The sequence below is a fragment of the Streptomyces sp. NPDC006733 genome, from assembly GCF_040636125.1.
GTDB lineage: Bacteria > Actinomycetota > Actinomycetes > Streptomycetales > Streptomycetaceae > Actinacidiphila.
In genome coordinates, this window is the sequence record NZ_JBEYJD010000030.1 from 56,941 (window position 1) to 114,611 (window position 57,671).

Consider the following 57,671-nt stretch of genomic DNA (forward strand, 5'->3'; position numbering starts at 1 on the left):
CCGCCTGGACGACCGCTTCCGGCTGCTCGCCTCGGGCAGCCGCACCGCGCTGCCCCGCCAGCGCACCCTGCTCGCGCTGGTCGAGTGGAGCTGGGACCTGCTCGACGAGCCCGAGCGGATCCTCGCCCGCAGACTGTCGGTGTTCCCGGGCGGCGCGACCGTCCCCGCGCTCGAAGCGGTCTGCGCGGACGCGTCGCTGCCGGCCGCCGACGTCCCGTACGTCCTGGACGCCCTGGTCGAGAAGTCGCTGGTCCACACCGTGGACGAGGGGGCGGGCGAGCCGCGCTACCGGATGCTGGAGACGGTGCGGGCGTACGCGGAGCGGCAGCTCGCCGCCGCCGAGGCCGCGGCGGTCGCCCAGCGCTTCGCCGGGTACTTCCTGGCCCTGGCGGAGGAGCACGAACCGCGGCTGCGCACCGGGGAGCAACTGCGCGCGATCGAGGTCTTCGACGCCGAGCACGACAACCTCGTCCTCGCGCTGCGCTCGGTCGCCGACGCCCGGGACCCGGCCCTGGCGGAACGCTTCGCCGGAGCGTTGTTCTGGTACTGGGGGATCCGGGGGATGGGCACCCGGCTCGACACGTACCTGGCGCAGGCCGCCGGGGCCGACCCCGTACCGGCGCCGGACGGCGAACCCCGCGCCGCGGACGGCGAGTCGGCGACCGCGCGGGAGTTCCACCCGGCCGTGCTGCTCCTGCGGATGTCCCGGGTCTCCTTCCCCGCCCGCGGGTCGGGTCCCGGCGGCGGCGCGGAGCAGGACCCCTTCGACTCGCCCGACCCGTGGGTCCGGGCCAGCGCCCACCTGGCGCGGGACTTCGCCCTGACCGAGCAGGGCGACCTGGTCACCGGTGCCGCGTCCCGGATCGAGGCGCTGCGCGGCTTCGAGGAGGTGGGCGACCGCTGGGGGCTGGTGATGAGCCTGTTCCCGATCGGCCGCGACCACTCCCTGCGCGGCGAGTACCCCGAGGCCATCGCCACCTTCGAGCGGACCGTGGCCCTCAGCTCCGAACTCGGCACCGAGGACTACCTCTACCTGAGCAAGGCCCGCCTCGCCCGCGAGCGCCGGCGCAGCGGCGACCTGGAGGGCGCGTTCCGCGATCTGCACGCCGCCCACCGGCAGGCCCGCGAGCGCGGGCAGCTGCGCCTGGAGGCCAACATCCTCGTGGGGCTGGCCAATGTGCACCGCAGGGCCGGCGACCTGGCGCGCTCCGACGCGACCTTGGACCGGCTGGAGGCGCTGGGCGCCCGGCGGCCCGCCCTCAGCGGGCTGGCCCGCGACCTGATCGTCAGCACCCGCATCGAGAACCGCCTCGCCGAGGGAGACGCGGTCCGGGCCAGGGCGCTGCTGCCGGAGGCGGCCGGCGCCCTGCTCGGCCAGGGCGCGGGCGCCGCGCTCGCCTGGGTGGCGGAACTGCTGGGCGGGCTGCGGACGCTGGAGGGGGCTCCCGAGGACGGCGCCCGGTCGCTCGGCATGAGCCAGGTGATGCGCGGTGCCTTCGACCGGGGCGAGCCGGAGTGGCGCGAGCTGATCGACCGCATCGTGGCGACGCTGGGCGCGGAGGGCTTCGACAAGGCGTACGACGAGGGCGCCGCGTACTCCCGCGAGGACGCGCTGCGCTGGCTGGAGGCCGAGGCCCTGCGGGCGGCGCCGCGCGGCTGAGGGCCGCCGCGGATGTACGGACGGCCGGGCGGGGTCCACGCACCCCCGTGGTGCGGACTCCGCCCGGCCGGGCTTGTCGCCGGCGGGTCAGCCGGCGTTCTTCCGGTAGGCCCGCATGGCGAGCGGGAAGAAGACCACGACCACCCCGGCCATCCAGGCGAGGCTGCCGAGCAGCGAGTCGGCGACCGGGCCGCCGTTGAGCAGGCCGCGGACCGCGTCGGCCACCAGGGAGACGGGGTTGACGTCGGACCAGGCCTGGAGCCAGCCGGCCATCTTGTTGTCGGAGACGAAGACGTTGCTGGCGAAGGTGAGCGGCAGGATCAGGATGGTCATCAGCCCCTGTACCGAGGTGGGGTTCTTGATGAGCATGCCAAGGTAGACCGAGATCCACGAGAAGCTCAGCGCGAAGCCGATGAGCAGGCCGAACGCGGCGAGCGAGGCGACCGGGTCGGTCTCGAAGCGGTACCCCATGACCAGGGCGAGGACGACGAGGGTGGCCAGGCACGCGACGTAGCGCACGATGTCGGCGAGCACGGCGCCGATCAGCGGGCTGGAGCGGGCGATCGGCATGCTGCGGAACCGGTCGAAGATCCCGGTGCTGGCGTCCGCGCTGAGCGAGGCGCCGACGCCGATGCTGGCCTGGAAGACGGCCATGACCATGACGCCGGGGGTGACGTGCTGCAGATAGGCGTGGGTGTCACCCCCCGACATCGCGTCCCCGAACAGGTAGATGAACATCAGCAGGCTGATGATCGGCGTGAGGATCACGTCGACCAGCTGCATCGGCGACTTCATGAACTTGGTGACGCCGCGCCCGGCGAGGGCGAAGCTGTGCTGGGCGGTCCGGCCGAGGCCGATTCGGCCGGGGAGCGCGGCGGCGGCGGGGGCGCTGAGGGTCGGGGTGCTCATGTCAGGGGTCCTCTCGGTGGAACGCGGCGTGGGGAAGGGGGTGGCCGGGCTCAGACGGCGACGGGCTGCTCTTCGGCGGCCGGCGCGTGGCCGGTCAGGGCGAGGAAGACCTCGTCGAGGCTGGGCAGCCGCAGGCCCAGCTCGTCGGCGGTGATGCCGGCGCCGTCCAGCCGGCGGGCCACCGCGGCGACCAGCAGCGGGTCGTCGGCCGGGACGGTCAGCACACCGGAGTCCTGCGCGGGGGAGTGGCCGGACAGCTCGGCGAGCAGCCGCGCCACCTGCGGCACGTCGGCGGCCATGGCGGGGCGGACCTGGAGGATCTGCCCGCCGACGCGGCGCTTGAGCTCCCCGGGCCTGCCCTCGGCGACCTTGCGGCCCTGGTCGAAGACGGTGATGGAGTCGGCGAGCTGGTCGGCCTCCTCGAGGTACTGCGTGGTCAGCAGCACCGTGGAGCCGTCCGCGACCAGCTGGCGGATGACCTTCCAGACCTCCTGCCGGGCGTGCGGGTCGAGGCCGGTGGTGGGCTCGTCCAGGAAGAGCACCTGCGGCCGTCCGACCAGCGAGGCGGCCAGGTCCAGCCGCCGCCGCATGCCGCCGGAGAAGGTGGCGATCGGCTTGCGCGCCGCCTCGGTGAGGGAGAAGTCCGCCAGCAGCCCGGCGGCCCGCGCCTTCGCGTCGCGCCGGGACAGCCCGAGCAGCCGCCCGATGAGCACCAGGTTCTCGGTGCCGGACAGGGTCTCGTCCACGGAGGCGAACTGCCCGGTCAGCCCGATCAGCTGCCGGACCCTGACCGGGTCCCGGGCGATGTCGTGGCCGCCGATGGTGGCGCGCCCGGCGTCGGGGCGCAGCAGCGTGGCCAGGATCCGCACGGTGGTGGTCTTGCCCGCGCCGTTGGGACCCAGAACGCCGACGACCTTGCCGGCCGGCACCTCCAGGTCGACGCCGTCGAGTGCGGTGAAGTCGCCGTACCTCTTGACCAGGCCCTCGGCCCGGATCGCGTACCCCATGGTGAACAGCTCCTCGTCATGGTCCTCGTCGTTCTCGACGACCATGACGATGGCGAGCCGCGCTGACAGCCCGCGGACAGTCCGCTGACACCCCCTGACGACGCCGCCCGGCGGCTGTCAGGGGGCGTCAGCGACCCGGGCCGCGCCCCCCACGCGCGAGCCGTGCCCCTGCGGACCGGTCAGATGTCGCGGAACGTCTCGATCTGCGCGCCGATCGTGTTGAGGCGCTCCGCGAGGTCCTCGTAGCCGCGGTTGATGACGTAGACGTTGCGGAGCACCGAGGTGCCCTCGGCGGCCATCATCGCGAGGAGGATGACGACGGCCGGGCGCAGCGCGGGCGGGCACATCATCTCGGCGGCGCGCCAGCGGGTCGGGCCCTCGACGAGGACGCGGTGCGGGTCGAGGAGCTTGACGCCGGCGCCCAGCCGGGTGAGGTCGGTGAGGTAGATCGCGCGGTTGTCGTACACCCAGTCGTGGATGAGCGTGGAGCCCTGGGCGGTCGCGGCGATGGCGGCGAAGAAGGGGACGTTGTCGATGTTGAGGCCGGGGAACGGCATCGGGTGGATCTTGTCGATGGGCGCGCGGAGCTTGGAGGGGCGCACGGTGAGGTCGATGAGGCGGGTCCGGCCGTTGTCGGCCCGGTACTCCGCGGTGCGCTCGTGGTCCAGGCCCATCTCCTCCAGGACCGCCAGCTCGATCTCCAGGAACTCGATCGGCACGCGGCGGATCGTCAGCTCCGACTCGGTGACGACGGCCGCGGCGAGCAGGCTCATCGCCTCGACCGGGTCCTCGGAGGGCGCGTAGTCCACGTCGCGGTCGATGTCGCTGACGCCGTGCACGGTCAGCGTGGTGGTGCCGACGCCGTCGACCCGCACCCCGAGCTCCTCCAGGAAGAAGCAGAGGTCCTGGACCATGTAGTTGGAGCTGGCGTTGCGGATCACGGTGACGCCGTCGTTGCGGGCGGCGGCCAGCAGCGCGTTCTCGGTGACGGTGTCGCCGCGCTCGGTCAGCACGATGGGGCGGGCCGGGGAGATCTGCCGCTCGACGAACGCGTGGTAGGTGCCGTCGGTGGCGGTCACGTCGAGGCCGAAGTGGCGCAGCGCGTTCATGTGCGGCTGCACCGTCCGGGTGCCGAGGTCGCAGCCGCCCGCGTACGGGATCTTGAAGCGCTCGTTGCGGTGCAGCAGCGGGCCGAGGAACATGATCACGCTGCGGGTGCGGCGGGCCGCCGTGGTGTCCATCGCGTCGAGGTCCAGCTCGGCCGGCGGCACGATCTCCAGGTCGTTGCCGTCGTTGAGCCAGCGGGTGCGGACGCCGATGCTGTTGAGCACCTCCAGGATCCGGTAGACCTCCTCGATCCTGGCGACGCGGCGCAGCGTGGTGCGGCCGGAGTTCAGCAGGGAGGCGCACAGCAGCGCGACGCACGCGTTCTTGCTGGTCTTCACGTCGATGGCGCCCGACAGCCGGCGCCCGCCGACGACCCGCAGGTGCATGGGCCCCGAGTAGCCGAGCGAGACGATCTCGCTGTCCAGCGCCTCGCCGATCCGGGCGATCATCTCCAGGCTGATGTTCTGGTTGCCCCGCTCGATGCGGTTGACCGCGCTCTGGCTGGTGCCCAGCGCGTCCGCGAGCTGGGACTGGGTCCAGCCGCGGTGCTGGCGGGCGTCACGGATGAGCTTGCCGATACGGGCGAGGTAGTCATCGATCATGTGTCAAACGGTATCTCACACATGAGATGGAGGCCGTGTGGGGGAACGGGGTCGCGACGTGTGGATCCCGTGGAACGGGGTACGGATCGCGATTTCGCTCCAGATCCGGCGGCTTCCCGCAAGGCGGCTATCTCGGATATGAGATTTAACCGCCCGATCGTGTGAACGATTACGCCGGATGGCCCCGTGCGTACCGGAGCCCGGAGCCGGGCATGCGTCAGCGGCACGGGGGTGCCGGGGCATGACCCCGCACCGGTGATGTACTAGAGTTATCTCGACATCGAGATATCTGCCGAGGCGTACCACGCCGCAGTCACCGGGCTGCTAGGTAAGGCATACCTTACTTGGCGCTCACCTTAGCGGATCGGCATGGAGTCGTGCCGGTCGTGTCGGCAGGATTGCGGTGGTACGCGCGAATTACATGCATGAAGGAGACTGTCGTGTCGGCGAACAGCTTCGACGCCCGCAGCACGCTGCAGGTGGGCGACGAGTCGTACGAGATCTTCAAGCTGGACAAGGTCGAGGGCTCCGCCCGCCTTCCCTACAGCTTGAAGGTCCTGCTGGAGAACCTGCTCCGCACCGAGGACGGCGCGAACATCACCGCCGACCACATCCGGGCCATCGGCGGGTGGGACTCGAGCGCCCAGCCCAACCAGGAGATCCAGTTCACGCCGGCCCGCGTGATCATGCAGGACTTCACGGGCGTGCCCTGCGTGGTGGACCTCGCCACCATGCGTGAGGCCGTCAAGGAGCTCGGCGGCGACCCGTCGCGCATCAACCCGCTGGCCCCGGCCGAGCTGGTCATCGACCACTCCGTGATCGCCGACAAGTTCGGCACCCCGGAGGCGTTCGCGCAGAACGTGGAGCTGGAGTACGGCCGCAACCGGGAGCGCTACCAGTTCCTGCGCTGGGGCCAGACCGCGTTCGACGAGTTCAAGGTCGTCCCGCCGGGCACCGGCATCGTCCACCAGGTGAACATCGAGCACCTGGCGCGCACGGTCATGGTCCGGAACGGCCAGGCGTACCCCGACACCCTCGTCGGCACCGACTCGCACACCACCATGGTCAACGGCCTCGGTGTGCTGGGCTGGGGCGTCGGCGGCATCGAGGCCGAGGCCGCGATGCTCGGCCAGCCGGTGTCGATGCTCATTCCGCGCGTCGTCGGCTTCAAGCTGACCGGCGAGCTGCCGGCCGGCACCACCGCCACCGACCTGGTGCTGACGATCACCGAGATGCTGCGCAAGCACGGCGTCGTCGGCAAGTTCGTCGAGTTCTACGGCGAGGGTGTGGCGGCCACCAGCCTCGCCAACCGCGCCACCATCGGCAACATGTCGCCGGAGTTCGGCTCCACCGCCGCGATCTTCCCGATCGACGACGAGACCCTGAAGTACCTGCGGCTCACCGGCCGCGACGCCCAGCAGGTCGCGCTCGTCGAGGCGTACGCCAAGGCGCAGGGCCTGTGGCTGGACCCGGCCGCCGAGCCGGACTTCTCCGAGAAGCTGCAGCTCGACCTCTCCACGGTCGTCCCGTCGATCGCCGGCCCGAAGCGTCCGCAGGACCGCATCGTGCTCGCCAACGCCTCGCAGCAGTTCGCCCAGGACGTGCGCAACTACGTCGAGGACGACGACGAGGCCGGCAAGGAGTCCTTCCCGGCCTCCGACGCCCCGGCCGCCACCAACGGCGTGCCGACCCGCCCGACCCTGGTCACGCTCGCGGACGGCACGTCCTTCGAGCTCGACCACGGCGCCGTCACCGTCGCCGCGATCACCTCCTGCACCAACACCTCGAACCCCTACGTCATGGTCGCCGCGGCGCTCGTGGCCAAGAAGGCGGTCGAGAAGGGCCTGACCCGCAAGCCGTGGGTCAAGACCACCCTCGCCCCGGGCTCGAAGGTCGTCACCGACTACTTCGACAAGGCGGGCCTGACCCCGTACCTCGACAAGATGGGCTTCAACCTCGTCGGGTACGGCTGCACCACCTGCATCGGGAACTCCGGTCCGCTGGACGAGGAGATCTCGAAGGCGATCAACGAGCACGACCTGGCCGTCACCTCGGTGCTCTCGGGCAACCGCAACTTCGAGGGCCGGATCAACCCCGACGTCAAGATGAACTACCTGGCGTCGCCGCCGCTGGTCGTCGCGTACGCCATCGCGGGCTCCATGAAGGTGGACATCACCAAGGACGCCATCGGCTCCGACACCGAGGGCAAGCCGGTCTACCTCCAGGACATCTGGCCGACCGAGGCCGAGGTCAACGACGTCGTCGCCAACGCCATCGGCGAGGACATGTTCAACAAGTCCTACCAGGACGTCTTCGCCGGAGACGCCCAGTGGCAGGCGCTGCCGATCCCGACCGGCAACACGTTCGAGTGGGACAGCGAGTCCACCTACGTCCGCAAGCCCCCGTACTTCGACGGCATGACGATGGAGACCACCCCGGTCACCGACGTCATCGGCGCCCGGGTGCTGGCCCTGCTGGGCGACTCGGTCACCACCGACCACATCTCCCCGGCCGGTGCGATCAAGGCCGACACCCCGGCCGGCAAGTACCTGACCGAGCACAACGTCGAGCGCCGTGACTTCAACAGCTACGGCTCGCGCCGCGGCAACCACGAGGTCATGATCCGCGGCACCTTCGCCAACATCCGGCTGCGGAACCAGATCGCGCCGGGCACCGAGGGCGGCTTCACCCGCGACTTCACCGTCGAGGGCGGCCCGGTCGCGTACATCTACGACGCCTCGCAGAACTACCAGGCCGCCGGCATCCCGCTGGTCATCCTGGCGGGCAAGGAGTACGGCTCGGGCTCGTCCCGCGACTGGGCGGCCAAGGGCACCGCGCTGCTCGGCGTCAAGGCCGTCATCGCCGAGTCCTACGAGCGCATCCACCGCTCGAACCTGATCGGCATGGGCGTCCTGCCCCTGCAGTACCCGGAGGGCGCCACCGCGGCCTCCCTGGGCCTCACCGGCGAGGAGACCTTCTCCTTCACCGGCGTGACCGCGCTGAACGACGGCGGGATCCCGGAGACGGTGAAGGTGACGGCCGGCGACGTCGAGTTCGACGCCAAGCTGCGCATCGACACCCCCGGCGAGGCGGACTACTACCGCAACGGCGGCATCCTGCAGTACGTGCTGCGCTCGCTGATCACCAAGTAGGAACCCCCGCCACGGGCCCCAGCGGCCCGCGGCGGTGGTCCGGACGGACCGCACCCCTCACTCGGGGGTGCGGTCCGTCCGCATTTGTCCTTCAATAATTGAACGCAACGGGTGTGGTCAGTGGTAGATAAGTGAAGGCAAATGCCTACTGTTCGAGGAGGTTCCACAAACGGAGTCTGCCCCTCCGCGTTTCGGCCAGGTCTCAACTCGGGAAAGCTTCACGGCCAAACGGGCTTTCGATCTTGCCCTCCCAACGGGAAGTGGACTATACCTGTCGCGTCCAGGGAAGCCCGCGAGCGCGGGACGGGGCGGGGGATCGACGGGCCGAAACGCCCACTCGTGGCAGACCCCTCCCCCGGTGGATGGCAGCATCACTGAAGCTTCATCTGTTCGCGGGCGCCGGCGGATTCCGCTGCACCGCATGAGTCCTGTAGAGGGCGAGGACTTGAGCATGGGATCCGAACTGAACCGCCGGGATCTGGTCAAGCGCGCGATGGCCGTTGGCCTGGTCGCCGTACCGTCGGCATCTTTCCTCACCGCGTGTGCCTCCGACAGCGGTGACAAGACCGACAAGCCCAAGGAAACGGGCACGGTGTCCGCCAAGAACCCGCTCGGTGTCAAGGAGGGCGCGCCTCTCGAGGCGTTCATCTTCAAGGGCGGCTTCGGCGACGACTACGTCAAGAACGCCGAGGCGGCTTACAACACCACGTACAAGACGACGGTCAAGCACACGGGCACCCAGGCCCTGGGCCCGAAGCTGCAGCCGCGCTTCGCCGGCGGCAGCCCGCCGGACGTCATGGACAACTCGGGTGCCGACAACCTCGACACCGCCGCGCTCGCCAAGCAGGGCAAGCTCGTCGACCTCACCCCGCTGCTCGACGCCGCGTCCTTCGACGACCCGGCCAAGAAGGTCCGCGACACGCTGATCGCCGGCACCGTCGAGCAGGGCCAGTACGGCGGCAAGGAGGTGTACGCGCTCAACTACGCGTTCACCGTCTACGGCACCTGGTACAGCAACAAGCTCTTCAAGGACAAGGGCTGGACGTACCCCCAGACCTTCACCGAGATGCTCGCGCTCTGCGAGAAGATCAAGGCCGCGGGCATCGCGCCGTACACGTACCCGGGCAAGTACCCGTACTACGTGCACTTCGACATCTTCGCCCAGATCGCCAAGGCCGGCGGCGTCGCCGGCATCAACGCGATCGACAACCTGGAGCCGAACGCGTTCAAGACCGACGCGGTCAAGGGCGTCATCGCGTACTACGAGGAGCTGGCCGCCAAGGGCTACATCCTCCAGGGCTCCGAGGGCAAGACCCACATCCAGGCGCAGACCGACTGGACGAAGGGCAAGGCCGCCTTCATCCCGAACGGCTCCTGGGTGGAGAACGAGGCAGCGCCCACCATGCCGAAGGACTTCGACCTGGCGGTCGGCCCGATCCAGGGCGGCGCCAGCGACAAGCTCCCCTACGGTGCCATCCGCGCCGCGGCCGGTGAGCCCTTCATCGTCGCGAAGGACGGGAAGAACCCGGCCGGCGGCATGGAGCTGCTCCGCATCATGCTGAGCAAGGAGCAGTCCAAGAAGTTCACCGAGTCCCTGAAGTCCCTGACCGCCGTCGCGGGCGCCGAGGAGGGTCTGACCCTCACCCCGGGCCTCGCCTCCGCGAGCGCGGGCCTCAAGGCCGCCGCCGCCAACGTCGTGAACCCGCGGCTCGGCGACTGGTACAAGAAGCTGAACGAGGAGACGATCGGCAACCTGACCCTCGACCTGCTCTCCGGCAAGATCAAGGCCGCCGAGTGGATCGACAAGGCGCAGGCGGCCTCGGACGCGACCGCGAAGGACTCGTCCGTCCCGAAGTTCAAGCACGCCTGACGCTGCTTCCTTTCCACTGGCTGAGACGAGAGCGACCGGCGACATGCGACACGGCAAGTACCGGTTCATCATCGGGTTTCTGGCAATTCCACTGGCGCTGTACGGGGTCCTTGTGATCTCGCCCTTCGTCCAGGACTTCCAGATCTCGATGACGGACTGGAGCGGAATCACATCCGACAAGAAGTTCATCGGGCTCGACAACTACCAGAAGCTCATCCACAACGACCTCTTCTGGAAGGCGTTGTCGCACAACATCATCATGTTGTTGGTGGTGCCGCTGGTGACGCTGTCGCTGGGTCTGTTCTTCGCCTTCATGCTCAACGTCGGAGGCCGCCGCAGAGGAAGTGCTGCGGGGGTCTCCGGCGTGCGGGGATCGTCCATCTACAAGGTGGTCTTCTTCTTCCCGCAGGTGCTGTCCGTCACGATCATCGCTGTGCTCTGGCAGCAGATCTACAACCCGGACAACAAGGAAGGCCTGCTCAACGCCCTGCTGGGCAACCTGGGCCTGGCCTCCCTGCAGCACGCGTGGCTGGGCGACAAGTCCACCGCGCTGGCCTGCATCATGGTCGTCATGATCTGGGCGAACGTCGGCTTCTACGTCGTCCTGTTCTCCGCCGGGATGGCCTCCATCCCGACCGAGATCTACGAGGCGGCGCGGCTGGACGGCGCCGAGCGCGCCATGACGTTCTTCAGGATCACCCTGCCGCTGCTGCGCGACACGGTGGCCACCGGCTGGGTGTACATGGGCATCATGGCGATGGACGGATTCGCGTTCGTCCAGCTGATGTCCGTGAACAACGGCGGCCCCGACGAATCGACCGACGTGCTGCCCCTGCTGTTGTACAAGACGGCTTTCCGGGACAACAGCCAGTTCGGTTACGCGGCCTCGATGGGTGTCGCGATGCTGATCGTGACGCTGGTCTTCGCCGTTCTCAGCATGCGGCTGTCGCGCCGCGACCGTATCGAGTTCTAGGGGTGGCGCGATGACGACGAACGCAGTTCCTGTGGAAAAGCAGAAGTCGGCGGCCCCGACCGCCAACAAGACCAAACGCAACTGGCGGCGCAGTGAGGGCGGCGTTCTCAACGTCTTCTCCCACGGCTTCCTCCTGGTGTGGGCGCTCATGGTCGGCGTGCCGATGCTCTGGGTGCTCTGGAGCTCGCTCAAGACCTCCGGTGACATCGTGGGCAGCCCCTGGTCGCTCCCGACGCACCTGCAGTTCGACAACTGGTCCCGGGCCTGGACCAAGGCCAACATCGGCCAGTACTTCATCAACACGGCGATCGTGGTCGGCTTCTCGACGCTGGGCACGATGATCCTGGGCTCGATGGCCGCCTACGTCCTGGCGCGCTTCGAGTTCTTCGGGAACCGGTTCATCTACTTCCTGTTCGTCGGGGGCATGGCCTTCCCCGTCGTGATGGTTCTGGTCCCGCTCTTCTTCGTCACGAAGAACCTGGGCCTGCTGAACACGTTCCCCGGGCTGATCCTGGTGTACATCGCCTACTCGCTGCCCTTCACCGTGTTCTTCATGACGTCGTTCTTCCGGACGCTGCCGACCTCGATCGCGGAGGCGGCGCTGGTCGACGGTGCCTCGCACACGAGGACCTTCTTCCAGATCATGCTGCCGATGTCGAAGCCGGGCCTCATCAGCATCGGCGTCTTCAACGTCCTGGGGCAGTGGAACCAGTACCTGCTGCCGATCGTGCTCAACCAGGGCGACACCAAGAACTGGGTGCTCACCCAGGGCCTGGCGGACCTGGCGACGCAGCAGGGGTACGCGGGCGACTGGGCGGCGCTCTTCGCCGGCCTCGCCATCGCGATGCTCCCGGTGCTCGCCGTCTACATCATCTTCCAGAAGCAGATCCAGGCCGGCCTCACCGCCGGTGCGATCAAGTAGCGGAAGCAGCGGGCCGGCGGGCCGCGGCACGGACGGGGGCGGCGTGAGCGGTCTGCCGCGCGTCGTCCTCAACACCGGCAGCGCGATGCCTCAGCTGGGCCTGGGCGTCGGTCATCTGACCGACGCCCAGGCCGCTGTCGCGGTGTCGACGGCGCTGGAGTGCGGCTACCGCGGCATCGACACCGCCGCGGTGTACGCCAACGAGCGCGGCACCGGCCGGGCGCTCGCCGCCTCGGGGGTGCCGCGCGCGGACCTCTTCGTCACCACCAAGCTGTGGAACACCGACCAGGGCCACGACCGGACGCTGCGCGCGTTCGACGCGTCGCTGGCCGCGCTCGGCCTGGAGTACGTGGACCTGTACCTGATCCACTGGCCCCAGCCGGCCCGCGACCTGTACCCGGAGAGCTGGCGGGCGCTGGAGCGCGTCCACGCCGAGGGGCGCGCCCGCGCCATCGGTGTCTCCAACTTCTGTATCCCGCACCTGGAACGGCTCGCGGCCCGGTCCGGCATCGTCCCGGCCGTCCACCAGATCGAACTGCACCCCTGGTACCAGCGGCCCGCCCTGCGGGCCCACCACGCGGCGCACGGCATCGCCACCGAGGCGTACAGCCCGCTCGGGCAGGGCGGCGACCTGCTCGCGCTGCCGGTGCTCACCGCCATCGCGGACCGGTACGGGGTGAGCGCCGCCCAGGTCGTGCTGCGCTGGAACCTGCAGCTCGGCCACGTCGTGATCCCGCGCTCGGCCGACCCGGACCGGATCCGGCGGAACGCGGACCTGCTGGGCTTCGCCCTGGACGCCGCGGACCTGGCGGCGATCGCGGGCCTGGACGAGGGGCGCCGCCTGGGCCCCGACCTGAACGGCTGACCGGGCCGACCGCGTCAGACGGTCACCCGGTGCGCCCGCTCCCTGATCTGCTCCAACAGTGCCGCCTGGCGCACCAGCGACTCCCCGTACGCGTCGAACGGCGCGCCCGTCAGCACGCGGTCGGCGAACGCCAGCCCCCCGTTGGCGTACTGGTCGTCGGCGGGCAGCTCCAGCTCCTCCACCGCGTCCTGGCGCTCCCAGCGCACCGCGGGCAGCAGGTCCGCGGGCGGGGTGAAGGCCCGGTCGACGCTGATCCGGCCCTCGCTGCCCCACAGCGCGTAGGTGGTGCGGTAGGAGGAGTCGAAGCCGAAGGTGAGCTCCGCCGCGACGCCCGCCGGGGTGTGGAACAGCGCGCTGCCGCCCACGTCCACGCCCGTGCGCCCGTCGATCCGCAAGTGGGCTCCGGCCAGGGTCAGGTCGGGGCCGAGGAAGTACGTCGCAGCGCGGACGGTGTAGGCCCCCACGTCCAGCAGGGCGCCGCCGCCCAGCTCCGGGCTGTTGCGGATGTCGCCCGCCGGGCGCGGCGGCACGCCGAAGGCGGAGCTGAAGACCCGCGTCCGGCCGATCGCGCCGCGCTCGACCCGCTCGCGCACGGCCGCGTGCTGCGAGTGGTGCGGGAAGAGGAAGTTCTCCACCAGCCACAGCCCGCTGTCGCGCGCCGCGGCCACCAGCTCCGCCGCCTCCCCGGCCCCCGTCGTCAGGGACTTCTCGGCCAGCACGTGCTTGCCCGCGGCCAGCGCCCGCAGCGCCCAGGCGTGGTGCAGGCCGGTCGGCAGCACCACGTACACGGCGTCGACGTCGTCCCGCTCCAGCAGCGCCTCGTACCCCGTCACCGCCGCGCCGCCGAACCGCTCCGCGAACCGGCCCGCCTTCGCCGCGTCACGGCTGGCGAGCGCGGTGATCCGCAGGTTCGGGACGCGGGCGAGCGCGGGCAGCATCTTGCGCCAGGCGAAGTCGGCGCACCCCAGCACCCCGAGCCGCAGTACGCCGGAGGCCGGTTCTGGCTCGCTCATCGGGGTTCCCTTCCCACGGTTCTCGGCGCGCGCGGCGCCGGTCACAGGCTCCGCGCGCAGGCGAGCAGGGTGCGCGCCTCCACGTTCAGATAATGGCCGTGGCCGACCAGTTCCCGCAGCTGGGACACGGTCGTCCAGCAGAAGTCCGGCGGTACGCGGACCGGTACCTCGTCCCCCACCTCGATCAATCGGTAGCGGGTCCTGGCGTGGTAGAACCGGCCGCCCTCCTCGGAGAGCACGGTGTCGAAGCGCACCTGCTCCCTCGTGGCGCCCTCCACCACGTCCAGGAACGGCGGCGCCGGGCCGTCGCCGCCGGCCGTCGCGTCGGGCAGCTGCACGGTGGGCGCGATCTCGACCCGGTCCAGCAGCCCCGGCTCGTGCCCGGCGCGGGCCAGCAGGTGCGGCACGCCGCCGATCCGGCGGACGAGGAACGCCGCGAGGCCCGTGGCGCGGGGGGCGAGCAGCGGCTGCGTCCAGCCGGGCACCTCGCGGTTGCCGGCCTGCACCCGGACCGCGATGACGTCGAAGCGGTCGCCGGCCCCGTCCGCGATCCGCCGCGCGGACCGCGTCCAGCCCGGCACGCCGGCCAGCGGGACCAGCCGCGCGGTCCAGTCGCAGCGGGTCTTGGCCTCGGTGAACCAGCTCAGCACGTGGCCCAGGGAGTGGTGCGCGGGAGCGGTGGGGACTTCGGGGTCCGGGGGGAAGGGCAGGGAGGCGATCACGGAGCGGCTGTCCATGTTGACGAGGTCGTCGATCCGCAGCATCCGCCGCAGATCGTCCCAGGAGACCCACTGGTGGTCCTCGTGCGGCGGCACGTCCTCGGTGACCCGTACCACCATGTTCCGGTTGCGCTTGTGCCAGAACCAGGTGCCCTGCTCGGACTGCAGGGTGTCGGCGAGGACCTGCCCGCGGCCGGGGCCGCGGAAGTGGTCGAGGTAGCGGGTGGGCCGCCCGCCGTGCACCCGGGTGTAGTTGCTGCGGGTGGCCTGCACGGTGGGGGAGAGCTGCAGGGTGTTGATGTTGCCGGGCTCCATCTTCGCCTGCATCAGGCAGTGCGGGACCCCGTCGAAGTCCTTCACGAGGATGCCCAGGACACCGAACTCCGGCTGGTGGATCACCGGCTGCGTCCACGTCCCGCGGCCGTTCCCGCCGGTGACCTTCAGCCCCTCCACCGAGAAGAACTTCCCGCTCGCGTGGACCAGGTTCCCGGTCTCGTCGTCGAACGACCAGCCCTCCATCTCGTCGAAGGGGATCCGGGTGACGTCGAACCAGCCCGCCCGGGTGCGCTTGGCCCACCACTCCTGGAACGGCTCCGAGACCCCCGCCCAGTTCATCGCCCGGGCACCGGGACGAAGTGCGGGCTGAACGTCTCGTGCAGGTGGATGCGGCTGCCGTCCGCGCAGTTGATGAGGTACTCCTTGAACGCGCAGGGCGTGCCGGCGCCGCCCGGCGGCCAGCCGGCCAGCCCGTGGTCGAGGATGACGCGGTGCTGCAGGGAGTTGCGGGCGCGCAGTTCGCGGCCGAGCGGCACGTCGTCCTGGGCGTCCGCGAGCCAGGGCACGGCCGCTCCGTCGAAGACGACGCGGTTGCTGCTGACGGCCCGCCCGTCGGGGGTCAGCAGCGCGGACCGGCGGAGCACCGGCTTGGCGTCCCGCGACAGCCCCAGCGCGTCGAGGACGCGGGCGTCCAGGGACGCGGCGTCGACCGGGGACTGGGAGTCGACGCGGACGGTGAGCCGGCAGCCGATCAGCGACTCCAGAAGGATCGTGGTCGACCCCTCGCTCTCCAGGAGCATGCGGGTCTGCGGGGGCAGGCCGGTGAACGTGCCGCGCGAGGTGCGGTGGACACCGGGTGCGGTACCGGGTGCGGAGTTCTCCACGGCTATCGCGGTTCCGGCGCGCGGAGCGGCTTGCCCATCGCCGACCGGGGGATCTCGGCCAGGAAGCTGACCTGCCGCGGCATCTGGTGCGGAGCCAGCCGCGACTGGCACCACGCGAGCAGCTCCGCGACGGTCAGCTCCGAGGTGGTGACGACGCGGGCGGCGGGCACCTGCCCGCGCACGTCGTCCGGGGCGGCGACGACCTGGACGTCGGCCACCGCCGGGTGCCGCGCCAGCACCCGTTCGATCTCCGCCGGACTGACCTTCTTGCCCGCGACGTTGATGATGTTCTTCAGCCGGCCGTTGATCCGGATGCCGCCGTCCTCGATGCGGGCCAGGTCGCCGGTGCGGTACCAGTCGCCGTCGAAGTCGAGCGGCAGCAGCCCGTCGGTGCCGGTGTAGCCGGCCGCCAGCGCGTCGGTCCGCAGCTGCAGTTCGCCGCCGTCGGGCACGCCCTCGACCGGGGCCAGCCGGGGGACGACGCCGGGGAAGGGCGCGCCGACCTCGCCCGGCAGCTGCCGGCCGTCGCTGAGCGCCGCGGAGAGCGCGCCGGTCTCCGAGGAGCCGTACGCGTTCCAGAGCGCGAAGTCGTACCGCGCGGTGATGGCGCCCGCCGCCTCGGGGGGCAGCGGGGCGCCCGACGAGACCGCCATCCGCAGCCCGCCGAAGTCCAGCGGGGTGGCGGAGCCCGCCAGCAACTGGAACTGGAAGGGCAGCCCGACCAGGGTCCGCGCGCCGTGCTCGCGCACCGCGCGGGCCAGTTGGGACGGGACGGACCGGGAGGCGACGTGGCGGATCGGGGCGCCGTGCAGCAGGGGCGCGGCGATGCCGTAGGCGAAGCCGTAGCAGTGGAAGGCCAGGGTGCTGACGACGCCCGGCAGCCCCTGCTCGTATCCCATGAACGCGGCGATCCGGTGCGCGTCGCTCAGCACGGTTCCGGCCGGGCGGACCACGCCGGTCGGTGTCCCGGTGGACCCGGAGGTCAGGAAGATCTGCGAGCGGGCCGGGACGCCGGCCAGGCTGTGGGTGGCGGGCCGCGGGTGCGTCCACAGCTCGACGCCGCCGTCCGAGGTCAGGACGGCCGGCGGGTCGTGCGATGTCGCGCTGTCCCGGACGACGAGGCCGCCGAAGTCGGTGGGCGCGCCGGGATCGCTGTGCAGGACCGGCAGTCCGGCCAGGTCCGCGGCGAGGGTGACCACCGCGCGGACGGCCGCGTCGGCGACGTCCACGACCACCGGCACGCCCGCGGTGGGATGCCGTCCGAGGTGTTCCGCGAAGACCTCCGCCGCGGTGATCAGCTCCCGGCGGGTCCATTCGCGCCTGCCGGAGATGAGCGCGACGTCGTCGCCCCGCCCCGCCCCGTCCCGAACTGCCGCGAAGAATCCGGCGTCCGCCACTGCTCCTCCTGGATTTCCGGGCCGAGAGCCGGTCAGCGGTGGGTGAGGACGAAGTCGGCCATCCTGCCGACCGACTGGAAGTTCTCCACGTCCAGGTCCTCGTCCGGGATGGTGATGTCGAACTCCGACTCCAGCCACACCAGGGTCTCCAGAATGCCGAGGGAGTCGAATCCGGCGAACTGCCGCAGATCGTCCGTCTCCTGGAGCGCGGCCCCGCGCGCTTCCGGCAGGGTCTCCGCGAGGCGGCTGACGAGCGCCGCCACGACTGTCTCCCGAGAAATCATCGTCCCTCTCCCACGCCATGGCAGGATCGCCCCGTACTCAGCCGGCAAGTTGTCTAGACCGGTTGAAGGCGCGAGCGTAACAGCGGCTCCGGCCCGGCGAAAGGGCTTTCCGGGATGAGCACTTGGACTTCCGCCGCGGCCCGGGAGGGGCCCGCCCGATGCCCTCCGGGCGGTGTCGATCACCTCGTGACATCGGCAAAACCGCCGCGTACTGTGTGGCCCGGCTGCGGCCGGGGCCCCGGGAAGGGCCGCGGCGGACGCTTCGACGGGGGAGGAACGGCGATGGTTTCCGCAGCGGCGGACCGGAGCGGGCAGGAGACCGGCGCGGGCGCCGGGGAGCGGGCGGACGGGCCGGCGACGGCGCCGCCGGAGGAGCGGCTGGGCGCGCTGGCCGACGCGGTCGGCGGGTTCGACCGGCGCAGCGCGCGGCTGGCGCGGGTGATCGCCGCGACGGGCGCCAGGCCGGTCGGCAGCCTCGGCCGGCTCGACGAGATCGGCTGGCAGGTCGCGGGGATCCTGCGGACCCACCGGGTCCGGCCGCTGCCGGTCGTGGTGTCGGTGCTGGCGGGCGACCACGGCGTCGCCGGGCACGGGGTGTCGGCCCACCGGCCGGACTCCACCGCCCGGCTCTTCGCGGAGATCGTGGCGGGGCAGGCGCCGGTCTGCGCGCTCGCCGCCCGTGCCGGCGGCCGGGTGGAGGCCGCGGACCTGGGGATCCGCACCGACACCGGGGACCGCCGCTACAAGATCGGCAACGGCACGGCGGACATCTCCCGCGCGGACGCGATGACGTTCGGGCAGGCGCTGGACGCGATCGAGGCGGGCGCCCGGTTCGCCCGCGACGCCTTCCCCGCCGGGACGCTGGCCGCCTGCGGGGAGATCGGCGTCGGCAACACGACGTCGGCCACGGCGCTGGCCGCCCGGCTGCTCGGGGCCGACCCGCGCGATCTCGTCGGCAAGGGCTCGGGCGTCGGCGAGGAGACCGTCGGGCGCAAGGCGCGCCTGGTGGAGCAGGCGCTGGAGCGCACGGCGGGTCTCGGCGCCGACCCGGTCCGGCAACTGGCCGCGCTCGGCGGCTACGAGCTGTGCGGCAACGTCGGCGCCGTCCTGGCCGCCGCCGCCCGCGGCTGCCTGGTGGTGCTCGACGGCTGCATGACGGCGGTCTCCGCGGTGATCGCCTGCCGGCTGTGCCCCGCGGTCCGCGACTACCTGGTGGCCTCCCACGTCTCCACCGAGCCCGCCCACCGGATGCTGCTGGAGGAGCTGGGGCTGCGGCCGGTGCTCGACCTGGAGATGCGGCTCGGCATGGGATCGGGCGCTGCCCTGGCGGCCGGACCGGTCAACGCGGTGCTCGCGGTGACCGAACTGACCGCCGCGTCCAAGTCGCCACCTGCGGCTTCTCCGTCCGGAGCGGTGCGGACCGCCGACCCTTCAGAAAGCGAACGCAGATGACAGTGCGGGGCGTCATCCTCGACCTCGACGGAACGCTGGTGGACTCCCGGGCGGTCCACGTGCGCTGCCTGCGCGCGGCCTGCCAGGACGTGGGCCTGCCGCGGCCGAGCGCGGCCCGCATCGCGACCCGCTCGGCGGCGACCGATCTGGCGACGCTCGTCCGGCTGGTCGGCGAGCCGGGCGCGGAGCGGGCGCTGGCGGCCTACACCGCGCACTTCCCGCTCGCGCTGGCGGAGGTGCCCGCCCCGCCCCGGCCGGGAGCCGCCGAGGCGGTCGCCGCGCTCACCGCGCTGGGGCTGGCCCTCGGGGTGTGCACCGGACGCTCCCGGGACACCGCAGCCCAGCTGCTCGCCGCCGCCGGGCTCGCCGTCCCGCTGCTGGTCGCGCGCGAGGACGTGGCCGAGCCCAAGCCGGCCGCCGAAGGGCTGCACCGGGCCCGGGGGCTGCTGGGGCTGGCCGCGGACGAGGTGGTCTTCGCCGGGGACACCGCGCACGACGTCCGGCAGGGCGCGGCGGCGGGCATCACCACCTATCTGGTGGGCGGCGCCCCGGGCACCGGGCCGGCGTCGCTCGCCGAACTGCCCGCCCTGCTGACCGCGCCCGCTCCGGCTGCCGCGCCCGCTCCGGCCGCCGCGCCCGCCCCGGCCGCCGGGAGTGCCGGGAGCACCGGGTGAACGACACCGGCACCGGCACCGTCCCGCTGGACCTCGCGGGCCTGCGCTCCGCGCGGGCGCCGCTGACCTGGGGCCAGCGGGTGATCTACGAGGCCGTGCGGAGCAGGACCGAGGCCCACGCCTACGACTACAACATCCGCTACTTCGTGGAGCTGGACGGCACGTCCTCCACCGACGAGGTGCTGGCCGCCCTGCGCCGGCTCGTGGCCGCGCACGAGAGCCTGCGCACCGTCTACCTCCCGGGTGCGGACGGCGGACCGCCCGTGCAGTCGGTCGAGGGGGAGGGCCGGCTGCCCGTCCGGATCGAGCGGCTGGCCGCCGGCGCGGACCCCGAGGCCGAGACCGTCCGGCTGCACGCCCTCATGGCGGGGACCGGCTTCGACCTGGCCCGCGAATGGGGGATCCGCGCCACGCTGCTGCTGTCGGTCGCGGGAGCGCCGTACCGCGTCCTGCTCTACCTCTCCCATGTGGCCCTCGACGGCTGGGCGCTGCGGACCCTGGAACGGGACCTGCGGGACCGGCTCGCCGGGCGCCCGGCCGCACCGGCCGGCACCCAGCCGCTGGATCTGGCGGAGCAGGAGGGCTCCGAGCGGGGCCGGGCGCTGAACCGCCGCTCGGGCGCGTACGTCCGCAAGGTGCTCGACGGCGTCCCGCGGTCCATGTTCGCGGGCGCCCCGGGCGAGCCCGGCGCCGCCCACGGGCAGCTGCGCTCCGCCGCGATGGACGCCGCCGCCCGCACGATCGCGCTGCGCTGCCAGGTGGGAGTGGCGACGGTGCACGTCGCGGCGTTCGCCACGCTCCTCGCCCGCCGCAACGGCACCCCTCGCTGCTCCCTGAAGACGATCTTCGCCAACCGGGTCGGCGCGGACCGGCAGTCCATGGTGGCCCCGCTCGCCTCCGACGTGGTGCTCTGCCCGGAGGTCTCCGGTCCGGCCTTCGACGACGTCGTCCGCGCCACCCACCGGAACACGCTGCGCGGCTACGCCAGGGCGCAGTACGACCCGGCGGACCTCGACGGGCTGATCGCGGCGGCGGGGGAGGCGCGGGGGCTGCGGCTGGACCTGTCCGTCCTGCACAACGACACCACGTCGCTCTTCGGCGAACCCGAGCAGCCCGCGCGGCAGGGCACACCGGCGGCCGAGCGGGACTTCACCTGGGCGGAGCCGTTCGCGCTGCCGGGACTGAAGCTCTACTACCAGGTGAGCGTCGCCCCGGACGATCCGCGCACGGTCCACGCGCTGGTCGCGGACACCGCCCACCTGCCCCGGGAGGACGTCCGCGGGCTGCTCCTGGACATGGAGACGCTGCTGACGGAGTCGGCCCGCCGCCCGGGAACGCCGCCGGCCGACCTGCACGGCGCCCTCCTCGTCCGGCCGGTGCCCCGGGGCGCGGACTGGCTGCTGGCCGACTCGTCCTGGGTCGACCTCGGCGCCATGCGCCGCGCCCTGCGCGGCCTGGAGGCGGTGGCGGAGGCCGACCTGCTCGTCGAGCGGGACGCGGGCGGCGTCCCGTGGCTCACGGCCCGGGTGGTCCTGCGCGAACGGGGCAGCCGCCCGGTCGCCGTCCGGGAGGTGCGCCGCGCGTACGAGGCGGCGCTCTCCGCCCTGCCCGATGCCGTCCTCCCGCACCACTACCTCGTCGAAAGGCCCCAGTCCCGTGCCACGTCCCTCTGACCGGCCGACGGTCGGCGTCATCGTCCCCGCCATGAACTCCTCGGACTTCATCGACCAGGCCCTGGGCTCGGTGGCGATGCAGACCCGCCCCGTCGACCGGGTCGTCGTCGTGGACGACTGCTCCGACGACGACACCGTGCGGCGCGTGGAGCGCTGGAGCGGGGTGCTGCCGCTGACGCTGGTGCGCAACCCCCGCCGCCTCGGCGTCTGGGGCGCCAGGGGGACCGGGATCGAGCGGCTCGACACCGACCTGGTGTGCCAGCTCGACGGCGACGACGCCTTCCTCCCGCACCACGTCGAGGCGATGTGCGACGCCTACGACGCCTGCCCCGGGCTGATCAGCCCCCGCCCGCTGACCTGGACGGGCCGCGGACCCTTCGTCCCGGCCACCTACACCAAGGGGCGGCTGCCGCTGCCCGGCGACCAGCTCGTCCAGCTGCTCGCGCAGAACTACGTCGTGGTCGGCGCGATGTACAGCCGGGAGCTGTACGACAAGGTCGGCGGCTTCCGGCAGATCGCCTACGGCGAGGAGTGGGACCTGTGGCTGCGGCTGGTCGCCGCGGGCGCGGTCGTCAGCAAGCCGGCGGACCCCAGCTACGTCTACCGGGTGCGGGCCTCCAGCTACGCCGGCGGGTTCGCGCGCAACGAGGCGGAGACCGAGGTGCTCGGCCGCTTCCTGGCCGAGGCGGACGACCCGCGGCTGCGCCGGGCGGCGAAGATCGCCCTGCTCCAGCGGACGGGCCCGGACGGCCTGCCGGCGGCGCCCGAGCCGCTCGTGGCGGCCGTTCCGGACGCGGCGGTCCTCGCCCGTGCGGGGCTGGAGCGCGATCACCTTGTGTACGGGCGGCGGGATCCGGACCTCGGCTGGGTGCTCGCCGGCCGGGACGCGGAGACGGGCGGGCCGGCGACGGCGGTGATCGCCGAGGACGGCCGGCCGGTGCTGCGGATGACCGGCGCGGGGAACGACTACGAGGTCACCTTCGTCGAGGACGAGCTGCTGCGCCGCGACCCGTCTTCCCTCCGTGACGTCCTGAGGTGCTGAGGGGGCGCGGGCGACCTGTGACGCATCGGGCTTTCCGTCGCAGAATGGTCTCAGCCCTTGACGGGACATCACCCTAAAGGCTCAGCTTAGGGTTCACATGTTGTAGACGACGGGGTCTCACTGGTGCGGCCTCGTCCGTTCGGGCGGCGGTTTGCACCGCCTGCCGAGGCAGGAGTGGATGGTCGTGGAGACTCCGGGATCGCAGTCATCGCTGCACCGGGCCAATCTGGAGCGCGTGGTCCGCGCCGTGCGGTTGGCAGGCTCGCTCACCCAGGCGGAGATCGCCCGGAGTACCGGGCTGTCCGCCGCCACGGTCTCCAATATCGTCCGGGAGCTGCGGGACAACGGAACGGTGCAGGTCACGCCTACCTCCTCGGGGGGAAGAAGGGCCCGCAGCGTTGCGCTGTCCGGCGATGTCGGCATCGTCGTCGGCGTGGACTTCGGCCACTCCCACCTGCGGGTCGCGGTGGGGAACCTGGCCCACCAGGTGCTGGCCGAGCAGTCCGAGCCGATCGACGTGGACGCGTCCGCGTCCCAGGGCTTCGACCGGGCCGAGCAGCTGGTCGCCCAGCTGATCGAGTCGACCGGCATCGGCGTGGACAAGGTGCTCGGGGTCGGCCTCGGCGTCCCCGGCCCCATAGACGTGGAGTCCGGAGCGATCGGCTCGACCGCGATCCTGCCCGGCTGGAGTGGCATCAACCCACGTCAGGAGCTGTCCGACCGGCTCGGGATGCCCGTGAAGGTGGACAACGACGCCAACCTCGGGGCGCTCGGCGAACTGGTGTGGGGCGGCGGCCGCGGGGTGCGGGACCTGGCCTACATCAAGGTCGCCAGCGGCGTCGGCGCCGGCCTGGTGATAGACGGCAGGATCTACCGCGGTCCGGGCGGCACGGCGGGCGAGATAGGGCACATCACGCTGGACGAGTCGGGACCGGTGTGCCGCTGCGGAAACCGCGGCTGCCTGGAGACCTTCACCGCCGCCCGCTACACCCTGGAGCTGCTGCGCAGCAGCCACGGCGCCGATCTGACGGTGCCGCGGATGGTGCAGTACGCCCGCGAGGGCGACCCGGGCTGCCGCCGGGTGATCGCGGACGTGGGACGGCACATCGGCATGGGAGTGGCCAGTCTCTGCAACCTCCTGAACCCCAGCAGGGTCGTCCTCGGCGGCGATCTCGCGGAGGCCGGCGAGCTGGTGCTGGCGCCGATCCGCGAGTCCGTGGCGCGCTACGCCATCCCCAGCGCGGCCCGGCAGCTGTCGATCGTCCCCGGTGGCCTGGGCGCCCGCGCCGAGGTGCTGGGCGCGCTGGCCCTGGTCCTCAGCGAGATGGGCGATTCGACCCTTCTTGATGGCAATGCTCCCGCTGCGGTCCCGGCGCTTTCGGCGCAGTGACCTGCATAACCCTGAGTTCATACAGCTAACGATCCGCGCCGTTGCCATCTCGTTAAGTGTTTACTTATTGACGGCATGGCAACGGCGGAGTTGACTCACGTGAACCTCGGCCGCAGCGTTGCGGCCTCGTCAGGGAGGCAACTCAAAATGAACGCAATGATGCGTCGCGCCGTCATCGGCTCTGTTGCAGTAACGATGGCCCTGTCCGTGGCCGCGTGCGGCAAGGCCGGCGACGACAAGAAGTCGGACAGCAAGGACAACTCGATCGGTCTGCTCCTTCCGGAGAACGCGACCACGCGGTACGAGAAGTTCGACCGCCCGCTGATCGAAGCGAAGATCAAGTCGCTCTGTGCCGACTGCAAGATTGAGTACGCCAACGCCGCGGGCGACGCCGCGAAGCAGGCGCAGCAGGTCAGCAGCATGATCACCAAGAAGGTCAAGGTCCTCATCCTGGACCCGCAGGACGCGGTCGGCATCAAGTCGTCGGTCCAGGCGGCCGTGGACGCGGGCATCAAGGTCGTCGCGTACGACCGCTTCGCCCAGGGCCCGGTCTCGGCCTACGTCTCCTACGACAACGAGAAGGTCGGCGAGCTGCAGGGCCAGGCGCTCCTGGACTCCCTCGGCACCAAGGCGACCCCGACTGCCAACGTTGTCATGATCAACGGTGACGACGCCGACCCGAACGCCGCGATGTTCAAGGCCGGCGCCCACAAGGTGCTCGACGGCAAGGTCAAGATCGCGTACGAGCAGAGCGGTCTGTGGAAGGACACCGTCGCCAACCAGAAGGTCACGGCGGCCATCACGCAGCTCGGCGCGAAGAACATCGCCGGTGTCTACTCCGCCAACGACGGCATGGCCGGCGGTATCGCCACCGCCCTCAAGGGCGCGGGCATCAACCCGCCGCTGACCGGTCAGGACGCCGAGCTCCCCGGCATCCAGCGGATCCTCGCGGACCAGCAGTACAGCACCATCTACAAGGCCTACAAGCCCGAGGCCGACGCGACCGCCGAGATCGCGGTCAAGCTGCTCAAGGGCGAGGACATCAAGTCCGTCGCCGACATCACCGCGACCAGCGGCTCCGGCACCACCGTGCCCGCCAAGCTGTTCACCGCGGTGTCGGTGACCAAGGCCAACATCAAGGACACGGTCGTCAAGGACCAGCTCTACACCGTGGCCCAGATCTGCACCGCTGACTTCGCCGCCGCCTGCAAGGCCGCCGGCATTCAGTAAGAACCCGGGGCCCCACGGGCTCCCGGTCCCGTAGAGCCTGTCCGGCGCCCCACCCACCATCCATACCCCGCTGCGGGTGGGGCGCCGGGCGGAAACGCTTACGGGACCAGGGACTTACCCCCACGTTCCGACTTTGTAATCCTGTGCTTCTTGCACGTCCTTCCGCGCCTCTCCCAGGGCGCGGCATCCCCGCCGGTCAGGCGGCGAAGGAGATGGTTCACGTGTCCGCTACGCCCGTGTTGGCGTTGCGCGGAGTCTCCAAGCGATTCGGTGCGGTGCAAGCCCTCACCGATGTCGAGCTGGAGGTCCATGCCGGAGAGGTCGTCGCGCTGGTCGGCGACAACGGCGCCGGAAAGTCCACCCTGGTCAAGACGATCGCCGGTGTGCACCCGATCGACGAAGGCGTCATCGAGTGGGACGGCAGGCCGGTCAGCATCAACCGGCCGCACGACGCCCAGGGCCTCGGCGTCGCCACCGTCTACCAGGACCTCGCGCTCTGCGACAACCTCGACGTTGTCGGCAATCTCTACCTCGGGCGCGAACTGCGCCGCGGGTTCGCGCTCGACGAGGTGACGATGGAGCAGCGCGCCCGCGAGCTGCTCGACACCCTGTCGATCCGCATCCCCAGCGTGCGCATCCCGATCGCGAGCCTGTCCGGTGGTCAGCGCCAGGTCGTCGCGATCGCCCGCGCCCTGATCGGCGACCCGAAGGTCGTCATCCTCGACGAGCCGACCGCCGCCCTCGGCGTGGAGCAGACGGCCCAGGTCCTCGACCTGGTCGAGCGGCTGCGCGAGCGCGGTCTCGCCGTCATCCTCATCAGCCACAACATGGCCGATGTGCGCGCCGTCGCCGACACCGTCGCGGTGCTGCGGCTCGGTAAGAACAATGGTTCCTTCCCGGTGAAGGACACCTCGCACGAAGAGATCATCGCCGCGATCACCGGGGCCACGGACAATGCCGTGACCCGTCGTCAGGCGCGCACCACGGAGGCGGCCAAGTGAGCGACAAGACGACACTCTCCAAGCAGGAACCCACGGCCGAGGAGCCGCCGGCCGCGGTGTCCCAGGCCGTGGACCCCCGGCTGCTCGTCCGCGAGCAGGGCTTCCGGGGCTACCTCACGGAGTTCAAGCGCAAGCTGCGCGGCGGTGAGCTGGGCTCGCTGCCCGTGATCGTCGGTCTGATCATCATCTGGACCGTGTTCCAGTCCCAGGACAGCCTGTTCCTGAGCGCCGGGAACATGGTCAACATCACCTACTTCCTGGCCGCGACGGGCATGCTCTCCATCGGGCTGGTCTTCGTGCTGCTGCTCGGGGAGATCGACCTGTCGGTCGGCTCGGTCAGCGGTCTGGCGGCGGCGGTCTTCGCCGTGCTCTCCACGACGCACCACGTCAACCCGATCCTGGCGTTCTTCCTGACGATCCTCACGGGTGTCGTCATCGGCGCGATCCACGGGTTCTTCTTCGCGAAGATCGGCGTACCGGCGTTCGTCGTCACCCTGGCCGGCTTCATGGGCTGGAACGGCCTCATGCAGTGGATCCTGGGTGACACCGGGAGCCTGTCGATCCAGGACAAGGGGCTGATGCACCTCCTGGGCCAGCGCTCGTTCTTCCTGGACGCCGACATCGCCGGCGCCTACCTCCTCGCGGTGCTCGGCACCGTCTCGCTGCTGGCGGGCTCGTTCATCGAGCAGAGCCGCCGCCGCAAGGCCGGCGTGCCGTTCCGGCCGACCAGCGAGATCGTGATCCGGGCCGCCGCGCTGGCCGTCGCGGCCTTCGTGTCCGCGTTCGTGCTCAACCGTGCCGCGGGCGTTCCCAACGCCCTGGTGATATTCCTCGCCGCGCTGATCCTCTGCGACTTCGTGCTGCGCCGTACCTCGTACGGCCGCAAGATCTTCGCGGTCGGCGGCAACATCGAGGCGGCCCGCCGCGCCGGTATCAACGTCGCGCTGATCCGCATCTCGGTCTTCGCGATCTCCGGCGGCTTCGCGGCGCTCGGCGGTCTCTTCCTGGCCGCCCAGACCTACACCGCCACGCTCGGCGCGGGCAGCGGCAACCTGCTGATGCTCGCCATCGCGGCGGCCGTCATCGGCGGCACCAGCCTCTTCGGCGGACGCGGCAGCGTCTGGTCGGCGCTGCTGGGCATGCTGGTCATCCAGTCCATCCAGACCGGCCTCGACCTGCTGAACATGAACACCGCGCTCCAGTACATGATCACCGGTGGCGTGCTGCTGGCCGCCGTGGTCATCGACTCGGTCTCGCGCAAGACGCAGAAGGCCTCCGGCCGCGCGTAACGCTCCATCGCACACACCTCCGCATGCCGGTGGTGTGGCGGCACCGGCCCGGTGCGGGGATGATCATCCCTGCACCGGGCATTCGTGTTGCCGGGTGGACCGCGGGTGGGCTGCGGGTGGGTCCCGGGTGACAAACGTCGCACGGGGCGCTCCACGGCGTCGCACGGGGAACATTAGACTCGACGGATCGACCAGTTCGACTGCATAGGAGGCACGGGTGCCGCTGCTGACCCGTATCAAGGGACCGCGCGACCTCGACCGGCTCAGCCAGGAGCAGCTGGTGGAGCTGGCGGGCGAGATCCGTACCTTCCTCGTCGAAGAGGTCTCCAAGACCGGCGGGCACCTGGGCCCCAACCTCGGCGTGGTGGAGCTGACCATCGCCATGCACCGGGTCTTCGACTCGCCGCGGGACAAGGTGCTCTTCGACACCGGGCACCAGTCGTACGTGCACAAGCTGCTCACCGGCCGGCAGGACTTCAGCCGCCTCAAGGGCAAGGGCGGCCTGTCCGGCTACCCCTCGCGCGCCGAGTCCGCGCACGACGTCATCGAGAACAGCCACGCCTCGACGGTGCTGGGCTGGGCCGACGGCCTCGCCAAGGCCAACGAGGTGCTCGGCCGGCAGGACCACGTGGTCGCCGTCATCGGTGACGGCGCGCTCACCGGCGGCATGGCCTGGGAGGCGCTGAACAACATCGCCGCCGCCCGGGACCGGCCGCTGGTCATCGTCGTGAACGACAACGAGCGCAGCTACGCCCCGACGATCGGCGGGCTCGCCGACCACCTGGCGACGCTGCGCACCACCGACGGCTACGAGCGCTTCCTGTCGCGCACCAAGGACCTGCTGGAGCGCACCCCGCTCATCGGCCAGCCGCTCTACGAGACCCTGCACGGCGCCAAGAAGGGCCTCAAGGACTTCATCGCGCCGCAGGGCATGTTCGAGGACCTGGGCCTGAAGTACGTCGGCCCGATCGACGGCCATGACGTCGAGGCCCTGGAATCGGCGCTGCAGCGCGCCAAGCGCTTCGGCGGCCCGGTCATCGTGCACTGCCTCACCGAGAAGGGCCGCGGCTACCGCCCGGCCGAGCAGGACGAGGCGGACCGCTTCCACGGCATCGGCCCCATCCACCCGGACACCGGCCTGCCGATCGCCGCCTCCGGCGCCGACTGGACCTCGGTCTTCGGCGAGGAGATGGTCAAGCTCGGGCGCGAGCGCGAGGACATCGTCGCGATCACCGCGGCCATGCTGCAGCCGGTCGGCCTCGACCGGTTCGCCAAGGCCTTCCCGAACCGGGTCTACGACGTCGGCATCGCCGAACAGCACGCCGCCGTGTCGGCCGCGGGCCTGGCCACCGGCGGGCTGCACCCGGTCTTCGCCGTGTACGCGACGTTCCTGAACCGCGCGTTCGACCAGGTCCTGATGGACGTGGCGCTGCACAAGTGCGGCGTGACCTTCGTGCTGGACCGGGCCGGCGTCACCGGCACCGACGGCGCCTCGCACAACGGCATGTGGGACATGTCGATCCTCCAGGTCGTACCGGGCCTGCGGATCGCCGCCCCGCGCGACGCCGACCAGGTCCGCGCCCAGCTGCGCGAGGCCGTCGAGGTCGACGACGCGCCCACCGTCGTCCGCTACTCCAAGGGCGCGGTCGGCCCGGCGGTCAAGGCCGTCGGCCGGGTCGGCGGCATGGACGTACTGCGCAAGGCGCCCGAGGGCGGACGCCCGGACGTCCTGCTGGTCTCGGTCGGCGCCCTCGCCCCGATGTGCCTGGAGATCGCCGACCTGCTCGACGCCCAGGGCATCACCACCACCGTCGTCGACCCGCGCTGGGTCAAGCCGGTCGACGCGGCGCTGCCCGGCCTCGCCGCCGGCCACCGCGTCGTGGTCACCGTCGAGGACAACTGCCGGGTCGGCGGGGTCGGCTCGGCGGTCTCGCAGGCGCTGCGCGACGCGGATGTGGACGTGCCGCTGCGCGACTTCGGCATCCCGTCGGAGTTCCTGGACCACGCCTCCCGCAAGGAGGTCATGGCCGAGATCGGGCTGACCGCGCACGACATCGCCCGCCAGGTCACCGGCCTGGTGGCGACGATCGACGGCCGGTACGGCGAGCGCGTCGAGCCGGCCGAGCCGGCGGCCGTCAGCGACTGACGCCCGTCCCGCACCGCCCGCCGACGAGGGGGTCCACCCATCCGGGTGGACCCCCTCGCGCATTGGCGCAGGCATAGGCGCGCCTATTCGGGTGAAGCGACTGACGGGAGTGGAGTGGCGACTGCCGACGCTCCCCACCCTGTCGGCAGGACGAACAGGAGGCGCGCCGGTGAGTACGAGTACGCAAAAGAACCCGCCCTCGTCGGGCAGGAACCAGGACGGAGTGTTCCGGACCAAGTCCGTCGAGCAGTCCATGCGCGACACCGAGGAACCGGAGCACGCGCTCAAGAAGTCCCTGTCGGCCCTGGACCTCACCGTCTTCGGCGTCGGCGTCATCATCGGCACCGGCATCTTCGTGCTCACCGGGACCGTGGCGAAGGACAACGCGGGGCCCGCGGTGGCCCTCGCCTTCGTCGTGGCCGGCGTGGTGTGCGGCCTCGCGGCCCTGTGCTACGCCGAGTTGGCCTCCACGGTCCCGGTCGCCGGATCCGCGTACACGTTCTCCTTCGCCACCCTCGGCGAGCTCCCGGCGTGGATCATCGGCTGGGACCTGGTACTGGAGTTCGCGCTGGGCACGGCGGTGGTCGCGGTCGGCTGGTCGGGCTACGTGCGGTCGCTGCTGGACAACGCGGGCTGGCACCTGCCGCAGGCCCTGTCCGGCACCAGCGACGCGAACGGGTTCGGGTTCGACCTGCTGGCGTTCCTGCTGGTGCTGCTGCTGACCGGGGTGCTCGTGCTCGGCATGAAGCTCTCCGCGCGGGTCACCTCGGTCATCGTCGCGATCAAGGTCGCCGTGGTGCTGCTGGTCATCATCGCCGGGGCGTTCTTCATCAAGGGCGACAACTACAAGCCCTTCATCCCGGACGCGGTGGCCTCCGTCAAGGAGTCCGGCCTCAAGGCGCCCCTCATCCAGGAGATGTTCGGCTACGCGCCGACGAGCTTCGGCGTCCAGGGCATCTTCACCGCCGCGGCCGTGGTCTTCTTCGCCTTCATCGGCTTCGACATCGTCGCGACCGCCGCCGAGGAGACCAAGAACCCGCAGCGGGACATGCCGCGCGGCATCCTCGGCTCGCTCTTCATCTGCACGGCCCTGTACGTCGCCGTGTCGATCGTCGTCACCGGCATGCAGAAGTACACCGAGCTGTCGGTCGACGCGCCGCTCGCCGACGCCTTCAAGGCGACCGGGCACCCCTGGTTCGCGGGCGTCATCAGCTTCGGGGCGGCGGTCGGCCTCACCACGGTCTGCATGATCCTGCTGCTCGGCCAGACCCGGGTCTTCTTCGCGATGAGCCGCGACGGGCTGATCCCCCGGTTCTTCTCCAAGGTCCACCCGACGTTCCGCACCCCGTACCGCTCGACGGTGCTGCTCGGCATCCTCATCGCCGTGATCGCGGGCTTCACCAGCATCTCGGAGCTGGCGGCGCTGGTGAACATCGGCACGCTGTTCGCCTTCGTCCTGGTCGCGGTCGGCGTCGTCATCCTGCGCCGCACCCGGCCCGACCTGCCGCGCTCCTTCCGCACCCCGTGGGTGCCGGTGCTGCCGATCGCCTCGGTGGCCGCCTCGCTGTGGCTGATGCTGAACCTGCCGACCGAGACCTGGCTGCGGTTCGGGGTCTGGATGGTGATCGGTGCCGTCGTCTACTTCGTGTACGGCCGCAGCCACAGCCGCATGAACAGGGACGCCTGACCGGCGGTACGTTGTCCGTCGTGCCTCCCGCCCAGAAGACGACGAGCGCGCCCGCCGCCGCCCTGCCCGCCCCGTGCGACCAGGGCGGCGGCGCTCCGCGCCGCGCCCGGTGGCTCCGGCCGCCGGACCGCTACTGGGTGCGGCTGACGGCGGTGCTCGCGGTGCTCGCCGTGCTGGTGCGCGTCCCGTCGTTCCTGCGCCCGGTCTGGAACCCCGACGAGGGCTACCTCGCGGTCCAGGCCCGCATGCTCGCCGACGGCGGGGCGCTCTACGACACCGTCGTCGACCGCAAGCCGCCGCTGCTTCCCTGGCTCTACCAGGGGCTGTTCGCGGTCTTCGGCGACGACTCGCTGGGGCCGCCGCGCGCCGCGGCCGTCGTGGCCCAGCTCGCCGCCGCCCTGCTGCTCGCCTCCGTCGCCCGCCGCCGCTGGGGCGGCCGGGCGGGCGCCGCCACGGGCGCCGGGTACCTGCTGCTCTCCATCGGCCTGGCCCCCGAGGACACCCAGGCCGCCTCCTTCGGCGTGTTCCTGGTGCCCTGGACCGTGCTGGCCTTCTGGGCGGCCGACCGCCGCCGCTGGGGCCTGGCGGGGCTGGCCGTCGCGGGCGCGGCGCTGACCAAGCAGACCGGCGGCGCGGTGCTGCTGCCCGTGCTGTGGATGCTGTGGCGCGCCCGGCGCGCGCCGGACCCGCCGGGATGGGCCGCCGCGCTGCGGCTGCTCGCCGGCTGCGCCCTGCCGGTGGGGGCCGTCGCGCTGCTCACCGGCCCGTCCGGGTTCGTGTTCTGGACGGTCACCGGCTCCGGTTCCTACGCGTCCGCGTCCGGGGCCTGGGGCGTGGCGCTGGGACGCGGGCTGGGGAACGCCGGGATCCTGGCCGCGGCGGGGGCCGCCTTCGCCGTCCCCGCGCTCCTCGCGGCGTTCCGCCCGGGAGGCGCGACCCGGATCGCCGCCGACCTGTGGGTCTGGCTGGCCGCCTCGGCGCTCGGCGTCGTCTTCGGCTTCCAGTTCTACGGCCACTACTTCCTGCAGCTGATCCCGCCGCTGGTGCTCGTCGGGGTCGGCGCGCTGCGCGGACGGCCGCGCTGGTGGCCCGCGGCCGTCGCCTGGACGGTGCTCGCGAGCGCGGCGTTCGCCGTCTGGGGCCTGACCGCGCCCCGCACCGAGCTGGACCACGCCGAGGCCGTCGCCGCCGCCGTACGGGCCCGTACCGGCCCCGGGGACACCGTCCTGGTCTGGGGGATGCACCCCGAGCAGTACTGGCTCGCCGACCGGACCCCCGCGAGCCGCTACCTGACCGCCGGCTTCCTGACGAACTTCAGCGGCGGCCGCGGCGGCGCCCGGGTGGGGGAGCGGTACGCGGTCCCCGGCGCCTGGCGCACCTTCGGCGAGGAGGCGGCGCTGCGCCCGGCCGACCTGATCGTCGACGACTCCCGCGGAGCGCCGTACGCCCCGGCCCTGACACCGACCCTGCGGCGGATGCTGGACACTGGGTACCGTCCCGTGGACACCGTCGGCGGTGCCGTCCTCTACGCCCGGGTCCCGGCATCCCGCTAGGCCCCCGGGCCCGCCCTGCCAGGGCCCCCGGGCCGGTCGTGGCGCGTCCCGGTGGTATACAGGCGACTTGGCAGAGCACGTTGATCGAGGCGGCGGTTTTTCATGACGGAGTCCAAGGGACTCAAGGACCAGAACGACACGGCGGACTCCGGGGCGGCGCCCCGCAAGGGTCTCCTGCAGCGCTGGCGGCCGTACGCCGCGGGCATCGTGGTGCTCGCGGTGGTGTTCGGCGCGTCCGCGGTCATCGGCGCGCACGTGCGCGACGCGAAGGCCGACAAGGTGAAGGCGCCCGCGAACGCGGCGGGCGCGGACGGACAGCCGAAGCTGGCGGTGCCGGTGCGCCCCAGCGTTCCGGTGAAGCTCACCGTCTTCGAGGACCTGCGCAGCCCGCAGTCCAAGGCGTTCGCCGAGCAGTACGCGGACACCTTCCAGAAGCTGCTGGCGACCGGGCAGGTGGAGATCCACTACCGGCTGGTCACCCGCACCGACGCGCAGCTGGGCGGCCACGGCTCCCGGGCCGCCGCCAACGCGGCCGCGTGCGCCCAGGACCAGGGGCGGTTCACGCAGTTCGTGCAGCAGGTCTGGGACCGGCAGCCGGATCCGTCGGACGACGCGCTCAGCAGCGAGAAGCTGCTGAAGGAGCTGTCGGAGAAGACCGGGAAGATCGACGAGGGCAAGTTCGTCCCGTGCATGAAGGGCAACGACCACGAGGGCTGGGTCGCGAAGTCCGACGCTGACTTCGTGTCAGGTTCCTTCGGCGAGGTGCCCGTCGTCCAGATCAACGGCGAGACGGTGCCGGACGCGGGGACGTCGCTGACGCCCTCCAAGCTGCGCACGCTGGTGGAGAAGGAGGCCAAGAAGGTGTCCGACGAGAGCGTGCCGTCCGGGCAGCCGAGCCTCGCGAGCTAGACCCGTTCCCACCCCTCCGTGACCGGGCGCGTCATCACATGGACCAGACGTATCCGACATTCCGTCAATTTTATGACGAAATCGGGTATCAAGGTTATGTGACGCCCGATCACGGAGGAGTGTGCGCATGTCCATACCGCTGTTCGACGACGTAGAACCGCTCTCCGGCTGCATCTGCGAGGAGTGCGCGCGACGACGCCTCACCGACTCGGTGACGCGGGACACCGGTACGTGCGGCAGCGCCACCGCCGCCACCCGTGTGATGGTCGTGGCGGCTGCCGCCGGCACGGCCGTCGGTGCGGCGGGCGGGATCGCCGCGGCCACCGCCCCGAGCGCGGCCACCCACTCCGTGCTCGGCCGGGCCCGGATCGCGGTTCCGGCCGCGGCCCCGCTGCATCTGACGCGGGACCAGATCCTGGACCGGGCGCAGCGCTGGCTGGACGCCGACGTGCCCTACAGCATGTCCGCGCTCTGGTCGGACGGGTACCGGCAGGACTGCTCGGGGTTCATCTCCATGGCCTGGGGCCTCGGCAGCAACGCGTGGACCGGCAGCCTGCCGGAGTACGCGACGCGGATCGACCGGGACGACCTGCAGCCCGGCGACATCCTGCTGTTCCACAACCAGGCCAATCCGGAGAAGGGCTCGCACGCCGTCATCTTCGGCGGCTGGGCCGACTCCGACCACACCCTCTACACCGCGCTGGAGCAGACCCAGCCGCACACCCGGGCCCAGACGACGCCCATGGCCTACTGGACCAACTCCGACCGGTACCTGGCCTACCGGTACCGGTACCTGGTGTCCGGAACCGGCGACCCCGGCTCCGGCAGCACCGGCACGCCGGAGGACACCGGGACACCGGGGAGGGACGCCTACCCCGGCGCCCGCGCCTTCGGGCCCGGCGCGAACAACGCCGCCGTCACCCGGCTGGGCGGCATGCTCATCTCCCGCGGCGCCCGGCCCTACTACATCGTGGGGGCCGGACCGCTCTGGAGCTCGGCCGACCGCGACGCCACCCGCGCCTTCCAGCGGGCCCAGGGCTGGTCCGGCGGCGACGCCGACGGCCTGCCGGGACCCACCACCTGGGAGTACCTGGTCGACGGGATCGGCAGCAACATCCCCGCCGGCGCCCCCGCCCCGCCGCCGGCCGGCGGCTCCACGGCACCCCGCTACCCGGGCGCCGCGTCGTTCCGGCCCGGACACTCCAACGACCACGTGCTGACGCTCGGGCGGCGGCTCGTCGCCCGGGGCTTCGGCAAGAGCTACCGCGTGGGCCCCAGCCGTACCTGGGGCGAGGCCGACCGCCGCGCCGTCGAGGCGTTCCAACGTGCCCAGGGCTGGTCCGGGCGCGACGCGGACGGCTACCCCGGACCGGAGACCTGGAGACGACTCTTCCTGTGACGACTCACGCCCCCACCGCGGACGCGGCCGCCCTGGCCGCCACCGCCGTCCTGCCCGCCGTCATCCCTTCCGCCGCCACCGCCACCACCGTCCCCGTCTGCGAGCTCGTCGAGAGGCCCGGCCGCTACCTGCCGGGCTGGACCGCCGCGCTCACCGCGCTGGCCGCGGCGGCGGCCGGCGGCTGGCTGCTGTGGCGGACGGGCGCGCTGCCCGAGCGGATCGCCGGCCACACCGTGCTGCCCGGGGCGCCCGCCCCCGGCGACCTGACCGGTCTGTGGGGCGCGGTGCTGCTGCTCGGCGCGCTGGCCGCGTTCGCCGCGGGCGGCCTCACCCGCGGCCGCCCCGGCAGCGTCTGGGTGCTGACCCGGCACGGCGCCTACCAGGGCAGCGTCCGGGAGACCGGCCTGCTGTGGATCAGTCCGCTGCTCGGCCGCCGCCGCATGGACGTCACCCTGCGGCACTGGCGCAGCCGCGCCATCGAGACGGTCGACGCGGACGGCACCCCGCTGCACGCCGGCGTCCTGATCGTCTGGCGGGTCCGGGACACCGCACGGGCCGCCTTCGCCATCGACGACCACGCGCGCTACCTGCGCGAGCAGGTGGAGAGCGCGGTCTGCCGCGCCGTCTCGCAACTGCCCGTGGACGACTTCCGCGGCCCGGGGCCGACCCTGCGGGACTCCGAGCGCCTCGGCGACCAGCTCACCCGGCTGCTCGCCGCCGACATGCGGCCGGTCGGCATCGAGGTCTTCTCGGCGCAGCCCGTCCGCCTGGAGTACGCGCCCGAGGTGGCCACCGCGATGCGGCGCGCCCAGCTCACCGCGCTCGACGCCAGGCACCGCCGGGCGGTGCTGGACGACGTGCTCGCGGCGGTCGGCGAGACGGTGCGCGGTCTGACCGACCGCGGACTGGTCCAGCTCGACGACTACGAGCGCAAGGCCCTGGTCCGGGACCTGACGGTGGCCTTCTACACCGCGCGCGGCCCGGTCGCCGAGGTGCCGAAGAAGTGACGGCACCCGAAACGGGCCGGAAAAAGCCCCCGGCCGGGTCCTGACCAGCGGTCAGAACCCGGCCGGGGGCCGTCACTCCACAGCGTTACGCGGGCACGCTCGCGACGCCCGGCGCGAGGAACGGCTTGCCGTTCACCCGCTGCGAGACACCCTCGCGGTCCAGGTACGGGGTGATCCCGCCCAGGTGGAAGGGCCAGCCGGCGCCGGTGATCAGGCACAGGTCGATGTCCTGCGCCTCGGCGACGACACCCTCGTCGAGCATCAGGCCGATCTCCTGCGCCACCGCGTCCAGCACCCGGGCGCGGACCTGCTCCTCGGTGAGCACAGAGTCGCCCTGCACCAGCAGCGCGGCGACCTCGGGGTCCAGCTCCGGCTTGCCGGAGTCGTAGACGTAGAAGCCGCGCTTGCCGGCCTTGACCACCGCGGCCAGGTTCTGCGAGACGGTGAACCGCTCGGGGAACGCGCGGTGGAGGGTCTCGGAGACGTGCAGCCCGATGGCCGGGCCGACCAGCTCCAGGAGCACCAGCGGCGACATCGGCAGGCCGAGCGGGTCGATGCCCTTCTCGGCGGTCTCCACCGGGGTGCCCTCGTCGATGATGTTCTGGATCTCGCCCATGAAGCGGGTCAGGATCCGGTTCACCACGAACGCCGGGGCGTCCTTGCAGAGCACCGCGGTCTTCTTCAGCTTGCGGGCGACACCGAACGCGGTGGCCAGCGACGCGTCGTCGGTCGCCTCGCCGCGCACGATCTCCAGCAGCGGGAGGATCGCGACCGGGTTGAAGAAGTGGAAGCCGACGACCCGCTCGGGGTTCTTCAGCTTCGACGCCATCTCGGTGACGGACAGCGAGGAGGTGTTGGTGGCGAGGATCGCGTGCGCCGGGGCGACCGCCTCGACCTCCGCGAACACCTGCTGCTTGACGCCCATCTCCTCGAAGACGGCCTCGATGATGAAGTCCGCGTCACCGAAACCGGCGGCCTTGTCGAGCGAACCGGTCACCAGCGCCTTGAGGCGGTTGGCCTGGTCCTGCTTGATGCGGCGCTTGCCGAGCAGCTTGTCGATCTCGCCGTGGACGTAGCCCACGCCCTTGTCGATGCGCTCCTGGTCGATGTCGGTCAGCACGACCGGCACCTCCAGGCGGCGGGCGAACAGCAGTGCCAGCTGCGAGGCCATCAGGCCCGCGCCGACGACGCCGACCTTGGTGACCGGGCGGGCCAGGTTCTTGTCCGGCGCGCCGGCCGGGCGCTTGGCCCGCTTCTGCACCAGGTTGAAGGCGTAGATGCCGCTGCGCAGCTCGCCGCCCATGATGAGGTCCGCCAGCGCGGTGTCCTCGGCGTCGAAGCCCGCCTGCAGGTCGCCGTCCTTGGCGTTCGCGATGATGTCCAGCGCGCGGTAGGCGGCCGGGGCCGCGCCGTGCACCTTGGAGTCGGCGATGCCGCGGCCGCGCTCGACGGCCTGGTCCCAGGCGGTGCCGCGGTCGATCTCCGGGCGGTCCACCACGATCTCGCCGCGCAGTACCGCGGCGGTCCACGCGAGGGACTGCTCCAGGAAGTCCGCGCCCTCGAACAGCGCGTCCGCGATGCCGAGTTCGAAGACCTGGGCGCCCTTGAGCTGGCGGTTCTGGTTCAGCGAGTTCTCGATGACGACGGTCACCGCGCGGTCCGCGCCGATCAGGTTCGGCAGCAGGGTGCAGCCGCCCCAGCCGGGGACGAGACCGAGGAAGACCTCGGGCAGCGAGAACGCCGGCAGCGCCGCGGAGACGGTGCGGTAGGCGCAGTGCAGACCGACCTCGACACCGCCGCCCATCGCCGCGCCGTTGTAGTAGGCGAAGGTCGGGACCGCGAGGTGCGCGAGCCGCTTGAAGACCTCGTGGCCGCCCTTGCCGATGGCGAGCGCGTCCTCGTGGCGCTTCAGCAGCTCCACGCCCTTGAGGTCGGCGCCGACCGCGAAGATGAACGGCTTGCCGGTGATGCCGATGCCCGTGATGGTGCCCTCGGCGGCCTCCGCCTCGACCCGGTCGATCGCCGCGTCGAGGTTGGCCAGCGACTGCGGGCCGAAGGTGGTCGGCTTGGTGTGGTCCAGGCCGTTGTCCAGCGTGATGAGCGCGAAGCGTCCGGCGCCCGGGAGGTCGAGGTGGCGCACGTGCGCGCTCGTCACGACCTCGTCGGGGAACAGCTCGGCCGCACCCTTCAAAAGCTCGGCGGTGGTGGTCACTTGCTGCCTCCGTCGAAGTGCGGGTTCTCCCAGATGACCGTTCCGCCCATGCCGAAGCCGACGCACATGGTCGTCAGGCCGTAGCGGACGTGCGGCTGCTCCTCGAACTGGCGGGCCAGCTGCGTCATCAGCCGGACGCCGGAGGAGGCCAGCGGGTGGCCGAACGCGATCGCGCCGCCGTACTGGTTGACACGCGGGTCGTCGTCCGCGATGCCGAAGTGGTCGAGGAAGGCGAGCACCTGGACGGCGAACGCCTCGTTGGCCTCGAAGAGGCCGATGTCGTCGATGGTCAGACCGGCCTGCGCCAGCGCCTTCTCGGTCGCCGGGACCGGGCCGATGCCCATGACCTCGGGCTCGACACCCACGAAGGAGTACGAGACCAGCCGCATCCGGACCGGCAGGCCCAGCTCGACGGCGACGTCCTCGGCGGCGATCAGCGACGCGGTCGCGCCGTCGTTCAGGCCCGCCGCGTTGCCCGCGGTGACCCGGCCGTGGGCCCGGAACGGCGTCTTGAGGCCGACCAGGTTCTCCAGGGTGGTGCCGGGGCGCATCGGCTCGTCCGCGGTCGCCAGGCCCCAGCCGGTCTCGCCGGCGTCGGGGTTGCTGTTGCGCACGGAGACCGGGACCAGGTCCTGCTGGATCTTGCCGTTGGCGTACGCCTTGGCGGCCTTCTCCTGGCTGCGCACGGCGTACTCGTCGACGCGCTGCTTGGTTATGGCCGGGTAGCGGTCGTGCAGGTTCTCCGCGGTCATGCCCATGAAGAGGGCGGACTCGTCGACCAGCTTCTCGGAGACGAAGCGCGGGTTCGGGTCCACGCCCTCACCCATCGGGTGGCGGCCCATGTGCTCGACACCGCCGGCCACGGCGACGTCGTACGCGCCGAAGGCGATGCCGCCGGCGACCGCGGTCACCGCGGTCATCGCGCCGGCGCACATGCGGTCGATCGAGTACCCGGGGACCGTGACCGGCAGGCCGGCCAGGATGCCGGCGGTGCGGCCGAGGGTCAAGCCCTGGTCGCCGATCTGCGTGGTGGCGGCGAGAGCCACCTCGTCGATCCGCTCGGCGGGCAGCTCCGGGTTGCGCCGCAGCAGCTCCCGGATGCACTTGATCACAAGATCGTCGGCACGGGTCTCGTGGTAGATGCCCTTCGGGCCCGCCTTGCCGAACGGGGTGCGGACGCCGTCGACAAAGACGACGTCCCTAGCGGTACGAGGCACGTTGGCTCTCCTCCAGATGCGGATTCGCTGCCACTGGGCGCGAGGCTGCGGCTACGTCCATCATGCTACTAGCCGGTAACCAACGGGGACAGTCCCCCCGCCCGGAGCGGCGAACGTCACACGGGACGAGGCCGCCCCCGGCCGGGGATCCGCGGGGGCAGGGAACTACGGTGCCGCGGTCTCCGGGGCCGCCGGCGGCTGGGCGGCGAGGGCCGCGGTGAGGATCGGCGCGGTCAGCCCGACCTGCCAGGCGCGCGCGCCGTGGCCGGCCAGCACCGCCGCGACCTCCTCGGTGGTGGCCTCGGCCGGCGGGTCCCAGCAGAGCCGGCGCACGGTGTCCGGGGTGATCAGGTTCTCCTGCGGCAGGTTCAGCTCCTCGGCGAGCGTGCTCACCGCGGCCCGCGCGGCGGACAGCCGGGCCGCCGCCACCGGGTCCTTGTCGGCCCAGGCGCGCGGCGGCGGGGGACCGACGTAGGCCGGCCCCGGCTGCGGCAGCTCCCGCTCCGGCAGGGCGCGGGCCCGGTCGATCGCGGCCTGCCACTGGTCGAGCTGGCGGCGGCCCATCCGGTGCCCGAAGCCGGGCAGCGTCGCGAGCACCGCCACGTTCGGCGGGCCCTCCAGGGCCGCGGTGACGATGGCGGCGTCGGTCAGGATCCGGCCCGGCGAGATGTCCCGCTCCTGGGCCGCCTGGTCGCGCGCGTTCCACAGCTCGCGCACCACGCCGATCTGCCGGCGGCGGCGGACCTTGTGCATGCCGGACGTGCGCCGCCACGGGTCGACGCGCGGCGCGGGCGGGGGAGCGGCGGCGATGGCCGCGAACTCCTCCAGCGCCCAGTCGAGCTTGCCCTGCTCGCGCAGCTCCTCCTCGAGCGCGTCCCGCAGGTCCACCAGCAGCTCGACGTCGAGCGCGGCGTAGCGCAGCCAGGGCTCGGGGAGCGGGCGGGTCGACCAGTCGACGGCCGAGTGGCCCTTCTCCAGGGCGAAGCCCAGGACGTTCTCGACCATGGCGCCGAGTCCGACCCGGGGGAAGCCCGCGAGCCGGCCGGCCAGCTCGGTGTCGAACAGGCTCTTGGGGTGCATGCCGATCTCGCCGAGGCACGGAAGGTCCTGGGTGGCGGCGTGCAGCACCCATTCGGTGTCGGTGAGGGCGGCGCCCAGGGTGGAAAGGTCGGGGCAGCCGACCGGGTCGATCAGCGCGGTCCCGGCTCCCGCACGGCGCAGCTGGACCAGATAGGCCCGCTGTCCGTAGCGGTATCCGGACGCGCGCTCGGCATCCACGGCGACCGGACCGGAGCCCGCGGCGAATGCCGCGACGATGTCTGCGAGGGCCTCCGGGCTGGCGGTCACCGGCGGGATTCCCTCGCGCGGGTCCAGCAGCGGGACCGGCGCCGGGGCAGCCTCTGTTGCGGTCTCTCGGGCGTCGGTCACTGTCCAAGAGTATCCGTGTATGGCGAACGCCCGTCGACGGAACGTTCCGTCGACGGGCGCAGCGGCCATGCGGGGGTGCTGGAGAGTCAGTGGATGATGCCCGTGCGAAGGGCCACGGCGACCATTCCGGCGCGGTCGCCGGTGCCGAGCTTGCGGGCGATCCGGGCCAGGTGGCTCTTCACGGTGAGCGCGGACAGGCCCATCGAGACGCCGATCGCCTTGTTCGACTGGCCTTCGGCGACCAGCCGCAGCACCTCGACCTCACGGCCGGAGAGCTCGCGGTAGCCACCGGGGTGGCCGGGGGTGCCCGGGGGGCGGCGCTGCATGCGGGCGCCGGCCGAACCGACCGGCGCGGCGCCGGGGCGGCCCGGCATACCGCCGAGGTTGTTGCGGGTGCCGGTGACGACGTATCCCTTGACGCCGCCCGCGAGTGCGTTGCGGACGGCGCCGATGTCGTCGGCGGCGGAGAGCGCGAGGCCGTTCGGCCAGCCGGCCGCGCGGGTCTCGGCGAGAAGGGTCAGGCCGGAACCGTCGGGGAGGTGGACATCGGCTACGCAGATGTCGCGGGGGCTGCTGACCCGCGGGCGGGCCTCGGCGATGGACGAGGCCTCGATCACATCGCGCACACCGAGCGCCCAGAGGTGCCGGGTGACGGTGGAGCGGACGCGGGGGTCGGCGACGACGACCATGGCCGTCGGCTTGTTCGGACGGTAGGCGACCAGGCTCGTGGGCTGCTCGAGAAGAACTGACACCGGGCCTCCTGTGGCGAAAGCGGGGGACTGAGAGGGTCACCCAATCCTTCGGCAGCAATTGCTCCGGCCTTTAGGGAATGATCACGATTTGTTGGTAACAATTCCGGCAAATCGGACGCTCGATCGAACAAGATCAAGTCGAGCGCCCGCCCCGGACGCAGCGGAACACCACGAAAGCCCCCGTGAAACCCGAAAACCGAACGGGCGGTCAGCCGCGGCGCTTGGGCATCGGCACGACGCCGCCGGGCAGGTACTGCGCCTCGTGGCCCTCGGTGGGCGGCAGCCCCGCGCACGCGCAGAGCAGGTCGCACCAGGCCGCGAGGTGGTCCGCGATGCCGGGGACGCCGTCCGAGACCTCGGTGGGCGTCCAGGACGCCCGGATCTCGATCGCCGTCGTGTCGGGCCGCTCCGCGATCCCGCCGAAGTAGTGCGAGGAACTGCGCGAGACCGTGCCGCTGGGCTCGATGTACTCCGCGCCCCGCGCCTGAAGGGCGCCGGTCAGCCAGGACCAGCTCACCTCGGGCAGCAGCGGGTCCACCGCCATCTCCTGCTCCAGATCGGCGCGCACCAGCGTCACCAGCCGGAACGAGCCGTTCCAGGCATCGTGGCCGTCGGGTTCGTGGAGCAGGATGAGCCGGCCGTCCGCCAGCTCCTCGCCGTCCACCACGACCGCCGCCTCCAGCGCGTACGCGTACGACGCGAGACGCTTGGGCGGAGCTGTCGTGTCGATCTCCACTTCGGGCCGTACCCGCGCGGATCCCAACGCGTCGACCGCGCGCTGGAAGGAGAGCGGTGCCCCGTCCCCGTCCGCAAGGTGCCCGTGAACCGCTGCCATGCCCGGAAGACTAGGCCGCTCGCGGCCTCCACGGGTGGAGCAACACCCGGGCGCGCGGGACGCATCGCGGCGCGTGCGAAGATTCGAGGCGTGAGTGCGCACCAGCAGACCGCTGCTTCCCCGTTCATCCGCGCCTGCCGGCGCGAGCCCGTGCCGCACACCCCGGTGTGGTTCATGCGGCAGGCCGGCCGATCGCTGCCCGAGTACCTCAAGCTCCGTGAGGGCACCGCCATGCTGGATTCCTGCATGCGGCCCGACATGGTCACCGAGATCACGCTGCAGCCGGTGCGCCGCCACAAGGTCGACGCGGCCATCTACTTCAGCGACATCGTCGTACCCCTCAAGGCCATCGGCCTCGACCTCGACATCAAGCCCGGGGTCGGCCCGGTCGTCGAGCAGCCGATCCGCACCCGCGCCGACCTCGACCGGCTGCGCGCCCTGGAGCCGGACGACGTGCACTACGTCACCGAGGCCATCGGGATGCTCACCGCAGAGCTGGGCGAGACCCCGCTCATCGGCTTCGCGGGCGCGCCCTTCACCCTCGCCAGTTACCTCGTCGAGGGCGGCCCGTCCCGCAACCACGAGCGCACCAAGGCGCTCATGTACGGCGACCCCGAGCTGTGGAGCGACCTGCTGGACCGGCTCGCGGACATCACCGCCGCGTTCCTCAAGGTGCAGATCGAGGCCGGCGCCAGCGCCGTCCAGCTCTTCGACTCCTGGGTCGGCGCGCTCTCGCCCGACGACTACCGGCGCTACGTCATGCCGTCCTCGGTGAAGGTCTTCGACGCCGTCGCGGGCTACGGCGTGCCGCGCATCCACTTCGGTGTCGGCACCGGCGAGCTGCTCGGGCTGATGGGCGAGGCCGGCGCGGACGTCGTCGGCGTCGACTGGCGCGTCCCGCTCGACGAGGCGGCCCGCCGGGTCGGCCCCGGCAAGGCGCTGCAGGGGAACCTGGACCCGGCGGTGCTCTTCGCCCCGACGTCCGCCGTCGAGACGAAGACCCGCGAGGTGCTGCACGCGGCGGCCGACCTGCCGGGACACGTGTTCAACCTCGGCCACGGCGTCCTGCCCAGCACCGACCCCGACGCCCTCACCCGCCTCGTCGACTTCGTCCACCGCACCACCGAGGTCTGAGCGGGCCGGACGGGCCCGCTACTCGTCGTCCGTGCCCTCCTCCGCCCGCGCCGCCACCACGCGCGGTGCGGGGGAGAGCCGGCGGCGGACGGCGACGAAGGCGAACCAGCCGGCGAGGGCCACGACCGCGAACGGCAGCGCCACCGAGAGCACGACCAGGATGCCGCGCACGGTCACGGAGAAGGCGTGCCAGCCGGTGGCCAGCGCGTTGCCGACCGTGTCCAGGAAGCCGTCCTCCTTCTCGGCCGACGGTGCGGCGGCGGGGTGCCGCGGCGCGGACAGCACCAGCGTGATCGTCGCCAGGTCCGTGCGCTCCCTGAGCGCGGCCTGCTGCGCCTGCAGGGACTCCAAGGCGGCTTCGCGGGTGCTGAGTTCACCCTCCAGGGTGACGACGTCGCTCAGCCGCGTCGTCCGGCTCATCAGCTCCCGCACCCGCGCCAGGCTCGCCTGCTGCGAGCGGATCCGGCTCTCCACGTCCACCACCTGGCCGGTGACGTCCTCGGTGGCGACCTTGCGCTCGATCAGCCTGCCGAGGCCCGCGAGATCGTTCAGCACCTTGTCGTAGCTCTCCGGCGGCACCCGCAGCGTGATGCTGGAGTGCTCCGTGCCGTCGCTGTCGCGGGTGGTGTTCTCGTTGCCGACGTACCCGCCCGCGCCGGTGACCGCGGCCCGGGCCGCGGCGAGCGCGGCGGTGACGCCGTCCTTCGCCTCGACGCTCAGCGTCGCGGTGCGCACCACGTAGCTCCGGGACGCGGCCGGGGTCCTCGTGGTGGCGCCCTTCGCGGCGCCCGGTGCCGCGGACGGTGCCGCGGACGGCGCGTCCGCCTGCCGCGGGGCGCCCGCGGCCCTGTCCGCGCCGCTGTCGGACTTCGATGCAGTGTCCCCGTTCTTCCCGGCGCTGCCGCAGCCCGCGATCGTGAGGGCGGCGGCGAGCAGGGCGGCGGCGAGGGCCGTCCGCCGTCTGCGGTGCGTGCTGTGGCTGCTGGTCGGCTGGCGCATCGAACTCCCCCTGGGGTCGTTCACCGGAGTGCGACCGGTGCTGGTCCTACGACGGGCGGGGGTCGGACCGGGTTTCGGTTCCGGGATCCCGAAGCGGTCCCGAAGCGGTCACGTTCAGAGCTCGTTCGGGAATCTGGGACAGTGGAGGGCATGACCGACACACACCGCGGAACAGGGCATGTGATCGTCGTCGGCGGCGGGGTCTCCGGACTCGCCGCCGCCCACTACCTGGCCGGCGGCGGCGCGCGGGTGACGGTGCTGGAGGGTTCGGCGCGGCTCGGCGGAAAGCTGTACGCCGACGAGATCGCCGGCGTCCCCGTGGACCTGGGCGCCGAGTCGATGCTCGCGCGCCGCCCCGAAGCGGTCGCGCTCGCCCGCGAGGTGGGGCTCGGCGACCGGCTGCAGCCGCCCGCGACCGCGGGCGCCGCCTTGTGGACCCGCGGCCGGCTGCGCGCCATGCCGCAGGGGCACGTCATGGGCGTCCCCGGCGACCTGGGGCCGCTGGCCGCCTCCGGCCTGCTGTCGCCCGCGGGCCTGGCCCGGCTGCCGCTGGACCACGTGCTGCCGCGGACCCGGATCGGCGAGGACGTGGCCGTGGGCGAGTTCGTCGCCGCGCGGCTCGGCCACGAGGTCGTCGACCGGCTGGTGGAGCCGCTGCTGGGCGGCGTCTACGCGGGCAACGCCTACCGGATCTCGCTGCGCGCGGCCATGCCGCAGCTCTTCGAGGCGGCCAGGTCGGGACGCTCCCTCATCGAGGCCGTGCGCGGCGTCCAGCGGCGCGCGACCGCCGCCGCCCCGGCCGGACCGGTCTTCATGGGCATCAGCGGGGGCGTCGGGCAGCTGCCGCTCGCCGTCGCCGAGGCGTGCCGGGCCGCGGGCGTCACCATCGAGACCGACGCCGCCGCCCGGGAGCTGCGGCGCACCGCGGACGGCTGGCAGGTCACCGTCGGCGACCGGGTGCTCGACGCGGACGCCGTCCTGATCGCCGCGCCCGCCCCGGCCGCCGCCCGGCTGCTGGCGGCCGAGTCGCCCGTCGCCGCCGCGGAGCTGTCGGCGGTGGAGTACGCGAGCATGGCGCTGGTCACCATGGCGTTCCGGCGCCGCGACGTGCTGCGGATGCCGAAGGGCACCGGCTTCCTGGTGCCGCCGGTCGACGGCCGGACGATCAAGGCGTCCACCTTCTCCTCCCACAAGTGGGGCTGGATCGACGAGGCGGGACCCGACACCTTCGTGCTGCGCACCTCCGTCGGCCGGCACGGCGACGAGGCGGACCTCGCCTGGGACGACACCGACCTCGTCCGCCTGTCGCGGCGCGACCTGGGCGAGGCCATCGGGCTGTCCGCCGCGCCCGTCGCGGCCCGCGTCACCCGCTGGGACCGCGGGCTGCCGCAGTACCCCGTCGGCCACGTCGAGCGCGTCGCCAGGATCCGCGAGCAGGTCGGCAAGCTGCCGGGGCTCGCGGTCTGCGGCGCGGTCTACGACGGGGTCGGGATTCCGGCCTGCGTCGCCAGCTCCCGCAGGGCCGCCGACGAGGTGCTGGCCTCCCTGGCCGCGACCCGGGCGACGGGCGGCGCGCGGGGCACGGGAGAATGACGGCATGACTGACTCGACTGCTGCCCCCGACGCCCCGGACAGGACTCCGAACGCCGGCAAGAAGGCGAAGGATCTCAACGAGATCGTCCGCTACACCCTCTGGTCCGTCTTCCGGCTGCGCGATGTGCTGCCCGAGGACCGCTCCGGATACGCCGACGAGGTGGAGGAGCTGTTCGCGCAGCTCGCCGCGGAGGACGTCACGGTGCGCGGCACCTACGACGTGTCGGGGCTCCGGGCGGACGCCGACCTCATGATCTGGTGGCACTCCGAGACCTCCGACGCGCTGCAGGAGGCCTACAACCTCTTCCGCCGCACCCGGCTCGGCCGCGCGCTGGTCCCGGTGTGGTCGAACATGGCGCTGCACCGCCCGGCGGAGTTCAACAAGTCGCACGTCCCGGCGTTCATCGCCGACGAGACCGTGCGCGACTACGTCAGCGTGTACCCGTTCGTGCGCTCGTACGACTGGTACCTGCTGCCGGACGAGGACCGCCGCCGGATGCTCGCCGACCACGGCAAGATGGCCCGCGGCTTCCCGGACGTGCGGGCCAACACGGTCCCGTCGTTCACGCTCGGCGACTACGAGTGGATCCTCGCCTTCGAGGCGGACGAACTGCACCGCATCGTGGACCTGATGCGGCACCTCCGGGCGTCCGAGGCACGGATGCACGTACGCGAGGAGGTGCCGTTCTACACCGGGCGGCGCAAGGAGATCAGCGAGCTGGTGGCGGGCCTGGCGTAGGCCTGGCGCAGGGCGCCCGGCCTACGGCACGGGCTCGGGGTGCGGGCCGCACGTCAGCGTGTGGCCCCCTCCCGTCTCGCCGCGCAGCAGGTACGCGTCGACCCGGTGGTTGACGCAGGCGTTGGGGCCGTAGACGACGCCGTGCGAGCCGGAGCGCCGCTCGGTGAGGAGCACGGATCCGGGCAGCCGGCGCTGGAGTTCGACGGCGCCCTGGTACGGGGTCGCGGCGTCGCGCTCCGCGGCGACGAGCAGCACCGGCTGCAGCTCGCGGCCGTACGCGCCCACCTCGATGGGCTGCCGGTGCGGCCCCTTCCAGAAGGCGCACGGCAGGTTCATCCAGGCGTTGTCCCAGGTCTCGAAGGGGGCGGTGCGCGCCAGTTCCGTGTTGTCGCGGTCCCAGGTGAACCAGTCGCGCGGCCAGGGGGCGTCGGCGCACTCGACCGCCGTGTAGACCGCGTTGCCGTTCTCGCCGGCGGCGGCCCGCGCCGGGTTCGGGGTGGCCTCGGCGATCAGCGGCTTCGGGTCGCCGTGGACGTACGCGGACAGGATGCCGGCCAGGTCCGCCCACGTGCTGTCGTAGTACCCGGCGTCGAGGAACGTGCTCTGCAGCTGTCCGGGGCCGACCACGCCGCCGGCCGGCCGCACGGCCAGCTCCTCGCGCACCGCGTCGTAGGCCGTCAGCACCTGCCGCCGGTCGGTGCCCAGGTGGTAGACGGCGTCGTGCCGGGCCACCCAGTCGCGCCAGTCCGCCCAGCGGGTCTCGAAGGCGGCGGACTGCACGAGGTTGGCCCGGTACCAGATCTGGCGCGGGTCGGGGTCGACGACGCTGTCGAAGACCATGCGGCGCACGTGCCCGGGGAAGAGCGTCGCGTACACCGCGCCGAGGTAGGTCCCGTAGGAGGCGCCGTAGAAGGTGAGCCCGCGCTCGCCGAGCGCCGCGCGGATGACGTCCAGGTCGCGGGCACTGTCGAGCGTCGTCAGGTGCGGCAGCAGATGCCCCGAGCGCTCCTCGCAGCCCTCGGCGTACGCCTTCGCGTCCGCGATCCGGGCCTGCTTGTCCCGCTCGCCCGTCGGCCGCGGGTCGCGGGTGGGCGCCTTCAGGTGGTCGGCGGGGTCCTCGCAGGAGACGGGCGCGGACTGGCCGACCCCGCGCGGGTCGAAGCCCACGAAGTCGTACGCGCGGGCGACCTCGGCGTACTCCTTGACCTTCAGGGCGCTGAACAGCGGGAAGTACAGCCCCGAACCGCCGGGCCCGCCCGGGTTGTAGAGCAGGGCGCCCTGCCGCTCGCCGGCCTTTCCGGTGGCGGCGACCCGGCTGACGACCAGCTTCAGCTGCTCGCCGTCCGGCCGGGCGTAGTCCAGCGGCACGGACACGGTGCCGCACCGGACCGGGGCGGGCAGCCGGGTCGCCTTGGCGCAGGCGCCGAACGCGACCCCGGCCCGGCCGGCGCGCTCGGCGGCGACGACCGCGCCGCGCGCCTCGGCCACCCGGTCGCCGTACGGCGGTGCGACGGCGGCCGAGCCCGGGGGAGCGATGGCCAGGGTGCTCAGCGTCAGGGTTCCTGCGACGCCGTACAGCGCGATCGATCGCACAAAGGATCCTCTCCTGTCAGGTCATGACAAAAGGGATCCTTGGGGCGGTGGTGGGCGAAGTAAAGGACCGGCGGCGGGTGTCGCCCCCGACCACTCCCGCCGGTCCGGCGCGGGCCCTACGAACTGCTGCTGCCGCAGCTGGAACCGGAGCTGGACGAGCAGCTGGACCCCGAGCCGGACGAGCAGCTGGAACCGGAGCCGGACGAGCAGCCGGAACCCGAACCGGAAGAGCAACCGGCACCGGAGCCCGTACCGCAGCCCGACGCGGAGCCCCCGCAGCCCCCGCCCCCGCCGGCCCAGGCGCCCGCCGCGTCACCCCAGGCGCCCGGCTCCGAGGCGGGCTGCGAGGACTGGGCCAACTCGCCCCGCAGCATGTCGTCCTGGAGCGTCGCGGCCCCCGCCAGGGCGAACAGCACCATGGGGTCGGAGGTGCCGGGGACGGGGCGGCGAGGGTGCGGCGGCCGGTGGCGCAGGCGCAGCTCGTTCAGCACCCGCCGGCCGGCCGGCGTCAGCCTGCCGCGGGGCGCCGAGCACAGCAGGAGGACGAGGAGCCCGAGCAGGAGACCCGGCAGCACCCGCAGGACCAGCGGCAGGCCCGAGCCGACGACCAGGTGCGGCATCACCTCCGCCAGCGACAGGAACAGCAGCAGGAACCAGACGGTCTTGTAGAGCGTCGAGACCCGCTGCCACCGGCTGTGCACCGCGGGCTGGAAGAACAGGCCGCGGCGGGCGAGCCGGTCGCCGATCGACTGCACCGAGGGACCGGTGAGAACCGCCGTACGGACCTGGCGCAGGCCGCCGTCCCACTCGGCGCCGACAGCCTCCAGCAGGGCGACCTCGACCGGGTTCTGGGCCACCGGCCGGATCACGGTCAGCCGGCCGGGAGGGGTCACGGCGATCCGGCCGTCGCCGTGCATCGCCGCGATCACCGTGTCCGCGACCCGGCCGGGGCCGCCGGACAGGAAGGCGGTCTCCAGCGGGTCCCGGGGAGCCTCGCCCCGGTACGGGCGGGTGAAGCGGCGGGCGCGGACCTTCTCCCCGACGAGGTACGCCGAGGCGGCGGCGATCAGCAGGTACACGGCGAGCGTGAGGGCGTCCATGACGGGCATCGCGGTCACCGCCCCGCGAGCGCGGTGCGCGCCGCGCCCAGGAGGCCCAGGAACCGGCCGAGCGGGCCGGAGCGGCCGGAGCGGGCGGCCGCGGAGAGCGGGGCCGGGCCCGAGCGCTCGCGCCACCAGTCGTCCAGCAGCCCCCGGGCGGTCCCGTCGAGCCCCGGCGCCCCGCCCGCCAGCACGTGCTCCGCGAAGCGCAGCGCGTCGAGGCGGTAGCCGCCCTCCAGCGGGTGGGCGGCCGCGTACCGCAGGAAGGCGGGACGGTAGCGGTCCCCGAGGATCCGCGGCAGTTCCGGGGCGACCTTGGCGGTCACGTCCGCGCGCTTGGCCGCCAGGGCCCGCGACTGGACGCCGATCCGGCCGCGGTCGAAGCCCTCCGGTACGGGAGTGCCCGCCACCAGCGCGGACAGCAGCGCCGTCTGCGCGAGGGCGAGCCGCTGCCGGGTGGCGGTGGTGACGCCGTTCTCGGGGCCGTTCTCAGGGTCGGCGGCGAGGCCGGTAGCCGGGGTGCGGGCGGTGTCAGACACAGTGCGCCTCCCGGGGCCGCTCCGCCGAGCACACCGCGCGGATCGCGCTCAGCTCCGCGGCCAGCCCGGCCGCGGACGGGAAGTCGTCGTCCCGCTCCAGCAGGACGCCCGGCGGGGTGGTCCGCTCGTACAGCGCCGCGAGCACGTCCAGCACCGGCCGCGTCACGGGGTGGGCGTGCGTGTCGTGCCAGACGCCGTCGCGCTCGACGCCGCCCGCCACGTGCACGTAGGCGATGGCCTCCAGCGGCAGGCCGTCGAGGACCGCGACCGGGTCCTCGCCCCGGTTCACGTGGTTGGTGTGCAGGTTGGCGACGTCGATCAGCAGCCGCACGCCGGTCCGCTCCACCAGCTCGTACAGGAACTCGCCCTCGGTGAACTCCTCGTCGGGCCAGCCGAGCAGCGGCGCGATGTTCTCCAGCGCGAGCGGCACGGGCAGCGCGTCCTGCGCGACGCGGACGTTGGCGCAGAGCACGTCGAGCGCGTCGCGCGTGCGGGGCACGGGTAGCAGGTGGCCGGCCTCCAGCCGGGGCGAGCCGGTCAGCGGGCCGCCGGCCCGCACGAACGCGATGTGCTCGGTGACCAGGGGCGCCCCCAGCAGCCCGACCCGCGCGGCGAGTGCCGCCAGCCGTCCGGGGTCCGGGCGCTCCGCGCCGCCGAGGCCCAGCGAGACCCCGTGCGGGATCACCGTCGTGCCGCGCTCCCGCAGCCGCCGGAGCGGTTCGGGGAGGTGGTCGGCGCAGAGGTTCTCCGAGACGACCTCCACCCAGTCGACCCCGGGCAGCTCGTCGATCGCGTCCGCGATCTCCGGCCGCCACCCGATACCCGTACCCAAGTCCTTCATGCCGTCCCCCTCCGCGTCACCGCACACGCACGCCGTGCCGGGGTGATGACCCCGCCGGGGCGGGGCGAACCCTGCCGGCGCCCGGTTCAGAGCTTGATTTGAGGTTGGCATGCCAGAAGCCGGTACGGCGGCAGCCCCGCACGAAGGTCCGTCGTCCGAGTGGTGACGCCCGCCCGGAGGTGTCAGGTACGGGCGACCGGGCGGAAGTCGGAGACGACGGTGCAGGAGCCCGGGACGATCTCCGTGAAGCCGGCGTCGCGCACCACGGGCAGGCCCGAGCCGGTGAGCGCGGGCCAGTCGGCGGGCGCGGCGGTGCGGACCGCGAGCGGGAAGCCGGCGTCGCGCCAGGCGGTGCGCTGCGCGTCCGTCAGCTCCCACCAGGCGAGTTGCGCGCCGTGGCCCGCCTGGGCCATGGCCTTGCCCGCGGACATGTCGAGCTCCGGGCTCATCCACAGCACCGGCAGCCCCTCCTCGGCGGGCAGCGGCGGCTCGGGGTCGTCCAGCTCGGTGCCCGAGACCTGGAGCTTCGCCAGCACCTTCGGCCAGCCGTCCAGCGGGACCGGCGGGTAGACCCGCACCTCGGCCTCCTTCCCGGTCACGGTGATGCCGGGCAGGTACCCCGCGCGGCGCCACTCCGCGCCGCGCGCCCGCCGTACGACCTTGCGGATCCGGGCGTCCTGCCAGTCCCGCACCGCCTCGGCCCACTCGCCCTCGCCCGTCGCCCGCTCGTCCGACAGCAGGGTCAGCACGGCGCGCGCCGCGGTCTCCAGGGCGTCGGTGCGCGCCGGCGGGTCGTCCTTCTCGATGCGGACGACGAGCGGGAGGACGAACTGGGGCGCGGCGTCGCGGTCGATGCTGGTCACGGCCCCAGTCTGCCACCGTGTCCGGTCCCCGACGCGTCCGGCCGCCCGGGGCCCGCGGCCGGGCGGGCGGCCGGATCCGCCCGGCCGGGAACCCCGGCGATCTACGATGAGCCGGTGGATACGGCCGCGATACGCGTTCCCAGTGAGCTCGACCCGGTGCTGCCCGTCGAGCCGATGGCGCTTCCCGCCCCCGGCGACCCGCCGCGGCTGTGGCTGGTGGACGCGGCCCGGCACGCCGCCTTCGCGGCCCGGCTGGCGCCCGGCGTCCTCGACCCGCGGGAGCTGCGCAGCGCCGCGGCCTTCCGAGCCGACGCCGACCGGGACTGCTACCGCGCCGCGCACGTCGGGTTGCGGCTGCTGCTCGGCGCCCACCTCGGCACGGCGCCGCAGGACGTGGTGCTGGTCCGCGAGGCGTGCCCGGGGTGCGGCGGGCCGCACGGGCGTCCGGCCGTCGAGGGCGGCGCGGTGCACTTCTCGCTGTCGCACAGCGGGAGCTTCGCGCTGCTGGCGGTCGCCGCGACCCCGGTCGGCGTGGACGTGGAGACGGTCCCGTCGGCCGACGCGGTCGCGGACGTCGCCGCCGTGCTGCACCGGGTGGAGATCGCCGAACTGGACGCCCTGCGCCCGCCCGAGCGGCCCGCCGCCTTCGCACGGGCGTGGGTGCGCAAGGAGGCGTACCTCAAGGGGCTGGGCATCGGCCTCGGCCGCGACCCCTCGCTGGACTACGTGGGGACCGGTGACGCGCCCGCCACCGGCCCGGCGGGCTGGACCGTCGCCGACGTGGCCGTGGGGGAGGACCGGGCCGCCGCGGTCGCCGCGGCCGACCCGCGCCGAACCGGCGGACAGCCTTCCCTGCCCCGCGGGACCGCCTCACCCACCCCCTAACACCTCCCTGTCTCCGCCGCCGGTCCGGTATCGCGAACGGACTCCTGCGAGGCTGATTTCAGCCGCATTCCGGCCACGGCCGGGCCGTCCAGGTCCCGGCCGACAGCCCCGGCCCAGCGAGGAGCGTCATGGACGGCACCAGCACCGGCAACCCGCGGATCACCGGCACGACCCGGCTGTTCGCGGTCATCGGCGACCCCGTCGCGCAGGTCCAGGCCCCGTCGATGGTCAACCCGCTCTTCGTCGAGCTGGGCGCGGACGCCGTCCTGGTGCCCGTGCACGCCCGCCCGGAGAACCTGCGGCAGGTCGTCACCGGGCTGCAGCGCACCGAGAACGTGGACGGGCTGCTGATCACCGTGCCGCACAAGGCGGCCGCGCTGCGCTTCGCCGACCTGGTCAGCCCCGCCGCCGAGCTGAGCGGGGGCACCAACGCGATCCGGCGGGCCGCCGACGGCGCCTGGCACGCGGACAACTTCGACGGTGAGGGCTTCGTCCGGGGGCTGCTCGCCGCGGGCCACAACCCGTACCGCAAGCGGATCGCGCTGGCGGGCGCGGGCGGCGCCGGGCGCGCCATCGCCGTCGCGCTGCTGCTCGCGGGAGCGGAACTGGCCGTCTGGGACCGCGACCTGGCGCGGGTGAAGGCGCTGGTCGCGCAGCTGGCGGAGCACTGGCCGGGACGGGTGACGGGATCGGCGCGGCCGACCCTGGAGGCGGCGGACATCGCGGTGAACGCCACCCCGATGGGGCTGAACCCCGCCGACCCGCTGCCCTTCGACCCGGCCCGGCTGCCCGACGGCGCGGTGGTGGCGGACATCATCATGAAGCCGCGCGTCACCCCGCTGCTGCGGGCCGCCGAGGCGCGCGGGCTGCGCACCCAGTACGGCGCGCCGATGCTGGCGCAGCAACTGGCGCTCTACCGGGAGTTCTTCGGGCTGGACGAACTGGCGCGATCCGAGCGCCCGGCGGCCCGCGACCGGTTCAGTGGCCGGGCGGTTACTGCGCGATAACCGGTCAGTGTGCCGCCCCTTCCTACGCTGCTCGGTATGTCACCAGCTATCGCGACCCAGCCCCAACCACCGCCGGTGCGGGACCCGTTGCCGGCCCGACTGCGGGCGCGCGCGGACGCGGCGTTCGCGCTGCCCGCGGCCCAGCAGCCCGAGTACCAGGACCCGGAAGCGGTCCGCGAGGCCCGCGGCGTGCTGGAGCGGATGCCGCCGCTCGTCGTGCCCGGCGAGGTCGACCGGCTGCAGACCCGGCTCGCGGAGGTCGCCCTGGGCAGGGCGTTCCTGTTGCAGGGCGGCGACTGCGCGGAGACGTTCGCCGGGAACACCGAGGCCCACGTGCAGAGCAACCTGCGCACCCTGCTGCAGATGGCCGTGGTCCTGACCTACGCGGCCAGCCTGCCGGTGGTGAAGGTGGGGCGCACCGCGGGCCAGTACGCCAAGCCCCGTTCGAACAGCAGCGACACCCTCGGACTGCCGGTCTACCGCGGGGACATCGTCAACTCCGCCACCCCCACACCGACAGCACGGATCCCCGACCCGAACCGGATGCTCCAGGCGTACGCGCACTCCGGCTCCACCCTCAACCTGATCCGGGCCATGGCCTCGGCGGGCATGGCCGACCTGCACCAGGTGCACGACTGGAACCGCGACTTCGTCCGCACCTCCCCGGCCGGCGAGCGCTACCGGGCGCTGGCCGCGGAGATCGACAACGGCCTGCGCTTCATGTCGGCGTGCAACGTCGACCACGGGGCCCTGCACACCACGGAGATCTATGCCAGCCACGAGGCGCTGCTGCTGGAGTACGAGCGGGGGCTGCTGCGGGCCGCGGGCCCCGAGGGCGCGGAGCGGCTGTACAGCCTGTCCTCGCACTTCCTGTGGATCGGGGAGCGCACCCGGCAGCCGGACGGCGCGCACATCGCCCTCGCCGCGATGCTGGCGAATCCCATCGGCCTCAAGATAGGGCCGACCACCACGCCGGAGCAGGCGGCCGAGTACGTGGAGCGCCTCGACCCCGACGGGGTGCCCGGCCGGCTCACGCTGATCAGCCGGATGGGGTACGGGAAGATCCGCGAGGTGCTGCCGGCGATCGTGGAGAAGGTCACGGCCTCCGGCCACCGGGTGATCTGGCAGTGCGACCCCATGCACGGCAACACCCACGAGACGGCGAGCGGCTACAAGTCCCGGCACTTCGACCACATCCTCGACGAGGTCAAGGGGTTCTTCCAGGTCCACCGCGACCTCGGCACCCACCCCGGCGGGCTGCACATCGAGCTCACCGGCGACCACGTCACCGAGTGCCTGGGCGGCGCCCAGCAGATCGACGACACCGCGCTGGCCGGCCGCTACGAGACCAGCTGCGATCCGCGGCTCAACCCGCAGCAGTCCGTGGAGCTGGCCTTCCTCGTCGCCGAGCTGGTGCGGGGATGACCGGGCCCGTCCGGCCGTTGAGGGCCGGCCGGGCGGGCCCCGGCACGCCACCGCCCGCGGCGGGCTCGGTCGGAGCCCGGCGCAGGCGGTGGTCGGTGCGGTCGTCACCCCGGCTAGCCGGCGGCGACGGGCTCCGCCTCCCGCGGCGCGGCGGGATCGCTCCGCGGCGGGGTTCTGCGGGACCGGCTCCAGGCGCGCATGGCGGGCTTCTCCACCAGGACGTGCAGGAGCCAGCCGGCGAGCAGGGTCGCCAGGAAGTAGCCGATCACCACGAGGACGGCGACCGGGGTGCTGTAGGTGTCCGCGCCCAGGAGTGCGGGGCGGCCCCAGAAGACGACGATCCCCTGGCACATGTAGAAGCCGAAGGAGACGTTTCCGAACCAGACCATGAACCGGCCGTTGAGGTAGGTGCGCGCCCCCCGGATGTCGGCGGAGGCCGCGGCGCCGATCGCCACGCTGAACGGAATGATCGTGGCGGAGACGAAGTTGAAGGGCGGCAGTACGTAGAGCGCGGCGGCGTAGCCGGCCACCAGCAGACCGAGGACGGCGGCGGCGGGAATGCGCGGCCACTTGCCCGCCATGACGATGCGCGCCAGCAGCATGCCCAGGATGAATTCGAAGAGGCGCATCGGCGGGAACGTGTAGTTGAACCACATCTGCGTCATCGAGAGCGGAATGATCGGGTTCTTGGGGGAGTCGGTGACGATATAGGTGGTGACCAGTCCCACCCCCACCGTGCACGCGACCATGGTGCCGGCCCACAGCCACAGCCGGTTCAGCCGGATCCGGCTCACCGCGAGCAGCGCCAGCGGGAACAGCATGTAGAAGAGCAATTCGGAACACAGCGACCAGGCGGGCGGGTTGACGCCCATCTGGAGAGCGGCGTCCGTGCTGTAGGAGTTCACCAGGAACAGGCTGGAGAGCCATGCGCCCACCGGGGCGTAGGCGCCGGCGAAGAGGGCCAGCGCGATGCCCCAGGTGACCAGGTGGTTGGGGAAGATCTTGACCAGCCGGCGCCGCAGGTAGTGGGTCACCCGGTCCCCGGGCCGCAGTGACCAGGTCAGGATGAAGCCGCTGAGCAGGAAGAAGAAGGACACCCCCAGGTAGCCGGCGGGGGCGAAGAAGTCGTAGAGGCCGTCGGCGACGTCCTTGTCGCCGAAGGGGTTGATCGGCCCGGTCGGCTTGATCGGGTCGAAGGGCTGCAGTATGTGAATCGCGAAGACGAGCAGTGCGGCAAAAGGCCGCATGCCCGTCAGGGAATTGAGACTGGTGCGCTCCGGTATTCGTGGATCGGAATCCACGACCGGCATGGTTGCGGGCACGTCCGAGCTCCTCTCGCTGCCAGGGTTCACGGCGATTTTAGGTAGCCCGCACGTTCGAACAGTCCCGTATCACCCCCCTCTCTTTTCAGCCATTGCCGGCCGCGAAGTGCCGGGCGAATAAGGGGAGTTACGGGCCCGCTCCGGCGGGTTAGTCTCGCCGCGAATCGACGGGGGATTCTCGTGATTTCGCTATCTATCTCTTCATCGGAGGAACGATGATCAACAGAAGGTCTCTGCTTCGCACCGGAGGAGCACTCGCCCTGGGGGCCTCGGTCGTCGGGAACGCCGCTTCGGCCGCCGCCGCGGGCAGCAGGGCCGCCGGCCCCGACTGGGCGCGGCTGCGCAGCTGCATACAGGGCGATGTGGTGCTTCCGGCCGACGCCGCCTATCCGACGGCGAAACAGAACAAGATCGCGGAGTTCGACGCGATCACCCCGGACGGCATCGTGTACGGGGAGTCCGTCGGGGACGTCACCGCCGCGATCCGCTTCGCCCGGGACAACGGCCTGTCGCTGCGCACCCGCAGCGGCGGCCACAACTTCGCCGGCTGGTCGCTGGGCGAGGGCCTGGTGCTGGACGTCTCGCGCATCAACCACATCAAGGGCGGCGGCAACCCGACCGTGCACCTGGGCCCCGGCGCCCACAGCATCGACGCGGTCACCGCCCTCAAGCCCTACAACCAGCAGATCGTCACGGGCACCTGCCCGACGGTCTGCCCCGGCGGCTTCTTCTCCGGCGGCGGCATCGGCTACCAGAGCCGGGCGTACGGCATCGGCAGCGACCGGGTGGTCTCCGCGCTGGTCGCGCTGGCCGACGGCACCGTCATCCGCGCCACCGAGACCCAGCACGCGGACCTGCTCTGGGGCCTGCGCGGCGGTGGCGGCGGCAACTTCGGCGTCGTCCTCGACTTCGAGGTGCGGCCCATCTCGGCGCCGCGGATGGTCTTCTACGAGCAGATCTGGAACTGGGAGGACGCCCAGGAGTTCCTGCCGGCCTGGCAGGCGTGGTACGCCCAGTCGCCGCGCAACAGCAGCGCCCAGGTCATCATCGTGGTGCCGGACGCCGCCGAGGGCAACGCCCCGTTCATCCTGCAGC

General features: G+C 72.4%; 45 protein-coding genes and 1 pseudogene (2 of these 46 only partly in view). 27 read left to right on the forward strand and 19 right to left on the reverse strand.

Annotation, left to right across the window (positions count from 1 at the left end; genetic code table 11):
• Nucleotides 1–1,660 carry the 3' portion of a BTAD domain-containing putative transcriptional regulator gene (locus ABZ721_RS25425; RefSeq protein ID WP_358791003.1) on the forward strand. It extends 1,478 nt beyond the left edge of the window, so only the last 1,660 of its 3,138 coding nucleotides appear in the window; its start codon lies beyond the left edge, outside the window; its stop codon occupies nt 1,658–1,660.
• An 87-nt stretch (nt 1,661–1,747) separates the two neighbouring features.
• Here the strand turns inward: ABZ721_RS25425 and ABZ721_RS25430 are convergent, their stop codons facing one another.
• The 3 genes from ABZ721_RS25430 to ABZ721_RS25440 form a co-directional block, all read right to left on the reverse strand.
• Nucleotides 1,748–2,569 carry an ABC transporter permease gene (locus ABZ721_RS25430; protein ID WP_358791004.1) on the reverse strand — a complete coding sequence of 274 codons (822 nt, stop codon included), beginning with the start codon at nt 2,567–2,569 and terminating at the stop codon, nt 1,748–1,750.
• 50 nt (nt 2,570–2,619) lie between these two features.
• Entirely contained in the window at nt 2,620–3,576 is a 957-nt protein-coding gene (locus ABZ721_RS25435) for an ATP-binding cassette domain-containing protein (RefSeq protein WP_358791052.1), read from the reverse strand.
• A gap of 179 nt (nt 3,577–3,755) precedes the next feature.
• Entirely contained in the window at nt 3,756–5,285 is a 1,530-nt protein-coding gene (locus ABZ721_RS25440; RefSeq protein WP_358791005.1) for a UDP-N-acetylglucosamine 1-carboxyvinyltransferase, read from the reverse strand.
• Nucleotides 5,286–5,725: 440 nt separating this feature from the next.
• On the opposite strand from ABZ721_RS25440, the gene acnA reads away from it, so the two are divergent.
• The 5 genes from acnA (at nt 5,726) to ABZ721_RS25465 (ending at nt 13,067) form a co-directional block, all read left to right on the forward strand.
• Nucleotides 5,726–8,437 carry an aconitate hydratase AcnA gene (gene acnA, locus ABZ721_RS25445; protein WP_358791053.1) on the forward strand — a complete coding sequence of 904 codons (2,712 nt, stop codon included), beginning with the start codon at nt 5,726–5,728 and terminating at the stop codon, nt 8,435–8,437.
• A 451-nt stretch (nt 8,438–8,888) separates the two neighbouring features.
• Nucleotides 8,889–10,307: an N-acetylglucosamine/diacetylchitobiose ABC transporter substrate-binding protein gene (gene ngcE / locus ABZ721_RS25450; protein WP_358791006.1), complete on the forward strand. Its 1,419-nt coding sequence runs from the start codon at nt 8,889–8,891 to the stop codon at nt 10,305–10,307.
• Nucleotides 10,308–10,350: 43 nt separating this feature from the next.
• Nucleotides 10,351–11,280: a sugar ABC transporter permease gene (locus ABZ721_RS25455; RefSeq protein ID WP_358791007.1), complete on the forward strand. Its 930-nt coding sequence runs from the start codon at nt 10,351–10,353 to the stop codon at nt 11,278–11,280.
• Nucleotides 11,281–11,290: 10 nt separating this feature from the next.
• Nucleotides 11,291–12,202, forward strand: coding sequence for a carbohydrate ABC transporter permease (locus ABZ721_RS25460; RefSeq protein ID WP_358791008.1), 912 nt, complete (start codon nt 11,291–11,293; stop codon nt 12,200–12,202).
• 43 nt (nt 12,203–12,245) lie between these two features.
• The gene (locus tag ABZ721_RS25465) at nt 12,246–13,067 is read left to right on the forward strand and encodes an aldo/keto reductase (RefSeq protein WP_358791009.1); all 822 of its coding nucleotides are present in this window, start codon (nt 12,246–12,248) and stop codon (nt 13,065–13,067) included.
• Nucleotides 13,068–13,081: 14 nt separating this feature from the next.
• Here the strand turns inward: ABZ721_RS25465 and ABZ721_RS25470 are convergent, their stop codons facing one another.
• Genes ABZ721_RS25470 through ABZ721_RS25490 form a run of 5 tightly spaced genes read right to left on the reverse strand, consistent with a single transcriptional unit; the run spans nt 13,082 to nt 17,640 of the window.
• Complete coding sequence (locus ABZ721_RS25470) at nt 13,082–14,080, reverse strand: Gfo/Idh/MocA family oxidoreductase (protein ID WP_358791010.1); 999 nt, start codon at nt 14,078–14,080, stop codon at nt 13,082–13,084.
• 41 nt (nt 14,081–14,121) lie between these two features.
• Nucleotides 14,122–15,414, reverse strand: coding sequence for an NDP-hexose 2,3-dehydratase family protein (locus ABZ721_RS25475; protein WP_358791011.1), 1,293 nt, complete (start codon nt 15,412–15,414; stop codon nt 14,122–14,124).
• A complete protein-coding gene (locus tag ABZ721_RS25480) occupies nt 15,411–15,959 on the reverse strand; it encodes a hypothetical protein (protein WP_358791012.1) in 549 nt (182 codons plus the stop codon). The genes ABZ721_RS25475 and ABZ721_RS25480 overlap by 4 nt, the downstream gene beginning before the upstream one ends.
• 2 nt (nt 15,960–15,961) lie before the next feature.
• Nucleotides 15,962–17,356, reverse strand: coding sequence for a fatty acid--CoA ligase family protein (locus ABZ721_RS25485; protein ID WP_358791013.1), 1,395 nt, complete (start codon nt 17,354–17,356; stop codon nt 15,962–15,964).
• A gap of 32 nt (nt 17,357–17,388) precedes the next feature.
• Nucleotides 17,389–17,640, reverse strand: coding sequence for a phosphopantetheine-binding protein (locus ABZ721_RS25490; RefSeq protein ID WP_358791014.1), 252 nt, complete (start codon nt 17,638–17,640; stop codon nt 17,389–17,391).
• Between the two features lie 282 nt (nt 17,641–17,922).
• On the opposite strand from ABZ721_RS25490, the gene ABZ721_RS25495 reads away from it, so the two are divergent.
• The 14 genes from ABZ721_RS25495 (at nt 17,923) to ABZ721_RS25560 (ending at nt 36,092) form a co-directional block, all read left to right on the forward strand.
• On the forward strand, nt 17,923–19,092 hold the full coding sequence (locus tag ABZ721_RS25495) for a nicotinate-nucleotide--dimethylbenzimidazole phosphoribosyltransferase (RefSeq protein WP_358791015.1): 1,170 nt from the start codon (nt 17,923–17,925) through the stop codon (nt 19,090–19,092).
• Entirely contained in the window at nt 19,089–19,766 is a 678-nt protein-coding gene (locus ABZ721_RS25500) for an HAD-IA family hydrolase (RefSeq protein WP_358791016.1), read from the forward strand. Before ABZ721_RS25495 ends, ABZ721_RS25500 begins: the two co-directional genes overlap by 4 nt.
• On the forward strand, nt 19,763–21,439 hold the full coding sequence (locus ABZ721_RS25505; protein ID WP_358791017.1) for a condensation domain-containing protein: 1,677 nt from the start codon (nt 19,763–19,765) through the stop codon (nt 21,437–21,439). The genes ABZ721_RS25500 and ABZ721_RS25505 overlap by 4 nt, the downstream gene beginning before the upstream one ends.
• Nucleotides 21,378–22,481, forward strand: a complete 1,104-nt coding sequence (locus ABZ721_RS25510) for a glycosyltransferase family A protein (protein WP_358791018.1) — start codon at nt 21,378–21,380, stop codon at nt 22,479–22,481. The genes ABZ721_RS25505 and ABZ721_RS25510 overlap by 62 nt, the downstream gene beginning before the upstream one ends.
• A gap of 184 nt (nt 22,482–22,665) precedes the next feature.
• The gene (locus ABZ721_RS25515; protein ID WP_358791019.1) at nt 22,666–23,871 is read left to right on the forward strand and encodes an ROK family transcriptional regulator; all 1,206 of its coding nucleotides are present in this window, start codon (nt 22,666–22,668) and stop codon (nt 23,869–23,871) included.
• A gap of 147 nt (nt 23,872–24,018) precedes the next feature.
• Complete coding sequence (locus ABZ721_RS25520) at nt 24,019–25,101, forward strand: substrate-binding domain-containing protein (protein ID WP_358791020.1); 1,083 nt, start codon at nt 24,019–24,021, stop codon at nt 25,099–25,101.
• 212 nt (nt 25,102–25,313) lie between these two features.
• Nucleotides 25,314–26,102 (forward strand): ATP-binding cassette domain-containing protein, encoded by a 789-nt coding sequence (locus ABZ721_RS25525; protein ID WP_358791021.1) that lies wholly within the window; start codon nt 25,314–25,316, stop codon nt 26,100–26,102.
• On the forward strand, nt 26,099–27,391 hold the full coding sequence (locus tag ABZ721_RS25530; protein ID WP_358791022.1) for a sugar ABC transporter permease: 1,293 nt from the start codon (nt 26,099–26,101) through the stop codon (nt 27,389–27,391). Before ABZ721_RS25525 ends, ABZ721_RS25530 begins: the two co-directional genes overlap by 4 nt.
• A 217-nt stretch (nt 27,392–27,608) precedes the next feature.
• Entirely contained in the window at nt 27,609–29,537 is a 1,929-nt protein-coding gene (gene dxs / locus ABZ721_RS25535; protein WP_358791023.1) for a 1-deoxy-D-xylulose-5-phosphate synthase, read from the forward strand.
• Nucleotides 29,538–29,790: 253 nt separating this feature from the next.
• The gene (locus ABZ721_RS25540; protein ID WP_358791054.1) at nt 29,791–31,224 is read left to right on the forward strand and encodes an amino acid permease; all 1,434 of its coding nucleotides are present in this window, start codon (nt 29,791–29,793) and stop codon (nt 31,222–31,224) included.
• 137 nt (nt 31,225–31,361) lie between these two features.
• Nucleotides 31,362–32,777, forward strand: a complete 1,416-nt coding sequence (locus tag ABZ721_RS25545) for a glycosyltransferase family 39 protein (protein ID WP_358791055.1) — start codon at nt 31,362–31,364, stop codon at nt 32,775–32,777.
• A 102-nt stretch (nt 32,778–32,879) separates the two neighbouring features.
• Nucleotides 32,880–33,686, forward strand: a complete 807-nt coding sequence (locus ABZ721_RS25550) for a thioredoxin domain-containing protein (RefSeq protein WP_358791024.1) — start codon at nt 32,880–32,882, stop codon at nt 33,684–33,686.
• 127 nt (nt 33,687–33,813) lie between these two features.
• Nucleotides 33,814–35,085, forward strand: coding sequence for a peptidoglycan-binding protein (locus ABZ721_RS25555; protein ID WP_358791025.1), 1,272 nt, complete (start codon nt 33,814–33,816; stop codon nt 35,083–35,085).
• Nucleotides 35,082–36,092 carry an SPFH domain-containing protein gene (locus ABZ721_RS25560; RefSeq protein ID WP_358791026.1) on the forward strand — a complete coding sequence of 337 codons (1,011 nt, stop codon included), beginning with the start codon at nt 35,082–35,084 and terminating at the stop codon, nt 36,090–36,092. Before ABZ721_RS25555 ends, ABZ721_RS25560 begins: the two co-directional genes overlap by 4 nt.
• Nucleotides 36,093–36,177: 85 nt before the next feature.
• Here ABZ721_RS25560 and ABZ721_RS25565 read toward each other — a convergent pair whose 3' ends face one another.
• The 5 genes from ABZ721_RS25565 to ABZ721_RS25585 form a co-directional block, all read right to left on the reverse strand.
• The gene (locus ABZ721_RS25565) at nt 36,178–38,304 is read right to left on the reverse strand and encodes a 3-hydroxyacyl-CoA dehydrogenase NAD-binding domain-containing protein (protein ID WP_358791027.1); all 2,127 of its coding nucleotides are present in this window, start codon (nt 38,302–38,304) and stop codon (nt 36,178–36,180) included.
• The gene (locus ABZ721_RS25570) at nt 38,301–39,521 is read right to left on the reverse strand and encodes an acetyl-CoA C-acyltransferase (RefSeq protein WP_358791028.1); all 1,221 of its coding nucleotides are present in this window, start codon (nt 39,519–39,521) and stop codon (nt 38,301–38,303) included. The genes ABZ721_RS25565 and ABZ721_RS25570 overlap by 4 nt, the downstream gene beginning before the upstream one ends.
• A gap of 165 nt (nt 39,522–39,686) precedes the next feature.
• Nucleotides 39,687–40,949, reverse strand: coding sequence for a ribonuclease D (locus ABZ721_RS25575; protein ID WP_358791029.1), 1,263 nt, complete (start codon nt 40,947–40,949; stop codon nt 39,687–39,689).
• A gap of 86 nt (nt 40,950–41,035) precedes the next feature.
• A complete protein-coding gene (locus ABZ721_RS25580; protein WP_138354287.1) occupies nt 41,036–41,701 on the reverse strand; it encodes a response regulator transcription factor in 666 nt (221 codons plus the stop codon).
• 208 nt (nt 41,702–41,909) lie between these two features.
• Complete coding sequence (locus tag ABZ721_RS25585; RefSeq protein ID WP_358791030.1) at nt 41,910–42,536, reverse strand: DUF3000 domain-containing protein; 627 nt, start codon at nt 42,534–42,536, stop codon at nt 41,910–41,912.
• Between the two features lie 90 nt (nt 42,537–42,626).
• On the opposite strand from ABZ721_RS25585, the gene hemE reads away from it, so the two are divergent.
• Nucleotides 42,627–43,670, forward strand: coding sequence for a uroporphyrinogen decarboxylase (hemE, locus tag ABZ721_RS25590; RefSeq protein ID WP_358791031.1), 1,044 nt, complete (start codon nt 42,627–42,629; stop codon nt 43,668–43,670).
• A gap of 18 nt (nt 43,671–43,688) precedes the next feature.
• Here the strand turns inward: hemE and ABZ721_RS25595 are convergent, their stop codons facing one another.
• Entirely contained in the window at nt 43,689–44,669 is a 981-nt protein-coding gene (locus tag ABZ721_RS25595; protein ID WP_358791032.1) for a DUF4349 domain-containing protein, read from the reverse strand.
• A gap of 150 nt (nt 44,670–44,819) precedes the next feature.
• On the opposite strand from ABZ721_RS25595, the gene hemG reads away from it, so the two are divergent.
• Together hemG and hemQ are read left to right on the forward strand one after the other, a co-directional pair.
• Entirely contained in the window at nt 44,820–46,262 is a 1,443-nt protein-coding gene (gene hemG, locus ABZ721_RS25600) for a protoporphyrinogen oxidase (RefSeq protein ID WP_358791033.1), read from the forward strand.
• A 4-nt stretch (nt 46,263–46,266) separates the two neighbouring features.
• The gene (hemQ, locus tag ABZ721_RS25605) at nt 46,267–47,001 is read left to right on the forward strand and encodes a hydrogen peroxide-dependent heme synthase (protein ID WP_358791034.1); all 735 of its coding nucleotides are present in this window, start codon (nt 46,267–46,269) and stop codon (nt 46,999–47,001) included.
• 21 nt (nt 47,002–47,022) lie between these two features.
• Here hemQ and ABZ721_RS25610 read toward each other — a convergent pair whose 3' ends face one another.
• The 4 genes and pseudogenes from ABZ721_RS25610 to ABZ721_RS25625 form a co-directional block, all read right to left on the reverse strand.
• Nucleotides 47,023–48,594, reverse strand: a complete 1,572-nt coding sequence (locus ABZ721_RS25610) for an alpha/beta hydrolase (protein WP_358791035.1) — start codon at nt 48,592–48,594, stop codon at nt 47,023–47,025.
• 116 nt (nt 48,595–48,710) lie between these two features.
• Complete coding sequence (locus tag ABZ721_RS25615) at nt 48,711–49,694, reverse strand: TIGR04222 domain-containing membrane protein (RefSeq protein ID WP_358791036.1); 984 nt, start codon at nt 49,692–49,694, stop codon at nt 48,711–48,713.
• Nucleotides 49,695–49,708: 14 nt separating this feature from the next.
• Nucleotides 49,709–51,074: pseudogene (locus ABZ721_RS25620) on the reverse strand (DUF692 domain-containing protein).
• A 182-nt stretch (nt 51,075–51,256) separates the two neighbouring features.
• Complete coding sequence (locus ABZ721_RS25625; RefSeq protein ID WP_358791037.1) at nt 51,257–51,937, reverse strand: peptidyl-tRNA hydrolase; 681 nt, start codon at nt 51,935–51,937, stop codon at nt 51,257–51,259.
• A 174-nt stretch (nt 51,938–52,111) separates the two neighbouring features.
• On the opposite strand from ABZ721_RS25625, the gene ABZ721_RS25630 reads away from it, so the two are divergent.
• The 3 genes from ABZ721_RS25630 (at nt 52,112) to ABZ721_RS25640 (ending at nt 55,254) form a co-directional block, all read left to right on the forward strand.
• Nucleotides 52,112–52,822: a 4'-phosphopantetheinyl transferase superfamily protein gene (locus tag ABZ721_RS25630; RefSeq protein WP_358791056.1), complete on the forward strand. Its 711-nt coding sequence runs from the start codon at nt 52,112–52,114 to the stop codon at nt 52,820–52,822.
• 128 nt (nt 52,823–52,950) lie between these two features.
• The gene (locus ABZ721_RS25635) at nt 52,951–53,829 is read left to right on the forward strand and encodes a shikimate dehydrogenase (RefSeq protein WP_358791038.1); all 879 of its coding nucleotides are present in this window, start codon (nt 52,951–52,953) and stop codon (nt 53,827–53,829) included.
• A gap of 36 nt (nt 53,830–53,865) precedes the next feature.
• Nucleotides 53,866–55,254, forward strand: a complete 1,389-nt coding sequence (locus tag ABZ721_RS25640) for a class II 3-deoxy-7-phosphoheptulonate synthase (RefSeq protein WP_358791039.1) — start codon at nt 53,866–53,868, stop codon at nt 55,252–55,254.
• A gap of 113 nt (nt 55,255–55,367) precedes the next feature.
• Here ABZ721_RS25640 and ABZ721_RS25645 read toward each other — a convergent pair whose 3' ends face one another.
• Nucleotides 55,368–56,564 (reverse strand): acyltransferase, encoded by a 1,197-nt coding sequence (locus tag ABZ721_RS25645; protein WP_358791057.1) that lies wholly within the window; start codon nt 56,562–56,564, stop codon nt 55,368–55,370.
• 227 nt (nt 56,565–56,791) lie between these two features.
• Between ABZ721_RS25645 and ABZ721_RS25650 the strand changes: the two genes are divergently transcribed.
• Nucleotides 56,792–57,671, forward strand: the 5' portion of a protein-coding gene (locus tag ABZ721_RS25650; RefSeq protein ID WP_358791040.1) for an FAD-dependent oxidoreductase. 626 nt of this gene lie beyond the right edge of the window; the window shows 880 of its 1,506 coding nt (coding positions 1–880); it begins with the start codon at nt 56,792–56,794; its stop codon lies off the right edge, out of view.

Excerpts from the sequence above, each read along its gene's own strand:
- ABZ721_RS25430 (WP_358791004.1), bottom strand. The coding sequence starts at position 2,569 with ATGAGCACCCCGACCCTCAGCGCCCCCGCCGCCGCCGCGCTCCCCGGC.
- ABZ721_RS25435 (WP_358791052.1), bottom strand. The coding sequence starts at position 3,576 with ATGGGGTACGCGATCCGGGCCGAGGGCCTGGTCAAGAGGTACGGCGAC.
- ABZ721_RS25440 (WP_358791005.1), bottom strand. The coding sequence starts at position 5,285 with ATGATCGATGACTACCTCGCCCGTATCGGCAAGCTCATCCGTGACGCC.
- ngcE (WP_358791006.1), top strand. The coding sequence starts at position 8,889 with ATGGGATCCGAACTGAACCGCCGGGATCTGGTCAAGCGCGCGATGGCC.
- ABZ721_RS25455 (WP_358791007.1), top strand. The coding sequence starts at position 10,351 with ATGCGACACGGCAAGTACCGGTTCATCATCGGGTTTCTGGCAATTCCA.
- ABZ721_RS25460 (WP_358791008.1), top strand. The coding sequence starts at position 11,291 with ATGACGACGAACGCAGTTCCTGTGGAAAAGCAGAAGTCGGCGGCCCCG.
- ABZ721_RS25470 (WP_358791010.1), bottom strand. The coding sequence starts at position 14,080 with ATGAGCGAGCCAGAACCGGCCTCCGGCGTACTGCGGCTCGGGGTGCTG.
- ABZ721_RS25475 (WP_358791011.1), bottom strand. The coding sequence starts at position 15,414 with ATGAACTGGGCGGGGGTCTCGGAGCCGTTCCAGGAGTGGTGGGCCAAG.
- ABZ721_RS25490 (WP_358791014.1), bottom strand. The coding sequence starts at position 17,640 with ATGATTTCTCGGGAGACAGTCGTGGCGGCGCTCGTCAGCCGCCTCGCG.
- ABZ721_RS25495 (WP_358791015.1), top strand. The coding sequence starts at position 17,923 with ATGGTTTCCGCAGCGGCGGACCGGAGCGGGCAGGAGACCGGCGCGGGC.
- ABZ721_RS25500 (WP_358791016.1), top strand. The coding sequence starts at position 19,089 with ATGACAGTGCGGGGCGTCATCCTCGACCTCGACGGAACGCTGGTGGAC.
- ABZ721_RS25510 (WP_358791018.1), top strand. The coding sequence starts at position 21,378 with ATGCCGTCCTCCCGCACCACTACCTCGTCGAAAGGCCCCAGTCCCGTG.
- ABZ721_RS25520 (WP_358791020.1), top strand. The coding sequence starts at position 24,019 with ATGAACGCAATGATGCGTCGCGCCGTCATCGGCTCTGTTGCAGTAACG.
- ABZ721_RS25525 (WP_358791021.1), top strand. The coding sequence starts at position 25,314 with ATGGTTCACGTGTCCGCTACGCCCGTGTTGGCGTTGCGCGGAGTCTCC.
- ABZ721_RS25540 (WP_358791054.1), top strand. The coding sequence starts at position 29,791 with ATGCGCGACACCGAGGAACCGGAGCACGCGCTCAAGAAGTCCCTGTCG.
- ABZ721_RS25550 (WP_358791024.1), top strand. The coding sequence starts at position 32,880 with ATGACGGAGTCCAAGGGACTCAAGGACCAGAACGACACGGCGGACTCC.
- ABZ721_RS25555 (WP_358791025.1), top strand. The coding sequence starts at position 33,814 with ATGTCCATACCGCTGTTCGACGACGTAGAACCGCTCTCCGGCTGCATC.
- ABZ721_RS25585 (WP_358791030.1), bottom strand. The coding sequence starts at position 42,536 with ATGGCAGCGGTTCACGGGCACCTTGCGGACGGGGACGGGGCACCGCTC.
- ABZ721_RS25595 (WP_358791032.1), bottom strand. The coding sequence starts at position 44,669 with ATGCGCCAGCCGACCAGCAGCCACAGCACGCACCGCAGACGGCGGACG.
- hemG (WP_358791033.1), top strand. The coding sequence starts at position 44,820 with ATGACCGACACACACCGCGGAACAGGGCATGTGATCGTCGTCGGCGGC.
- hemQ (WP_358791034.1), top strand. The coding sequence starts at position 46,267 with ATGACTGACTCGACTGCTGCCCCCGACGCCCCGGACAGGACTCCGAAC.
- ABZ721_RS25615 (WP_358791036.1), bottom strand. The coding sequence starts at position 49,694 with ATGGACGCCCTCACGCTCGCCGTGTACCTGCTGATCGCCGCCGCCTCG.
- ABZ721_RS25630 (WP_358791056.1), top strand. The coding sequence starts at position 52,112 with ATGGCGCTTCCCGCCCCCGGCGACCCGCCGCGGCTGTGGCTGGTGGAC.
- ABZ721_RS25635 (WP_358791038.1), top strand. The coding sequence starts at position 52,951 with ATGGACGGCACCAGCACCGGCAACCCGCGGATCACCGGCACGACCCGG.
- ABZ721_RS25640 (WP_358791039.1), top strand. The coding sequence starts at position 53,866 with ATGTCACCAGCTATCGCGACCCAGCCCCAACCACCGCCGGTGCGGGAC.
- ABZ721_RS25645 (WP_358791057.1), bottom strand. The coding sequence starts at position 56,564 with ATGCCGGTCGTGGATTCCGATCCACGAATACCGGAGCGCACCAGTCTC.